This is a genomic window from Fusobacterium sp. (assembly GCF_019012925.1).
In the GTDB taxonomy this organism is placed as follows: Bacteria; Fusobacteriota; Fusobacteriia; order Fusobacteriales; family Fusobacteriaceae; genus Fusobacterium_A.
The window spans coordinates 1-57671 of the sequence record NZ_JAGIRL010000025.1; the positions used below are offsets into that span (position 1 = coordinate 1).

At 29.1% G+C, this 57671-nt stretch carries 58 protein-coding genes (1 of these 58 running past the window's edge); 32 read left to right on the top strand and 26 right to left on the bottom strand.

Going from position 1 to position 57671, the window contains the following annotated elements; translation table 11 throughout:
- Positions 1-159: 159 nt before the first annotated feature.
- From QZ286_RS04695 to QZ286_RS04740, 10 genes are all read right to left on the bottom strand, one after another.
- Positions 160-438 carry a cysteine-rich small domain-containing protein gene (locus QZ286_RS04695; protein WP_291255821.1) on the bottom strand — a complete coding sequence of 93 codons (279 nt, stop codon included), beginning with the start codon at positions 436-438 and terminating at the stop codon, positions 160-162.
- A 46-nt stretch (positions 439-484) separates the two neighbouring features.
- Positions 485-1213 carry a DNA/RNA nuclease SfsA gene (gene sfsA / locus QZ286_RS04700; protein ID WP_291255822.1) on the bottom strand — a complete coding sequence of 243 codons (729 nt, stop codon included), beginning with the start codon at positions 1211-1213 and terminating at the stop codon, positions 485-487.
- Between the two features lie 54 nt (positions 1214-1267).
- Positions 1268-1711 carry an Rrf2 family transcriptional regulator gene (locus QZ286_RS04705; protein WP_291255823.1) on the bottom strand — a complete coding sequence of 148 codons (444 nt, stop codon included), beginning with the start codon at positions 1709-1711 and terminating at the stop codon, positions 1268-1270.
- A 63-nt stretch (positions 1712-1774) separates the two neighbouring features.
- On the bottom strand, positions 1775-2683 hold the full coding sequence (locus QZ286_RS04710; RefSeq protein ID WP_291255824.1) for a DUF1385 domain-containing protein: 909 nt from the start codon (positions 2681-2683) through the stop codon (positions 1775-1777).
- An 18-nt stretch (positions 2684-2701) separates the two neighbouring features.
- The gene (locus tag QZ286_RS04715; RefSeq protein ID WP_291255825.1) at positions 2702-4213 is read right to left on the bottom strand and encodes a PP2C family protein-serine/threonine phosphatase; all 1512 of its coding nucleotides are present in this window, start codon (positions 4211-4213) and stop codon (positions 2702-2704) included.
- The gene (locus tag QZ286_RS04720) at positions 4210-5208 is read right to left on the bottom strand and encodes a hypothetical protein (protein WP_291255826.1); all 999 of its coding nucleotides are present in this window, start codon (positions 5206-5208) and stop codon (positions 4210-4212) included. The genes QZ286_RS04715 and QZ286_RS04720 overlap by 4 nt, the downstream gene beginning before the upstream one ends.
- Positions 5209-5230: 22 nt before the next feature.
- Positions 5231-7024 carry an excinuclease ABC subunit UvrC gene (gene uvrC, locus QZ286_RS04725; RefSeq protein ID WP_291255827.1) on the bottom strand — a complete coding sequence of 598 codons (1794 nt, stop codon included), beginning with the start codon at positions 7022-7024 and terminating at the stop codon, positions 5231-5233.
- A complete protein-coding gene (rapZ, locus tag QZ286_RS04730; protein WP_291255828.1) occupies positions 7018-7875 on the bottom strand; it encodes an RNase adapter RapZ in 858 nt (285 codons plus the stop codon). Before rapZ ends, uvrC begins: the two co-directional genes overlap by 7 nt.
- 85 nt (positions 7876-7960) lie before the next feature.
- Complete coding sequence (locus tag QZ286_RS04735; RefSeq protein WP_291255829.1) at positions 7961-9394, bottom strand: cell wall metabolism sensor histidine kinase WalK; 1434 nt, start codon at positions 9392-9394, stop codon at positions 7961-7963.
- Between the two features lie 15 nt (positions 9395-9409).
- Complete coding sequence (locus QZ286_RS04740; RefSeq protein ID WP_291255830.1) at positions 9410-10069, bottom strand: response regulator transcription factor; 660 nt, start codon at positions 10067-10069, stop codon at positions 9410-9412.
- 202 nt (positions 10070-10271) lie between these two features.
- Between QZ286_RS04740 and QZ286_RS04745 the strand changes: the two genes are divergently transcribed.
- From QZ286_RS04745 to QZ286_RS04770, 6 genes are read left to right on the top strand one after another with little or no spacing between them, the layout of a single operon-like run.
- The gene (locus QZ286_RS04745; RefSeq protein ID WP_291255831.1) at positions 10272-10997 is read left to right on the top strand and encodes a glycosyltransferase family 2 protein; all 726 of its coding nucleotides are present in this window, start codon (positions 10272-10274) and stop codon (positions 10995-10997) included.
- A gap of 8 nt (positions 10998-11005) precedes the next feature.
- On the top strand, positions 11006-11254 hold the full coding sequence (locus tag QZ286_RS04750; RefSeq protein WP_291255891.1) for a lipid-A-disaccharide synthase N-terminal domain-containing protein: 249 nt from the start codon (positions 11006-11008) through the stop codon (positions 11252-11254).
- Positions 11247-12821, top strand: a complete 1575-nt coding sequence (locus tag QZ286_RS04755) for a glycosyltransferase family 39 protein (RefSeq protein WP_291255832.1) — start codon at positions 11247-11249, stop codon at positions 12819-12821. Before QZ286_RS04750 ends, QZ286_RS04755 begins: the two co-directional genes overlap by 8 nt.
- Positions 12818-13873 (top strand): GDP-mannose 4,6-dehydratase, encoded by a 1056-nt coding sequence (locus tag QZ286_RS04760; protein WP_291255833.1) that lies wholly within the window; start codon positions 12818-12820, stop codon positions 13871-13873. The genes QZ286_RS04755 and QZ286_RS04760 overlap by 4 nt, the downstream gene beginning before the upstream one ends.
- Before the next feature lies 1 nt (position 13874).
- Positions 13875-15197 carry a UDP-glucose/GDP-mannose dehydrogenase family protein gene (locus QZ286_RS04765; protein ID WP_291255834.1) on the top strand — a complete coding sequence of 441 codons (1323 nt, stop codon included), beginning with the start codon at positions 13875-13877 and terminating at the stop codon, positions 15195-15197.
- 13 nt (positions 15198-15210) lie between these two features.
- Entirely contained in the window at positions 15211-16662 is a 1452-nt protein-coding gene (locus tag QZ286_RS04770) for a glycosyltransferase family 39 protein (protein ID WP_291255835.1), read from the top strand.
- 42 nt (positions 16663-16704) lie between these two features.
- On the opposite strand, the gene zupT is transcribed toward QZ286_RS04770, so the two are convergent.
- The 6 genes from zupT to modA all read right to left on the bottom strand — a co-directional run bounded on the left by zupT (position 16705) and on the right by modA (position 21378).
- Positions 16705-17484 (bottom strand): zinc transporter ZupT, encoded by a 780-nt coding sequence (gene zupT / locus QZ286_RS04775; protein WP_291255836.1) that lies wholly within the window; start codon positions 17482-17484, stop codon positions 16705-16707.
- Positions 17485-17608: 124 nt separating this feature from the next.
- Entirely contained in the window at positions 17609-18415 is an 807-nt protein-coding gene (gene thiD / locus QZ286_RS04780; RefSeq protein ID WP_291255837.1) for a bifunctional hydroxymethylpyrimidine kinase/phosphomethylpyrimidine kinase, read from the bottom strand.
- Between the two features lie 66 nt (positions 18416-18481).
- Positions 18482-18946 (bottom strand): cyclic pyranopterin monophosphate synthase MoaC, encoded by a 465-nt coding sequence (moaC, locus tag QZ286_RS04785; protein WP_291255838.1) that lies wholly within the window; start codon positions 18944-18946, stop codon positions 18482-18484.
- A gap of 8 nt (positions 18947-18954) precedes the next feature.
- Positions 18955-19971, bottom strand: a complete 1017-nt coding sequence (locus QZ286_RS04790; protein ID WP_291255839.1) for a molybdopterin-binding protein — start codon at positions 19969-19971, stop codon at positions 18955-18957.
- Positions 19968-20633 (bottom strand): molybdate ABC transporter permease subunit, encoded by a 666-nt coding sequence (gene modB / locus QZ286_RS04795; protein ID WP_291255892.1) that lies wholly within the window; start codon positions 20631-20633, stop codon positions 19968-19970. Before modB ends, QZ286_RS04790 begins: the two co-directional genes overlap by 4 nt.
- Before the next feature lie 13 nt (positions 20634-20646).
- A complete protein-coding gene (gene modA / locus QZ286_RS04800; protein WP_291255840.1) occupies positions 20647-21378 on the bottom strand; it encodes a molybdate ABC transporter substrate-binding protein in 732 nt (243 codons plus the stop codon).
- Positions 21379-21488: 110 nt separating this feature from the next.
- Here modA and QZ286_RS04805 point away from each other — a divergent pair, with 110 nt between their 5' ends.
- Entirely contained in the window at positions 21489-21977 is a 489-nt protein-coding gene (locus tag QZ286_RS04805) for a MogA/MoaB family molybdenum cofactor biosynthesis protein (RefSeq protein ID WP_291255841.1), read from the top strand.
- 34 nt (positions 21978-22011) lie between these two features.
- Here QZ286_RS04805 and dnaN read toward each other — a convergent pair whose 3' ends face one another.
- The 3 genes from dnaN to QZ286_RS04820 all read right to left on the bottom strand — a co-directional run bounded on the left by dnaN (position 22012) and on the right by QZ286_RS04820 (position 25424).
- Entirely contained in the window at positions 22012-23103 is a 1092-nt protein-coding gene (dnaN, locus tag QZ286_RS04810) for a DNA polymerase III subunit beta (protein ID WP_291255842.1), read from the bottom strand.
- Between the two features lie 17 nt (positions 23104-23120).
- A complete protein-coding gene (locus QZ286_RS04815) occupies positions 23121-24152 on the bottom strand; it encodes an extracellular solute-binding protein (protein ID WP_291255843.1) in 1032 nt (343 codons plus the stop codon).
- A 63-nt stretch (positions 24153-24215) separates the two neighbouring features.
- A complete protein-coding gene (locus QZ286_RS04820) occupies positions 24216-25424 on the bottom strand; it encodes an AarF/UbiB family protein (protein ID WP_291255844.1) in 1209 nt (402 codons plus the stop codon).
- A 121-nt stretch (positions 25425-25545) separates the two neighbouring features.
- Here QZ286_RS04820 and QZ286_RS04825 point away from each other — a divergent pair, with 121 nt between their 5' ends.
- The 5 genes from QZ286_RS04825 (at position 25546) to QZ286_RS04845 (ending at position 29178) form a co-directional block, all read left to right on the top strand.
- Positions 25546-26313, top strand: coding sequence for an RNA methyltransferase (locus tag QZ286_RS04825; protein ID WP_291255845.1), 768 nt, complete (start codon positions 25546-25548; stop codon positions 26311-26313).
- Between the two features lie 9 nt (positions 26314-26322).
- Positions 26323-26847 carry an NUDIX hydrolase gene (locus tag QZ286_RS04830; protein WP_291255846.1) on the top strand — a complete coding sequence of 175 codons (525 nt, stop codon included), beginning with the start codon at positions 26323-26325 and terminating at the stop codon, positions 26845-26847.
- Positions 26844-27329, top strand: coding sequence for a D-Ala-D-Ala carboxypeptidase family metallohydrolase (locus QZ286_RS04835; protein WP_291255847.1), 486 nt, complete (start codon positions 26844-26846; stop codon positions 27327-27329). Before QZ286_RS04830 ends, QZ286_RS04835 begins: the two co-directional genes overlap by 4 nt.
- A gap of 8 nt (positions 27330-27337) precedes the next feature.
- Positions 27338-28423 (top strand): [FeFe] hydrogenase H-cluster radical SAM maturase HydE, encoded by a 1086-nt coding sequence (hydE, locus tag QZ286_RS04840; protein ID WP_291255848.1) that lies wholly within the window; start codon positions 27338-27340, stop codon positions 28421-28423.
- 116 nt (positions 28424-28539) lie between these two features.
- On the top strand, positions 28540-29178 hold the full coding sequence (locus QZ286_RS04845) for a cyclase family protein (protein WP_291255849.1): 639 nt from the start codon (positions 28540-28542) through the stop codon (positions 29176-29178).
- 59 nt (positions 29179-29237) lie between these two features.
- On the opposite strand, the gene QZ286_RS04850 is transcribed toward QZ286_RS04845, so the two are convergent.
- On the bottom strand, positions 29238-30428 hold the full coding sequence (locus QZ286_RS04850; protein ID WP_291255850.1) for a RepB family plasmid replication initiator protein: 1191 nt from the start codon (positions 30426-30428) through the stop codon (positions 29238-29240).
- A gap of 237 nt (positions 30429-30665) precedes the next feature.
- Here QZ286_RS04850 and QZ286_RS04855 point away from each other — a divergent pair, with 237 nt between their 5' ends.
- The 9 genes from QZ286_RS04855 (at position 30666) to QZ286_RS04895 (ending at position 39419) form a co-directional block, all read left to right on the top strand.
- On the top strand, positions 30666-31082 hold the full coding sequence (locus QZ286_RS04855; protein WP_291255851.1) for a PTS sugar transporter subunit IIA: 417 nt from the start codon (positions 30666-30668) through the stop codon (positions 31080-31082).
- 37 nt (positions 31083-31119) lie between these two features.
- Positions 31120-31578 carry a PTS sugar transporter subunit IIB gene (locus tag QZ286_RS04860; protein WP_291255852.1) on the top strand — a complete coding sequence of 153 codons (459 nt, stop codon included), beginning with the start codon at positions 31120-31122 and terminating at the stop codon, positions 31576-31578.
- A 22-nt stretch (positions 31579-31600) separates the two neighbouring features.
- Positions 31601-32386, top strand: coding sequence for a PTS mannose/fructose/sorbose/N-acetylgalactosamine transporter subunit IIC (locus QZ286_RS04865; RefSeq protein WP_291255853.1), 786 nt, complete (start codon positions 31601-31603; stop codon positions 32384-32386).
- On the top strand, positions 32373-33185 hold the full coding sequence (locus QZ286_RS04870; protein WP_291255854.1) for a PTS system mannose/fructose/sorbose family transporter subunit IID: 813 nt from the start codon (positions 32373-32375) through the stop codon (positions 33183-33185). The genes QZ286_RS04865 and QZ286_RS04870 overlap by 14 nt, the downstream gene beginning before the upstream one ends.
- A 12-nt stretch (positions 33186-33197) precedes the next feature.
- The gene (locus tag QZ286_RS04875; protein ID WP_291255855.1) at positions 33198-34283 is read left to right on the top strand and encodes an SIS domain-containing protein; all 1086 of its coding nucleotides are present in this window, start codon (positions 33198-33200) and stop codon (positions 34281-34283) included.
- A gap of 34 nt (positions 34284-34317) precedes the next feature.
- A complete protein-coding gene (locus QZ286_RS04880; RefSeq protein ID WP_291255856.1) occupies positions 34318-35346 on the top strand; it encodes an SIS domain-containing protein in 1029 nt (342 codons plus the stop codon).
- A gap of 345 nt (positions 35347-35691) precedes the next feature.
- A complete protein-coding gene (locus tag QZ286_RS04885) occupies positions 35692-37032 on the top strand; it encodes a 6-phospho-alpha-glucosidase (RefSeq protein ID WP_291255857.1) in 1341 nt (446 codons plus the stop codon).
- Between the two features lie 13 nt (positions 37033-37045).
- Positions 37046-38620 carry a PTS transporter subunit EIIC gene (locus QZ286_RS04890; RefSeq protein WP_291255858.1) on the top strand — a complete coding sequence of 525 codons (1575 nt, stop codon included), beginning with the start codon at positions 37046-37048 and terminating at the stop codon, positions 38618-38620.
- A gap of 13 nt (positions 38621-38633) precedes the next feature.
- Positions 38634-39419, top strand: coding sequence for a MurR/RpiR family transcriptional regulator (locus tag QZ286_RS04895; protein ID WP_291255893.1), 786 nt, complete (start codon positions 38634-38636; stop codon positions 39417-39419).
- A gap of 118 nt (positions 39420-39537) precedes the next feature.
- Here the strand turns inward: QZ286_RS04895 and phnE are convergent, their stop codons facing one another.
- From phnE to QZ286_RS04915, 4 genes are all read right to left on the bottom strand, one after another.
- Entirely contained in the window at positions 39538-41094 is a 1557-nt protein-coding gene (gene phnE / locus QZ286_RS04900; RefSeq protein WP_291255859.1) for a phosphonate ABC transporter, permease protein PhnE, read from the bottom strand.
- A complete protein-coding gene (phnC, locus tag QZ286_RS04905; protein WP_291255860.1) occupies positions 41084-41815 on the bottom strand; it encodes a phosphonate ABC transporter ATP-binding protein in 732 nt (243 codons plus the stop codon). The genes phnE and phnC overlap by 11 nt, the downstream gene beginning before the upstream one ends.
- Positions 41816-41823: 8 nt before the next feature.
- The gene (locus tag QZ286_RS04910; protein ID WP_291255861.1) at positions 41824-42699 is read right to left on the bottom strand and encodes a phosphate/phosphite/phosphonate ABC transporter substrate-binding protein; all 876 of its coding nucleotides are present in this window, start codon (positions 42697-42699) and stop codon (positions 41824-41826) included.
- A 193-nt stretch (positions 42700-42892) separates the two neighbouring features.
- On the bottom strand, positions 42893-43504 hold the full coding sequence (locus tag QZ286_RS04915) for a MarC family protein (protein WP_291255862.1): 612 nt from the start codon (positions 43502-43504) through the stop codon (positions 42893-42895).
- A 263-nt stretch (positions 43505-43767) separates the two neighbouring features.
- On the opposite strand from QZ286_RS04915, the gene uvrA reads away from it, so the two are divergent.
- From uvrA to raiA, 9 genes are all read left to right on the top strand, one after another.
- Positions 43768-46680 (top strand): excinuclease ABC subunit UvrA, encoded by a 2913-nt coding sequence (uvrA, locus tag QZ286_RS04920; protein WP_291255863.1) that lies wholly within the window; start codon positions 43768-43770, stop codon positions 46678-46680.
- A gap of 16 nt (positions 46681-46696) precedes the next feature.
- Positions 46697-47287 (top strand): Holliday junction branch migration protein RuvA, encoded by a 591-nt coding sequence (gene ruvA / locus QZ286_RS04925; RefSeq protein ID WP_291255864.1) that lies wholly within the window; start codon positions 46697-46699, stop codon positions 47285-47287.
- A gap of 18 nt (positions 47288-47305) precedes the next feature.
- Positions 47306-47800 (top strand): thioredoxin family protein, encoded by a 495-nt coding sequence (locus QZ286_RS04930; protein WP_291255865.1) that lies wholly within the window; start codon positions 47306-47308, stop codon positions 47798-47800.
- A 13-nt stretch (positions 47801-47813) separates the two neighbouring features.
- Complete coding sequence (locus QZ286_RS04935) at positions 47814-48380, top strand: CHAP domain-containing protein (protein ID WP_291255866.1); 567 nt, start codon at positions 47814-47816, stop codon at positions 48378-48380.
- 63 nt (positions 48381-48443) lie between these two features.
- Positions 48444-49166, top strand: coding sequence for a 5'-methylthioadenosine/adenosylhomocysteine nucleosidase (locus tag QZ286_RS04940; RefSeq protein ID WP_291255894.1), 723 nt, complete (start codon positions 48444-48446; stop codon positions 49164-49166).
- A gap of 41 nt (positions 49167-49207) precedes the next feature.
- A complete protein-coding gene (locus QZ286_RS04945) occupies positions 49208-50176 on the top strand; it encodes an aromatic acid exporter family protein (RefSeq protein ID WP_291255867.1) in 969 nt (322 codons plus the stop codon).
- 27 nt (positions 50177-50203) lie between these two features.
- Complete coding sequence (locus QZ286_RS04950) at positions 50204-51367, top strand: ABC transporter permease (RefSeq protein WP_291255868.1); 1164 nt, start codon at positions 50204-50206, stop codon at positions 51365-51367.
- A complete protein-coding gene (locus tag QZ286_RS04955) occupies positions 51360-52046 on the top strand; it encodes an ABC transporter ATP-binding protein (protein ID WP_291255869.1) in 687 nt (228 codons plus the stop codon). The genes QZ286_RS04950 and QZ286_RS04955 overlap by 8 nt, the downstream gene beginning before the upstream one ends.
- A gap of 84 nt (positions 52047-52130) precedes the next feature.
- Positions 52131-52679 carry a ribosome-associated translation inhibitor RaiA gene (raiA, locus tag QZ286_RS04960; RefSeq protein WP_291255870.1) on the top strand — a complete coding sequence of 183 codons (549 nt, stop codon included), beginning with the start codon at positions 52131-52133 and terminating at the stop codon, positions 52677-52679.
- 26 nt (positions 52680-52705) lie between these two features.
- Here raiA and QZ286_RS04965 read toward each other — a convergent pair whose 3' ends face one another.
- Positions 52706-53896, bottom strand: a complete 1191-nt coding sequence (locus QZ286_RS04965) for an MFS transporter (RefSeq protein ID WP_291255871.1) — start codon at positions 53894-53896, stop codon at positions 52706-52708.
- 123 nt (positions 53897-54019) lie between these two features.
- The gene (locus tag QZ286_RS04970) at positions 54020-54673 is read right to left on the bottom strand and encodes a murein L,D-transpeptidase catalytic domain family protein (RefSeq protein WP_291255872.1); all 654 of its coding nucleotides are present in this window, start codon (positions 54671-54673) and stop codon (positions 54020-54022) included.
- A 149-nt stretch (positions 54674-54822) separates the two neighbouring features.
- On the opposite strand from QZ286_RS04970, the gene QZ286_RS04975 reads away from it, so the two are divergent.
- Positions 54823-56169, top strand: a complete 1347-nt coding sequence (locus tag QZ286_RS04975) for an AAA family ATPase (RefSeq protein ID WP_291255873.1) — start codon at positions 54823-54825, stop codon at positions 56167-56169.
- Positions 56170-56241: 72 nt separating this feature from the next.
- On the top strand, positions 56242-57671 hold the 5' portion of the coding sequence (sppA, locus tag QZ286_RS04980; protein ID WP_291255874.1) for a signal peptide peptidase SppA. The gene runs 289 nt beyond the window's last position; the window shows 1430 of its 1719 coding nt (coding positions 1-1430); it begins with the start codon at positions 56242-56244; its stop codon lies beyond the right edge, outside the window.

Here is a 57671-nt window from a genome sequence, read left to right on the forward strand (position 1 = left end):
AGGTTATGCGAAAGATTGGCATTTGATAAAAGGACAATTAGCAATAGAATATGAAGAAAGACTGAAAGGTTTTTAGTTCCTTTCAGTCTTCAAAATAATTTAAAAATTAATAATCAAGAGATGATAAATACACAAAATTATCTCTCTTTTTATAATCTGTTATTTTATTTTTTTAAGATGTTCCTCTTGAACAATTTTAATAACTTCCATCATTTTTTTCTGGATATGATTATATCCAACATCTTTAACATGTGGTAAAATACAGCTTGAACAATCCTTAATTCCAGTAGCAGTATATTTAAAATTTCCTCCACACTTATCTCCCATCATATATAGAGGACAGTAGCAAAACATACAGTTAAAATCCTCTATCTTCTCCATCTTATGGCATGGAAAATACTCACAATCTTTGTGTTGAAAAAATTTGTAGTTATCCATATGACATCACTCCTTAAACATTTCTAATACAAGTATACTTTTTTTGTTAAAACTTATCAAGAGAAATTTGTGAAAGAATATCAATTTTTTTATCAATAAAGTATATATTACCATTTTCAAGTCTAAATTGAAGAGGGTATATTTCCACACCTTTTTCTATGGCTAGATAAAAAAGTTCACAAAATTTTGGATCAGTTTCAAATTTTGGTCTAAAACTATTACAATCTCTAAAAATTAATAGAACTACAGCAGCTCTCTCTCCAGATTCTTTTATTTTAATAAGCTCCTTGAGATGTTTTTGTGCACGAGTACTAGGAGCATCAGGAAATTTAGCTGTTTTATTTTCTACAAGAGAGACTCCTTTAACTTCAATCCAAATTTTTTCACTATCTTTTGTTAGAAGAAAATCTAATCTACTCTCCCCGTTTTTAACTTCTGCTCTAATTGTATCCACTTTACCAAAAGGTGAGATTTCAAAATCATTTAATAGATTTTCTGAAATATATCTGTGATATGCAGAGTTTAGTAAAACATCTTCATCTCCTTCTGGAGTTCTAGCTGATACAAAATCATATGAAGTTTTTCTCTTTTCTAAGTTTGTTGCTTTTTTAACTCCGACCAAATTATCTTTGAAAAGAAGTTCCTTTATTCTACCAGAGTCATGTACATGACATAACTCTATATGTTGATTAAGCTCAACCTCAGCAATAAATCTATTTGGTCTATCAATAAATTTTCCGGTTAATATTTTTCCAATTTCATATATTTTTTTCATATTTCTCCTAAAAAATATAGAGAGAAACCTAAATTTCTCTCTAATAAATCACAGTTATTTTGTTGTATTGCAACCACAGTTACAATCTTTATAAGTTTCTTCAGCAAGCTCTTTAAAATTACGAGCTTCTAACTTTTTAATAAAATCCATCTGTATCTCATTGAAGGCTCTGTGAACTGCACACTCACCTCTTCTTAAACTACAAGATCCTGGATCGTTCACACAATCTTTTATAGAGATTATTGGTTCGATAGTCTCTATAGCATCTCTAAGAGTGATCTCTTCGCTAGGTTTAGTTAACTGATAACCTCCTCTAGCTCCCTTATAAATATTTACAAGCCCAGCTTTTTCTAATTTTTTTAGAATTCTTAAACTAAACAAATGTGGAATTTCTTCAGCTTCAGAAATCTCATTAGAAGAAATTATTCTATCTTGTCCATATTTTGTTAAGTAAAGTAAAATTCTTATAACGTATTCAATTTCGTTTTTAATTCTCATAATAGACTCCCTAATCCTTAATATACGACTAATTATATCATAGTATACCAAAAGTTGCAACTTTTATTTTTTTATCTCTCTCGCATTAGGGATGTTTTCATTAAGAGCAGCTTTGATAGCTACAATAGCAACTTCTAATTGTTGAAGATCAGGCTCTTTTGTAGTTATTCTCTGTAGAGAAAGTCCTGGAAAGGCTATTGCTTTTATAATAGGATTATCTAGATGTTTAGAGCTATATCTTTGTATTTCATATGAGATTCCAGCAATAAGTGGCATCAATAAAACTCTTAAAAGTACCTTTACTAATATTTTTCCAGCTACTGTTGTAGGTGTAGGAAAGATAAAATCTATTGTAGAAAAAACTATTATAGCTATAAACATCACAATTAATAGAAAACTTGTTCCACATCTAGGGTGTAAAGTTGTAAATTTTTTAGCATTTTCTGGAGTTAATTCAAGCTGATTTTCATAGGCATAGATTGATTTATGTTCAGCTCCATGATATTGATATACTCTCTTTACCTCTTTAGAGAAAGAGATTAACCATATGTAGAGAATAAAAAATACCAATCTTAAAACAGCTTCTAATATATTTGAATATAGTTTATTATCAAAGAATAAAAAACTTCCAATAAGAGAGGGAAGTACGATAAATAAGCCAACTCCCAATCCTAGAGATACGATCGTAGTTAAGATCGCCTCTTTTTGTGTAATCTGCTCCTCCTCTTTCTCCTCAGCTTCGTTAGCAGAGAAGGTAAGCTCTTTTATTCCCAAAACAAGGGCATCAAAAAGCATAACGGCACCTCTAACAAATGGAATTTCAGCAAGTTTTCCCTTATTAGAAGATATTTTTGTTTTTTTATAAACTATCTCACCAGAGGGCTTTCTAACAGCAGTAGCAATGTAAGAGGGGCTACGCATCATAACTCCTTCAATAACTGCTTGACCTCCAATACTTATTCTATTTTCCATATTATTTCCTTTCTAAAACTAAATTATACTTTTTAGTATAACAAAAGTTAAATCATCTGTTTGTTCAAAATCTTCTCTAAAGTTGTTAATCTCTTTTAAAATCTCTTCTCTTAACTCTTTAGGTGATTTATTTTTATTTTTAAAGATAATATTTTGTAATCTTTCCAATCCAAACATCTCTTTATTCTTATTTTCAGCTTCAGTGATTCCGTCAGTATAAAGAACTACAATATCACCTTTTTCTAGCTTGATCTCTCCCTGCTTATAGTTGTAATTGTCTAAGAAACCGATAGCTACACCTTTTACAGTATGAAGTTCAATCTTATCACTACTAGCTTTATATACAACTAAAGGATTATGACCAGCATTAGAGTAGTAGAGAGTTCTTGTTTCTGGATCATACTTACTATGCATCATAGTTATAAACATATCTTCAGTAATATCAGAATATATAATTTTATTTAATTCATTTAAGTTTTCATTAGGAGCAAAGTCGTCAGTTAGAGTAAGGGTTTTTAAAACTGATCTTCCTAATGCCATAAGAAATGCAGCAGGAACTCCTTTTCCACTGACATCAGCTATAGTGATAGAGAAAATATTGTTATCTAAAACAGTGTAGTCATAGTAATCTCCACCAATCTCTTTAGCAGGTTCAAAGTATTGAGCTATCTCCAAACCAAAAATCTCATCAATATCTGCTGGTAAGATCTTTTTCTGAATTCGAGAGGCAACATCTAGTTCATTTGAAATTCTCTCTTTAATTAAAAGTTCAGAGTAGATTTTAGCATTGTTTATAGCGATTGCTACCTGTATAACAAGTGCTGAGATAGTTTCTTCATCTAGATCTATCATCTTAAGCTTGTCCTCTATTACATATATAACACCCAATTGCTTATCTTTAACAACAAGAGGTGAGATTACAATCTCTTCATCTGGAGCTAAGAGAAATCTCTTAGATAGATCAGAGTAGATAGCCTTATAATCTTTTAATGAGAAATTTTTAATATCGTCTTCACAAAAGTAAAGATTTTCTTTGAAATTACACTCACCCTTTGTCTTTTTATTAATTAGTCCATTCTCTTCCCAAAGATAGAGAGAGATTCTTTTAGCTCCCGTGAGGACAAAATAAGCATCTAATATAGTGTTTATGATGTTATCTAAGTCTAGAACAGATAAGACAGCTCTAGAAATAGAGTTAAGATTGGATAAATTTTCTACCCTTTTCTCAAGTAATTGGTTACTATATTCCAACTGAGTAGATTTTTGAACTAATGAGTTATAAGTTTCCTCCAACTCTTTTCTATACTCTCTCAACTCTTCAATAGAGTTTTCAAGCTCTAGATCTTGCTTAATTACATTTTTAATTGTATCCTCATACTCTTCCTTAAGTATTTCTGGTACATTCTCTAGTTGCTTTTTATTTCTAATACTTGTGAGGATTGTCATCATATCTTCAGTCATATCTTCCTCTTTTTTCTTGAAATGATATAACAATAAACCAACAACAAGGATAAAAATAAAGTAGATCATTTCTCTATCCCCCATATTACATTTGATTTTTCAAAATCAATAGTTTTTCTTTCTCTTGTTTCTCTTTTCAAACTTGCTTTTTCAAGGACGCTGTTAGGAACAAGTTTTATTTTAAAGTTTTGCATATCTTTTATCTTAAGATCTTGATACTCATCAAGGATAGGGATTAACTCTAAAGGATTTGTAATATCTAAAATTTTTGTATTTATTTCAAAATCTTTTATGTTTTTAACATTTTTGTTAGCAATAAGTAGAAGCTTATTCGGGATAACAGAATCTTCAATTTCGCCCTTTACCACATAAATTTTAGATTTTAGAAGATCTAAATTATCAGGTAGAGAGTCAGTGTTTAGAAATATAGGTAGACCTGATTCAGCACCTTCAGCAAGGGTATCCACAGTAACCTCTATAGTCAGATTGTTTCCAAGAGCAAAAATAGTATTGGAGAATCTCTTTCTATTTTCAAAGACCTCATCTACAATTCTGTCTTTATCTAGTTCAGTATAATTTTTATTTTCATTGTATAACTCAGGTTTTTTTAGGTAGCTATACCAATAAGCAATCTGTTTGTTAAGATATTTTTGTACACTTCCAGAGTTTTCAGGAGTATTTACTTTGATTTTACTATCAATAAACTCTCTCTCCATATCAGTAAGTGAGTAAGAGTGCTTGTAGAAAACTTTTTCGCTCTCTCTAACCTCTCTTAGCTGAAGATTGTGTAGATCTTTGTAAAGCTCTAATGGAATGATAAGATTTATATCTTTTTTATGAGCCAATATTTTAGAAGCTAACACATCTAGTTGAGCATAAAATTTATCCTTTTCATTAGGAGTATTAGGGTAGAGAAGCCTGTAAAATGTGATATCATATTTATCAGGTATAATTTTTGTATTTTCAAATTGTACTATTTGACTTTTATCTTTTCTAGCTACTATATTTCCACAACCTGTGGATATAAGTAACAGTACAACTAAGAGTAATGATGTTTTTTTCATTTTTTCCTCCAGATATTAATATTCACTTTTTCTTTTGATTTAAAGTTAATAAAAGTTCTTCAGCAACTTTTTTAGGAATAAATCTACTCAATGAATCTAGATCCGCTTGAGCAATTTTTTTAACAGATCCAAAACTTTTAAGTAGTAACTCCTTACGTTTAGGACCAATTCCTGCAATATTATCTAATTCAGAAGAGATAACTCTTTTACTTCTAAGTTTTCTGTGATAAGTAATTCCAAATCTATGGGCTTCATCTCTAACCCTTTGAAAAATTTTTAAAGCTTCCCACTCCTTAGGGAAAGAAAAAGGGGTAGAGTTACCATATTTATATATCTCTTCATCTCTTTTAGCTAAGCTTAATAGCTCAGCTATTCCATCTTTTCCAATCTCTCTAAAGACCTCTCCAGCTGCATTTATCTGTCCAAGTCCTCCATCAATTAAAACTACATCTGGAAACTCATGTTCAGGGAGTTTACTGTACCTTCTTGTAATAGCTTCCCTCATCATAGCAAAGTCATCAGGAGTATCCTTACAAGTTATCTTAAATTTTCGATAATCCTTTTTAGAAGCTTTTCCTTCAACAGATACACTCATTGAAGCAACAGCATCCTTTCCTTGGATATTTGAGATATCAAAGCACTCAATTTTTCGAGGGTATCTTTTTAAGGAAAGTTCAGTATAGATCTTATATAGCCCCTCTTCGAGCACAGACTTTTTCCTAAAATAGTTTTCAATATCCTTATCGAGATTTAGTTCAGCCATCTCTACCAACTCTTTTCTCCTGCTTTTTATTTTTGGAAAATAGATATCAATAGTTTTATTTTTTTGTAGTTGTAGAAGATCTTTGATAAGTGATAGCTTAGTTTCTAGACTCTGTTGAAAAACAATATTTCTAGGAGTAGGATGTTTAGAATAAAAAGAAGTAACAACACTCTCCTCTAAATTGTCAGCTATCTTATTTTTTAAATCTATATTTGTTGAGATTTTACCAAGTATCTTTCCATCTCTCACATTTAATACACAGATAAAAAGATGTTCTCCCTCTTTTTTTAAAACAAAAATATCTTCATCTAAATCTTGTCCATACTCAGTGACTTGATTAGCTACAGCATTTTCAATCTCTTTTATCTGCTCTCTTAAAAGGATAGCCTCTTCAAAATTCATTTTTTCAGCAGCTATATCCATAGATGTTTTAAGAGTGTTAAGAACATCTCTCCCCTTTCCCTTTAAGAGATTTTTAGCTCTTTCAATTTGATTGTTATACTCTAAAAATATCTCTTTGTATGTACAGGGTGCTGGACACATCTTCATAAAATATTTTAAACAGGGACGAGGATAGGTTTTATTCATATCTCTATCACAATCTCTAATTTTAAAGATTCTAATCAATGTTTTTTTTAGATTCCAAACTCCAAAAGGGTATGGACCAAAATATGTTCCCGATTTTGTATCTAGAGATTTTGTACTTCGAATTATCTTTATATTTGGAAAATTCTCCTTACTTATCTTAATATAGGGATAAGTTTTTTCATCCTTTAAAAGGATATTGTATTTAGGGAGATATTTTTTTATAAGATTATTTTCAAGGACAAGGGCATCTAATTCACTATTACAGATGATAAATTCAATAGCTTCAATATTTTTAACCAGTTCTCTTGTTTTTTCACTTTCATGCTCTCTGTTAAAATATGATGAAACTCTATTTTTTAAATTTTTAGCTTTTCCAACATAGATTACCTTATCATCTTTTTTCATTAGGTAGACTCCTGGATTATTAGGAATATCTATCTTTTTTATATCGAATATCTTTACCAATTTCCTCTCTCTTTCTCTCTATGGTTAACATATACATTTAAATTATCAATTTCAGAGAGTTCTTTATATATAAGTTCTGCAAAAGTAACTGAACGGTGTTTTCCTCCACTACAACCTATACCAATAGTTAGGTGTTTTTTTCCTTCTTTAATGTAGTGTGGGATTAAAAAATCAAACATATCCATTAATTTTGTATAAAACTCTTGAGAAAGTTCAAAACTCATAACATAATCAGAAACCTCTTTATCCAAACCACTTTTCGATTTGAGTTCACTTATGTAGTAGGGATTTGGAAGAAATCTTACATCAAAGACTAAATCTACATCAATGGGAATACCATACTTAAATCCGAAAGATTGAACATGTACATTTATATCTTTTATATCCACATCTAAACCGAGAAGAGTTTTTAATTTTTGAGTTAACTCTTTTGGCTTATCAAAGCTAGTATCTATAATACCAGTAGCTAACTCTTTTATTTCAGCCATTGTTTTTCTCTCAGTTCTTATACTTTGAAGAAGAGTTGTCTCAGTAACAGGGTGTTTTCTTCTAGTTAAATTATACCTATTCAAAATGACCTCTTTAGAAGCTTCTAAAAATATGATAGAGTATATTATATCAGGAGTATTTTTAAGCTTATCTAAAAAGTTTGTAAACTCCTCTATCTCTCTAAAAGAACGGATATCCATTCCTAAAGCAATATTTTCAATTGATGATGAGATAAAAGAAAAACCAATTTCACAAGGTAAATTATCAACAGTATAATACCCTAAATCTTCTAATACATTTAAAGCTGTTGTTTTTCCACTTCCACTTAAACCAGTTACAATTACTATTTTTTTCTTTGCCATTATTTCACCTTAATCCTTCTATTCTACATTATATCATATTTTATTCATCTTTTACTAGAAATTTAACTGAGTTTTTACATTGTACTCAACTAAGAAAAGTGTTGTTGATAGGAATGGAGAGAGTAACTTTTGTACCCTTTCCTATTTCACTCTCTATTGAAATATCAATTTTTAATAGAGTACAAATTTTTTTTACAATGGAAAGTCCCAAGCCATGACTGCCCAATTTTCTACTTCTACCTTTATCCACTCTAAAAAATCTATCATAAATATGTTCAAGATCTTCATTTGAGATTCCAATTCCATTGTCTACAATCTCTATTTTTAATATTTTATCCAATTCAACTCTTATATTGATAATTTTTCCAGAACCATATTTTATAGCATTTTCAACAAGATTAAAAAGTAATTGTTTAAATAGATATCTATCAGAATAGATAAAAAAACTTTCTGAAAAGATATTGATGGTCTGTTCAGGATATATCACTTTAAAATGTTGTTTAATCTCTTCGAATAACATTAAAATATCTATCTTGCTAATTTCAAGGCTATTACTATCATCTTTGGCTAAAAATAGGAGTTTTGTAACAAGATTTGCCATATTATTAGTTTCTTCATAGATAGCTGTTAGACTCTCGTCTACTAAATCTTTTCTTTCAAACCCCCACCTTTTAATCATATTTACATAACTATTGATAATAAAAATAGGAGTTTTAAGCTCATGTGAAGCATTGTTAACAAAATCAATTTGAGCTTCAGTTTGCTCCTTTAATCTTTCTAACATTTGATTGTATGAGTTTGTAATATTGTCAAACTCAATAAACTTATTTTTTGATTTAATATTTTTATTTAAATTGACTAAATTTATCTTGTTTGTAATATCTTGTAGTCTGGTTAAGGAGCTAGTAAAATCTCTATAAAATCTTTTTGAGATAACAATGCTTAAAAAAGTAGTTATACTTATTAAGATGATTGAGATTCTAAAAATTCTAAGTAAGATTCTTTTTTCTTGAGAAAGTTTTTTTATAATCAAAATCTGTATTGGTTCTTGGTTAGGAATTTTGAACTCTCTATTTAAATATTGAAAATCAGGGAGATTAAAAAGAAGAAATTTACTGATGTTGATTTCAAGATTACCATTTACATCTCTTCGAGTAAAAAATTTTTTTCTCTGTACTTGATCAGAAAATTTGCTATCTTCTAACTTGGTTAATATATTATCAATATAATCTAATGTATAGACATTGTTATTATGTTTAAATATGACAAAAGTATTTGGCATTTTAGGGCACTCCTCTAAAGCCCCGTAAAAAAGTTCGTCCCAACTTTTTCCAAGAGACAATTTCTTTTCAAATTCACCTACTTCATACCTAATAAAACTGTTAATGGAGAGTATATCTGTATCAGTATCTTTAATAATGTATGAGATGAAGAAATAGAGTAGTCCAATATATGAGATAAAAAAGATAGATATTATAAAAAAATAACTTTTGTATAGCTCTTTAGATATTTTTTTCAATTAGATACCTCCAATTTAAGATTTTAAAATATATCCAAATCCTCGAACAGTTTCAATATAATTTTTTTTCATTTTTTTACGTAGGGCATTGATATAGACATCTACTATTTTATCATCACCTTCATAATCAAATCCCCAGATATTTTCTAAGATCTTTTCTCTAGAGAGAACTAGTTCCCGATTTATTAGAAAATATTCAAGTAGAGCAAATTCACGTTTAGTAATACTGATCTCTTGATTATCTATATAGAATTTTTTTTGTTGTAGATCTAACTTTAAATTCTTGTAAATTAAAAAATCTTTGGACTTATAGTTACTTTTGTTTCTAAATGCTACTCTCATTCTTGCAAAAAGTTCATCAATATTGAAAGGTTTAGTTATGTAATCATCAGCTCCCATATCTAAAAGTTCAATCTTGTTTTTTATCTGATCTTTTGCAGTAATTACAATTATTGGAATTTCAGACATAGATCTAATATTTTTACAGACCTCTTCTCCTGAAAGTTTTGGTAACATTAAATCCAATAGTATGAGATCATATTTATTAGAGTTAAATTTATCAATTCCATCATCTCCATCAATAGCAATATCTACTTTATAACCTTCATGTGTTAGCTCTAACTGTAAGATTCTTCTTATTTTTTCATCATCTTCTATAATTAAAATATTTTTCAAAATCCCACCTCAAATTAATTTTTTATTCCTATTATAACACCTAAAAATTAAAATTTAGTAAATAAAAAAAATATTTTTTTTAAATACAAAGTTAAGAGTAGAAAAAATCTATATTCAAAAAAATAAAAAAATTTTTCTTTACCATTTTTTTACTTTTGTTTATTAAAATCAAAATATCAAAATTAGTAGGAGGAAAGATACAATGAAACGTATTTCAGTAGTAGCCCCAGTGTATAACGAGAGAGAAAATATCTCAAATTTCATAAATAAAGTTGGGGCAAGTTTAAAAAAATGTGCACTATCTTATGAGATTATTCTTGTAGATGATGGAAGTACAGATGGAAGTTATGAGGTATTAGAGGAGGAATCTAAAAAAGATGGTCATGTAAGAATTTATCATTTTACTTGTAATAATGGACAAACAGCAGCATTAGATGCAGGTTTTAAAAAAGCAACAGGAGATGTTGTTATTATGATGGACTCAGATTTACAAACTAATCCAGAAGATATCCATTTACTATTACCGTATTTACAAGATTATGATATGGTGAATGGGAAAAGAGAGACTAGAGAAGATGGATTAAAAAGAAAAATTTCTTCTATTATTGGAAATGGAGTTAGAAATTTTATAACTAAAGATAATATTGTAGATACTGGTTGTCCATTGAAAGTTTTTAAAAAAGAGGTGGTAGAGAGTTTTTACCTGTATGAAGGAATGCATAGATTCTTACCAACATTAGCTAAGATAAATGGTTATCGAGTAATTGAAGTTCCTGTAAGACACTATGATAGAGAGTTTGGAGTATCAAAATATGGAGTTTTTAATCGATTGTTCAAAGGATTAAAAGATGCATTTGCAGTGAGATGGATGAAAAAAAGAGCCTTGAGATATGAGTTTAAAGAGAGGAGAGAAGAGTGTTCAAATTAGATTTTTTTATGTTAATAGGGCTATTAGGACAGATATTTTTTTCAATACGTTTTTTGGTTCAGTGGTTGGCAAGTGAAAAAGCTAAAAAAAGTGTTATTCCCTTTTCCTTTTGGATATTTAGTTTACTTGGAAGTTTGAGTTTATTAATTTATGCTATTTATAGGAAAGATCCAATATTCATACTGGGACAGTTGCCTAATCTTTTAATCTACTCAAGAAATATATGGTTGATCAGAAAAAGAGGTAAAAATGAGTGAGAAAAGAAATATATTCTATCTACTTTTATTGGCTCTTGTAGCTTTCAGTAGTAATATTTGGGTAAGATCAGCAGATATAATGGAAGCAAGAAATTTTATTACTGCAAGAGAGATGTTAGAGAGTAAAAATTATATAATAACAACTTTGAATGGACAACTTAGGTTTGAAAAACCACCACTTCCTACTTGGCTTACAGCTCTTGTAATGAAAATTACAGGAAATATAGAAAATGAAGTATTATTAAGGATACCAGTGATATTGATAAGTGTACTTTTAATATATTTTATATATAAAGTTGTATTGGAGTTTAAAAAATCACATAGAGTTGCTCTTTTATCTGCTTTTGTAGGAACCACAATGTTTATGTTAATAAAAATAGGAAATGAGAATAGTTGGGATATGTATACCTATGTATTCTCCTTTGGAGCAATATTTTTCTTAGTAAAAGGCTTGAAAAGTAAAAAAATGGGATATTTTATAGGTTGTAGTATTTTTTTATCTTGCTCTATTTTGAGTAAGGGACCAGTTGGAATATATGGTTTATTTATTCCTTTTTTAATTGCTCATATCTATGTCTATGGTAAGACAAAATACCTTGAAAATAGAAAAAATTTATTATATATGCTGATTATAACTCTCATATTATCTGGAATTTGGCCACTATTAGCCTATAGGAGTTATCCTGAGTATTTTTTATCTGTTCTAAAAAAAGAGAGTGGTACTTGGAGAAGTAAGCATACACAAGGTATATTTTACTATCTAGATTATTTTATATATACGGGTTCTTGGATATTTTTTTCAATATTAGGAGTGAATAAAAAAATACTAGAGAGATACAGCAAGGAGAAAAGATATTCAAAATTTTTATTTATTTGGAACATATTAATTTTTGTATTTCTATCTCTAATAAAAATGAAGAAAAAAAGATATGGAATTCCTTTATATATTCTTTCAAGTATGGAGATAGGAGTTATATGTGACTACTATTATGATAAATTTTGGTATGAATTAAACTCTTTTGACAAAATATTTTTAAAAATTCAAAAGTATTTTATAAGCTTTATATCTATAGGAATAGTTGGTATTCTATTTGAATTTGGGTATTTAAATGGAAAATTATCTTTGAAATATATTTTAATTTGTACATTAATTTTAGGAGTATTTAATTATAAGATTTTAAAAAATCAAGAGAAAGTAAAATATGTAATAATTGGAACAGGAGTATTTATGTTACTTGTGAATATTACAGCAAGTTGGTTTATAGATAGGAATTTTTATAATAAATCTTTTGTGAACAAATATGATAAATTAAGTGTTTTAAGAGAGGAGACTCCTAGTTTGGAGATATATTCAGAGGATTATGAAATTGAAGATGTTTGGAGAGTAGGAAAGAGAATAAATAATTTAGATAAAAGTATAGAGTTACCAGAGGAATTTATCCTACTTGGAAAATTAGAAAAAAATTTAAGTAAAGATTATAAGATAGAATTAGAAAAAACCTATGTAAAAGATAAAGATGAGTTGGTAAAGTTGTATTATTTAAAAAAGAAGGAGAGTAAAATATGAAAATAGTAGTAACAGGAGGAGCAGGATTTATAGGATCACATCTATGTGAACAACTTTTGGAAAATGGACACAGAGTAATAGTAATTGATAATTTTGATGAATTTTATTCCTATGAGATAAAACTAAAGAATATTCTTGAATGTACAAAAAATATAGAAAAATTACCACTAATAAAAGAATTTTTAAAAAATGCTCTTTCAAAAGATCAAATTATAAGGGAGATATCATATTTAGTAGAGAACAAAAATTATAAGTTATATTATGAAGATATTAGAAATTTATCAAAAATAGAAGAGATTTTTAAAGAGGAGGCTCCAGAGTTGATAATAAACTTGGCTGGACTAGCTGGAGTAAGACCTTCATTGGAGCGTCCATTAGAGTATGAAGAGGTGAATATAAGAGGATATATGAATCTTTTGGAGATGTGTAAAAAATATGGTGTAGGCAAATTTATACAAGCTTCTTCTTCATCAGTTTATGGAAATAATAAAAAAGTTCCATTTTCAGAGCTAGACAGTGTCGATTATCCAATATCTCCATATGCAAGTACTAAAAAATCTTGTGAATTAATAGGATATACTTATCATAAATTATATTCAATAGATATGCTACAATTGAGATTTTTCACTGTATATGGAGAGAGACAGAGACCAGATTTAGCTATTCATAAATTTACAAAACAGATTTTAAATGGTGAGAAAGTGACAATGTATGGGGATGGAAAGACTTATAGAGATTATACCTATGTAGGAGATATAGTTGATGGAGTAAAGAGAGGAATTGATTATTTACTTGAGAATAAAGACGTCTATGAGATCTTAAATATAGGAAACTTTAATACTGTTTCATTGAAAGAGATGATAGAGGTAATAGAGAAAGAACTTAATATAAAAGGGGAGATAGTATTACTTCCAATGCAACCTGGAGATGTTACAAGAACTTTTGCTGATATATCTAAGGCAGAAAAAATGATTGGATATAGACCTAAAATTGAATTTAAAGAGGGGATAAAAAGATTTATATCTTGGTATAAAAAGGAGAATGAAATTTAGTATGAAGATAAGTATAATTGGAACAGGATATGTTGGTTTAGTTCAAGGGGTTACACTTGCTAATTTTGGAGCAAATGTAATCTGTATGGATGTGAATAAAGAGAGGATTGCAAAGTTACAAGAGGGTAGTATCCCTATTTTTGAACCAGGTTTAGAGGAGTTGCTAAAGAAAAATCAAGAGGCTAAAAGAATTGAATTTACAACAGAGATAAAATATGCCGTGGAAAATTCAGAAGTTATTTTTATAGCTGTTGGAACACCACCTGCTTCAGATGGTTCAGCAGATATTCATTATATCCTAGATGTTGCTAAAAGTATAGGAGAGTATATCAATGGGTATAAGGTTATAGTGAATAAGTCTACTGTTCCAGTTGGTACGGCTAAGTTAGTAAAAGAGTGTATAAACCAAGAGTTATTAAAAAGATCTGTAGAAATGGAGTTTGATATTGTATCTAATCCAGAATTTTTAAGAGAGGGAAAAGCGGTGTTGGATTGTCAAAAGCCTGATAGAATAGTTATAGGGTATGAAAGTGAAAAGGCTAAGGAAATAATGCAAAAAGTCTATGATGTGTTATTTATAAATGCAACTCCATTTATATTTACTAATATAGAGACGGCTGAGCTGATAAAGTATGCTTCAAATGCCTTTTTAGCTGTAAAAATCTCATATATTAATGAGATTGCCTTGTTGGCAGAGAAAGTTGGAGCAAATACTCAGGAAATTGCAAGAGCTATGGGAATGGATGGAAGAATATCTCCTAAATTTTTACACTGTGGGGCTGGATATGGAGGATCTTGTTTTCCTAAGGATACAAAAGCTATAGTAGATATAGCAAATAAGTATGATGAGGATATGTATATTATAAGGGCAGCAATTGCAGCTAATGAAAAACAGAAAAGAAAGATAACAGAAAAAATTATTAAAAAGATGGATGGAGTTTCAAATAAAATAATAGGTGTCTTAGGACTTTCATTTAAACCCGATACAGATGATATGAGAGAGGCACCAAGTTTGGATATAATTAGAGGATTAGTAAAAGCTGGAGCAAAGATTCATGCATATTGCCCAGAGGGGATAAAAGAAGCAAGGTGGAGATTAAAAGATATAGAGAAAGATATAATTTACTGTGCAGATGAGTATTCAACAGCTAATGGTGTAGATGCTATGGTGTTGATAACAGAATGGAATCAATTCAGGGGAATGAATTTGAAAAAAATAAGAGAGAGAATGAGTGATAACTACTATTTCGATCTGAGAAATGTGTATATAAAAGATGGAAATATTAGAAAAGATTTCAAATACTTTCCAGTTGGGCAAAATTAGATAGGGTGTTTGTATGAAAATAAGATTGAAAAATTATTTTTATATATTAGGAATATATATTTTTATAGGAATACCACTAGCATATTCAAGATTTCCAGATACTAGAAATGAGTTAAAGTATTTTATAATCGTAAAGAGAATGATAGAGGAAAAAAGTTTGTTTGTATTAAAATATTTTTCACAACTCTATCCAGATAAACCACCATTATATTTTTGGTTCTTGAGAGTTGGAAGATTTTTAAGTGAGGAGAAATTTACTTTTATAGCTATAGTATTGGGTTCATTGATACCTGCTATGATATTTACTCTACTTTTTTATAAATTTTTAAAAAAGTTTATAGAGGAGAAAAGAGCTTTTGAAATATCCATATTTTTGTGTACATTACCATATTTTATGGGTGTTTCAGTTTTTATCAGAATGGACATGCTAATGAATCTATTTATTTTTAGTAGTTTATATCTTTTCTTTAGTTTTTACTATTTTGAGACTTCTATAAGTAGAGGTAGATTAATCTTATTTTATACATCTATATTTTTGGCTATATTTACAAAGGGGATAGTGGGAATAGCTATACCAATGATAACAACATTATTTTTTTTAGTAGCTGAAAAGAATATAGGATTTTTAAAAAAAATTAAATTTACCAGGGGAATATCTCTTATTTTTAGTTTAGTTGGAATCTGGTTTTATTTAATATATAGATCTTCACAGGGAGCTGAATATATATCACTGTTACTTGGACAAGAAACAGTTGGAAGAATAGTAAATTCTAAAGCACATAGTAGAGGAATATACTATTATTTAATACAGCTACCACTAATATTTTCACCTTATATATTTATGATTTTAGGTATATTTATCTATTATTTAAAGAGGTTAAAAAGATTTAAAGAGTGGGAGAAATTAGAAAAAATAGGATTTAGTTATATCTTTCCAAGCTTTATAATGCTTTCATTAGCCAGTGGAAAATTAGCTATATATCTGTTACCTCTGTTCCCAGGAGTTGTAATATTGATGTATTATATTTTGAAATATAAGGAGAAAGATAGATTGCTGAATCTTCTATATGAAGTAACAATTAGAATAAACTTTCCTTCATATTTTTTAATAAAATATAGAAAAAATAGGGGAATATTTGAGATATTTGTAATATCTAATATTTGTATTTTAGTATTGCTGTTGGGAGGATTGAATTATTATAATCAAAATTATACATTGGAGCCGTTTGTTCAATTGATAGATAAAATACCTGATAAAGTGGAAGCTTATAGATTTGATGATTATAGAAATTTTGAGTATTTTAGTAATTATAAGATAGATAATTATGAAGATATAAAAGAGATATCTAAAGGATATTTTATGGTTAGAAATAAATATAAGAAGGAGATAGAAAAGATGCACCCTCAATTGATATATGAGAATAGAGAGTATTCTCTATATAGTATAAGTGAGGTAAGTAAATAATAAAAATAGAGAGATAACTAATAGTTTTCTCTCTATTTTTTATCAGTGTGTTAAGTGTGTCAATGGCATTAAAATTATACCAACAAAAGTAGATATTAGAGCTATCTTTATATATCCATACTGTCTAGAACTAGGTATTAACTCCTCAATAGCAATATACAGCATTATCCCAGATATTAGTGCAAAAATAGCACCTAAAGAGAATTCGTTTATATATGGACGTAGAACTAAAAAAGTCAATAATGCTCCAATAGGTTCAACTATTCCAGATAAAAATGTATATTTAAATGCTTTTTTCATATCTCCAGTAGCACAGTAGATAGGCATAGCCACAGAAACTCCTTCAGGAATATTATGAAGTGCTATAGCTATGGCAACAGAGATTCCTAGAGATAAGTTGTTATATCCAGCCATAAATGTTGCTACTCCCTCGGGAAAGTTGTGTAATCCAATAGCTAACATTGAGATAAATCCAACTCTAAATAGATTTTGATGTTTGTAATCATTGCTACACTCATCATTTATATGGGGAACAAATTTATCCAAGCATGCAGCTATAACTACTCCAAGAACCAAGAATAAAACACCTAAAAGTACTCCTAAATCATGTCCAAAATACCCCTCTAAAAGTTCATTAGCATGAGGAAGAAGATGTGTAAAGGAAACACTTATCATTACTCCACCTGAAAACCCTAAAGAGATACTGATAATCTTTTCATTTTTATCTTTAAGAAAAAATAGAATAAAAGCTCCAAGCACTGTAGATATTCCTGCAAAGAACGAAAGAATAAGTGCTCTAAGGCTATTTTCATCTAAAAACATAATACCTCCCAAATAAAATATTGTATATTTATTCAAAAGGATAGTTATTTAAACATATACAATATTTTGATAATTTAATTATTTGTATATTTTAGCATATTTTTATGTTGAAATCTAGTAAATATTAATATTTTATAGAAGCTTTCTCGTAAAGTTCTACTAAATGTCCTAAAGGACCTACACCTTTTCCTAAAGGAAAAGAGTTTTTTATAGCTAGTGTAATATAATCTTTCCCAAGTTTGACAGATTCTTCCATTGAATAGCCTTTAGCTAGAAAAGAAGCGATAGCTGAAGATAGGGTACAACCTGTTCCATGAGTGTGTTTTGTAGAGATTTTTTCTCCTAAAAACTCAATTATCTCTCCATTCTCAAGAAGAAGAGTATCTGTACAACTGTTATCAGTTCTATGTCCCCCTTTGATTAGTACATTTTTTACTCCCAGTTCTTTTATTTTTTTAGCTACTGTAATAATATCATTTTCATTTTCTATTTTTAAAGATGTTAGTATTTCAGCTTCAGGAATATTAGGTGTAACTAAGTCGGCAATTCCAATCAGATCTTTTAGTTTTGTTAAGGCTGTATCTTTAAATAATCTAAACTCACTTGTAGAAGATATAACAGGATCAATAACAATATTTTTACATTTATAAGTTACAAGCTTATTTTTTATAAGCTGAGCAATATCTCCACTTGCTAACATGCCTATCTTTATAGAATCCACTTCAATATCATTAAAAATCACGTCAAGTTGTTTTTCAACAATATCTAAGTCAATCTCTTGAACAGCGTGAACTCCTAGAGTATTTTGAGCTGTAATTGCTGTAATAACACTCATTCCATAGACTCCTAAAGCTGACATAGTTTTGATATCAGCTTGAATACCAGCTCCTCCAGAAGAATCTGAACCAGCAATTGTTAAAACTTTTTTCATTTTTCCCTCCCAATAAAAAACAAAAGAGAAACAATTTACATAAGTAAAGTTTTCCCTTCGTTTTCTCTATTTTAAAAGAAAGTCTGACTTTCCTCCTCTTTTTTCTAAAAGCTTAATATCTCCAATTACCATATTTTTATCCACAGCTTTACACATATCATAGATAGTTAGAGCAGTGATAGAAACAGCAGTCAGAGCTTCCATTTCAACTCCTGTTTTACCTGTAGTTTTTATAGTAGCTTCAATCCATACCCTATCATTTGCTATTTCAAAAGAGATATCAGCTCCTGTAAGCAATATATTGTGACACATTGGAATAAGATCCCAAGTTTTCTTTGCTCCACAGATACCACCAACTTGAGCAACAGAGAGTACATCACCTTTTTTCATCTTTTTATCTAAAATCATCTGAATAGTTTCAGGATTCATTTTTATATAACCACGAGCAACAGCTTTTCTTTGAGTTTCATTCTTTTCACTTACATCTACCATTTTAGCATGTCCATTTTCATTAAAATGAGTAAATTCCATATTTAACACTACCTTCCAAATGAGCAATTAGGATAGTGGCAGATCTCACAACTTTGACAAAGTCCACCATTTCCATAACTCATAATATCTTTTTTTGTTAATTTTTCTCCGGTCATAACTCTTGAAAGAACTAAGTCAAAGATAGTTCTTTTAGCAAACATAACACAACCAGGTAATCCCATCATAGGAGTATCATTTAGGTATGATAATAAGAACATAGCACCTGGAAGAACAGGAGCACCATAAGTTATAAGCTCTCCTCCCATCTCTATAATAGCAGTTGGCGTTAGATCATCAGGATCAACAGACATTCCACCTGTAAATACTAGAAGATCTGCTCCAGCTGTTAAAAGTTTATGAGCAGCAGACTTAATCAATTCCTTATCATCAGGACAGATCTCTTGTCCAACTATATTGCAATTATATTCAGCAAACTTATCTTTTATAACTTTTCCAAATTTATCTTCAATTCTCCCATAGAAAACTTCATTTCCAGTAGTTATAATACCAATGTTATATTTTTTATAAGGAGCTACTTTGAGTAGTGGAGAGTGTATAATATTCTTAGCTTTCTCCATTTTAGCTTTATTGATAACTAATGGAATAACTCTTGAACCACCTACCAAATCACCAGATTTAACAGGATAGTTATTTGGAAGAGTTGCAAAAGAGATCTCACCAAGCATATTTAATTCTAAAAGTTTTTCAGTGTCAACTTTTAAAATACCATCACAATTAGCTCTAAAGTTTATTTTTCCCTCTTTTATCTCATCATCAGTTTTTATATTCTCTCCTCTTCCTAACTCCCCTAAAATAAGGGCAGCTTCATTCTCATGCAACCCAGTATCACCTAGTTCAAAAACAAAGATATGATCTTTTCCCAAACTTAACAGTTTAGGAATATCCTCTTCTTTAATTATATGTCCTTTTTTAAAAGCTCTTCCTTTAAATTCACCAGGAAGAATTTGAGTTATATCATGTTGAAGGACACAACCAACAGAATCAACAGTTTTAATTTTTTTCATATATTTTCCCTTTCTTTTAAAAATAAGTAGTTGTAAAGTAACATCACTAAAAAGCTGATAATCAATATTATAATCAATAGAAAATTAGCTGTAAAACGATCGCCACTTTCAGAGGCTGAATAGATTGCCATAGATATAGTTTGAGTTTTGTTGGGGATGTTTCCAGCGAGCATAAGTGTAGCTCCAAACTCCCCCATAGCTCTTCCAAATGATAAAACCATACCAGCAAAAATATTTCTCTTAATGAGAGGGATCGTAATTAATCTCAATATTTGAAATTCTGATGCTCCAGCTTCTCTTGCTGATTCAAAATATACTGGGTTTAGACTAGCTATTCCAGTTTTTATTGAGTTGTACATGAGTGGGAGGGAAACAATAAAAGTTGTGATAATCCCAGCCCACCAAGAGAATAGAACTGTAATATTAAAGTATTCAAAGAGGAGTTTTCCAATAATACCTCTTCTCCCCAAGATCAGAATGAGAATATACCCAAGTACTGTAGGTGAGATAAAGAGAGAGGTATTTATAAAGAACTCCAAGATCGGTTTAATCCTAGTGTTATTATTTAATATCCAAACTAAAAAGATAGAAAAAAAAGCTACTAGAATAGTAGAAATTGATGCTATCTTTAAAGTCAAAATTATTATATTCGAATATATCATTTCAATACCTAGATTACTCAACTAATTCAAAATTATATTTTTCATATATCTTTTTAGCATATTCAGAGTTTAAAAAGTTATAGAACTTTACCACATCAGTGCTAGCTCTGTCCTTTACAATACCATAGCTGTATATGATTGGAGAGTGTAACTCCTCTGGAACTGTGAAAACAATATCACTATTTTTTAACATAGTAACATCTGTTTTATATATAAAAGAAAAATCCACTTCATATAGATCTACATATTGAGCAGCACTTCTAACATCCCTAGTAAAAACAAGATCTTTATGAATTTCATCCCAAAGTTTGCTCTTAGTAAGTACCTCTTTAGCATATCTTCCTGCTGGAACAGTTTCAGGAATACCAATAGCAGTCTTATATCCTAATAATTTATCCAAAGATTGTATCTGAGTTCTACCAGCAATAACCAATCTGTTTTTTAACATATTTTTTTGATAATCTTTTTCAACAAATCCTTTTTCAGACAGATCAGTTAGATCTTTTTGAGAAGCAAAGAAAACTAAATCTACAGGAGCTCCAGCTATTATCTGATTTTTTAATGCTCCAGAACCACCTAAATTTACATTAACTTTTATCTTTTTATTTTCCTTGTTAAATTTATCACTTAACTCCTCAATTACCTCTTTAAGACTGGCAGCACAACTAATAGTGATCTCACTAGCAAAAGAACTTATCGAGAATAAAATAAGCATCAGTAATGCTCCAACTAAATTTTTTTTCATCTGACCACCTCATATTTTATAAATTATCTAACTTTAATGATAACAAATTTACTAGAAAATAGCAAGTTTAATTATATATATGATATAATTAAAATAAAAGGAGGAATCAGATGTTTAGAGTAGCAATAGTTTGTATGAGTGATAAGGGAAGTAGTGGAGAAAGAGAGGATCTTTCCACTCAAGTAATAGAGAGAATAGTTGTAGAAAATGGTTATGAGGTTGTAAAAAAGATATTGATACCAGATGAATTTGGTATGATAGTAGAGAGTTTAAAGGAGATCTGTGATAAGAATATTGCTGATTTAATCTTAACAACAGGGGGAACAGGATTTTCTAAAAGAGATGTAACACCAGAGGCAACAGAAGAGGTTATTGAAAAGAGAGTTCCAGGAATACCAGAGGCTATTAGAAATTACTCTTTAACAATAACAAAGAGAGCTATGTTATCTAGAGCTACTGCTGGTATAAGAAAAGATACACTTATAATAAATATGCCAGGAAGTCCCAAGGCTGTAGATGAGTCACTTAGTTATATAATTTCAGAATTAAAGCATGGGTTGGAAATAATGGTAGGGTCAGCAAAAGATTGTGCCAGATAAAAAAGAGCAAGTTAGTTAACTTGCTCTTTTATCTTTAGTCTCTAAGAGCTAAAGGCATCAATATATATATATAATCATCATTATCTATCTCTTTAATTTCAAACATTGATGAAGCATTATTTCCACCAATAATGATATTGTTAGAAACATTATCTATATATTCAGCTAAAAATTTACAGTTTAAAGAAGCTTTAAAATCGTCACCATCTTTAAGCATATTAACTTTTTGATTAATCTTAGCTCTACCAGAAAAAGCATTGATAACCATTGTTTTTCCAGTGAAGTTAAAAATAGCTCCAAATTTTGCATCTAAACTTGTTTTAGCAACTGTAATAACCCTTTTTAAAGCACTTCTAAGCTCATCACGGTTAAACTCCATCTTCTTTTCAAAAGCTGAAATTCTAAGAATTGTTTTAAAATCGGGATATTGAAGCCCAATTGTTTTACTACTGAAGTATGAATTTTCCCAAGTTACAATAAGAGTGTCATTATTGTATCCCAAAGTTATCTCTCTGTCATAGTCTTTAAGTAATTTACAAAGAGTATTAACTGTTTCCATAGGAATAGAGATCTCTCTTGTATCTAAGCACTCAATTTTTTCTCTTAAAAAAAGTAATCTATATGAGTCAGTAGAAACTAAATTTAATTCATCTTTTTTAAATACAGCTCTAACACAGTTAATTTGAATATTTTCTTGTGATTGTGTTGCTGCAAATTTTGATTTATCAAGAAGTTTTACAAAATGAGAACCACTAATAGAAAGTAAATTTTGAGGTTCTAACTCAATAATATTTGGATATGTTCCCCCTTCAAGTACTGAAAACTCTGCTTGATGAACAGTAACAAATCCATTTGCAGAAGAGAAGTCCACTCTTTCCTCATCTAAAAGTTTAATATACTCTAGTAAAAGAAATGGTTTTATAATAACTTCGCCCTCTTCTTCAACATCAATTTTTATTTTTCTAATATGCTCTATTTCAAGATTAGTTCCTACAAAAATAACACCATCCTGAGTAGCTGATATTTTAAGACCAGATACAATAGGTTTTATAGGATTATCTTTTAAAATATATGTATATTCAGATAAAACAGAAATTAATTTTTCTCTTTCAATAGAAAATTTCATTTTTTCCTCCAATATTATTAGTCAGCAATTAAGATTTCTTGCCAATATTTATTTTGTAAGTCAAGAGTAGAATGGATATCTCTTAAAACTTGAACATTTTTTAAATCTGATATTTCAAATAAAGGTTTTACAGTCATAAGCTCTCTTGCTGGGGCATTAACTGATGGTGTTTCAAGTAGATCAGCAAATTGAGCAGCAATCTCAGGTCTTAATGTGAACTCTAAGAATTTGTAAGCAGCATCTTTGTGAGGTGCAGAGTTTAACATAACAAATGAGTCAACATAAGCAGTTCCACCTTTTTCAGGAATAACAAGTTCTACATTAGCTCTCTCATTCTCATCTAACTCTTTGAAAATATTATCAGGATATCCTTGAACTACCCAGAAATCACCACTAGCAAAACCTTTTCCAAAAGATTCAGCATCAAATTTTGCAATATTTTTCTTCCAAGATTTAACAAGATCAGCTGCTTGAGCTATAGCTTGTTCATCCTCTGTAGTTTGAGGGTAATCTAACATACCAAGTGCAGAAGTCATAACCTCTCTCATATCATCAAGTAGAGTCATTCTTCCTTTTAAATTAGACATCTCATAGATAGAGTAGTCTCTAGGAAACTCAGGAACATATTTTTTATTTACAGCTATGATAGTAGCACCAATAAGATACGGAACTTCATAGTTATTCTCTGGATCAAAATGGTGTAATTTTTCTAAAACCAATGGATCTAAATTAGAGTAGCTAGGTAATAGATTTTTATCTAATTTCTCAAGCATACCCTCTTTCATCATAATCTCTACATAGTCAGCAGAAGGCATAACAATATCATACCCATTTCCACCAGCTTTTAATTTAGTAAACATCTCTTCATTAGAAGAGTAGATATCCTCTATTACTTTTATTCCTGTCTCTTTTTCAAAAGCCTCATATATACTCTGTGGTATAGTATTAGCCCAACCATAGATATATAGAGTATTCTCATTACTTTCTTTCTTTCCTCCACATCCTATAAAAGCTAAAGCAAGAGTTAAAGTTGCTAATAATTTTTTCATTTATCAACCTCCTAAAATTAATTGTCTACAGCATATTCTAATATGAAAAATAAGTTAAGTCAATTATTTATTCTTTTTAATAATCTCTTTTAATTCTGTTAATATGATTTTAAAATCGTTCTCAAAGGAAGTATTTTTACTTTTTGTTTTTTCAATCAATTTATTAAAATATATGAAAGATTTAAAAATAGAGAAGATGGCATTATCAAAAATAACTCCATGATTGCTAGCTACTTTAAATAGTTTCATAAACTTTATAATATAGCCATTAGATTGAATTAAATCAGTTGAAAAACTATATTTAAGATTGATTATTAATTTATCAATTGTCTCCTTTGAAAGTTTCTCTTGTGACATATTGTTAAAAGAGTGAGCTAACTTTTCAAAATCTCCTTCTGTAATGGCTTCTAAAACAGTAAGAAGATCTGTTCTTAATCTAGGTGTTAAAACTGATATGGCGTTACAATCTAAGAAATATATTTTTTTCTCATCATTCATTATAAGGTTTCCAGAGTGTAGATTATTGTAAAAAACTCCTACTTTTAACATAAAAAATAGTTGAATTTTGATAAGATCAAGGACATCTTTATATTGTAATTGCTTACAATGAAGAAGATCATAGAAGTAATCTCCATAGATAAACTCACTAACTACTGTATTATTTGAAGAGAGATATGAGTATATCTTAGGGAAACGTACTCTTTTTAGAAAATTATATTTTTTATATTGTAAAAGGCATTCTTCCATATTTTTAGTAAACTTAATTTCGTTAATTAAGTTAAATTTTTCAAAACTGTGTTTTTCTAAATCTTTTAAAATTTCATTAACCTTGTACTTTTTATCTAGCCAAGGCATAAAAAAATTATAGAATTTCAGTGATTTCTCCAATTTTAATAGAGTTTTGAAATAATTATTTTTGGCCATAGGGTTGACGGCTTTTATAGAGATCTCAACACCACTCTTAAGACAACCTTTAAAAAAATAGTTTATATCTGAATAGGAATAGGGATAGTTGTCATAGTATTCCATCAATGAAAATATTGGATCATGTTTTTTTATAAGTTGTAAAAGATGTTTTTCTGATTTTTCAAGAACAGGTGTTTGGAATTGAGAGAGAAATAAACATTGTTCAATCTCAAGAAGATCAAATCTTGTTGAGTATTCCTCTGCCATTCTAAGTCCTACCCGCCCTAAATTAACAACACAAGATAGATTTTCTACCTTACCTGAATTTAGAGCCTTCATAAATTTTATAAATTTAGATGATAACATTTTAGTATCTCCTCCATAATGATACAAGTATTCGATTAGATTATAGTACAAATTTTAAAATCTGTAAATGATAAGGTTTTTATGGTATAATAAAAAGTAGAAATAAAACTTGGAGGATATTGTGGAATATATAAATAGTTTAGATAATAATACAATAAAAAAAATAAAAAAATTGAAACAGAGAAAGTATAGGGAGCTAAATGGAGAGTTTATAGCTGAGGGAAGAAAATTCTTAGATTTTTCATATGAGCCAAATCTAATTGTATTAAAAGAGGGGGTTGAGAATGAGGAGAATATCGCTCCTAAACTTGATAGATTTAAGTGTAGAAAATTAATAGTGGGAGATAAGATCTTTAAGGAGTTGACATCACAAGAAAATTCACAAGGGGTGATTTTAGTTTATCCATATTGTGAAAGTAGTTTGGAAAAATTAGAGGATAATATAATAGTCTTAAATAATGTACAAGATCCTGGAAATTTAGGGACTATAATAAGAGTTGGAGATGCAGCAGGATTTAAAGATATAATTTTAACAAAGGGAAGTGTAGATGTATATAATGAGAAATCTGTAAGAAGTAGTATGGGGTCTATATTTAATATGAACATTGTGTATATGGAAGAGAGTGAACTTTTAAAATTATTAAAAGAGAGAGGATATAAGTTACATGTGACAGCTTTAGAAAAAAACTCTATAGAGTATACACAGATGAAGTTAGAGGAGAAAAATGCTGTTGTTTTTGGAAGTGAGGGAAATGGTGTTTCTAAAGAGATGTTAGAGTCAGCAGATGAAACTGTAATTATTCCAATATTTGGAAGTGCAGAGTCTTTGAATGTGGCTATGGCATCTGGAATTATACTTTATAAAGTGAGAGAGCTAATAAAAAGATAGAGGGAAGATATGAAGAAATTTGAAGAGTTAGAGAGCAGAGAGGTTTTTAGAAATGAGCATATGCAGGTTTATTCAAAAAAATTGAGACTTCCAAATGAAAGAGTTGTAGATTGGACTTTTACAGGGAGAAGAGATGCTGTTGGAGTGGTAGCAGTATTTGAGGATAATTCCATACTTTTAGTAAAACAGTATAGACCTGCTGTTAAAATTGAGACTTTGGAGATACCAGCAGGACTTTTAGAAAGTGGAGAGTGTCCTATGGAAGCTGCATTGAGAGAGCTAGAAGAGGAGACTGGATATAGAGCTACAAAACTTGAAAAGATTTGTGAATACTTTTCAAGTCCAGGAATATCTGATGGAAAGTTCTACCTTTACTATGCTGAAAATTTAATAAAAACAGAGCAACACCTTGATGAAGATGAATTTGTAGAGGTGGAGAGAAGGTCGTTAAAAGATTTGACTTTAGATCAGTTGTCAGATGGAAAAAGTATAATAGGAGTGGAATTTGCTAAGAGAAAAAGAGGAATACTATGAAAAGAGTAGCCTGTTTTTTTCTTTTAATACTTTTATTAACAAGCTGTACTTCAACTAGAATAGATAGAGATGAGAAAATTTCAAAATACTTTACAATGGGAGAGGCAATTCATAGCTCAACAGCAAAAAAGAAGAGAATAAAAAATATACCTAATTGGGAAGAGAGGGCTAATATAAGATACACTGCTAGAAGATTGGATGCAGTAAGAAAGATATTGGGGCGTCCTGTTATTGTTACCAGTTGGTATAGAGGAGAGAGGCTGAACAAAGCAGTAGGTGGCTCATCAACTTCAATGCATAGGAGAGGAATGGCTGTAGACATTCTTTTGAAAAAGGGGAAGTTGGGAAGAAAAGAGTTTGAAAAAGTTAGAAAAAAATTGAAAAGTTTTGATCAGTTGATATACTATCCTAGAAGAGGACATCTTCATGTAGGATTTAAGCAGTATAGGCTTCAAGAGAGAAAACAAGTGATGATTAGATAGGAGTTTAAATGACAAAAAAAATAGAGAGTATTTTAAATCAAGAGGAGTTTACAAAATCTGATTTAATTCAATTGATGAAGATTGAGGATAAAGAGGATTTGGAATTACTTTTTAAAAAAGCTTATGAAATAAAGAGTAAGTATGTAGGAAGAAAAGTCTATTATAGAGGGCTTATTGAAATAAGTAATAGATGTATAAAAAATTGTAACTACTGTGGAATAAGACGTGACAATAAAAAGGTAGAGAGATTTTCTATGTCAAAAGATGAGATAATGAAATCTGTAAAATGGATATATGAAAATAATTATGCCTCTCTTGCTCTACAATCTGGAGAGAGACAAGATAAGGAGTTTGTAGACTTTATAGAGGATTTGATAAAGGAGATAAAAACTCTTTCTAATGGCAAGTTAGGAATAACTCTTTCGTTGGGAGAACAGAGTAAAGAGACTTATCAAAGATGGTTTGATGCTGGAGCACATAGATATCTATTAAGAATAGAATCTACTAACTTAGATATATATAATAAATTACATCCAATGGATAACAAACATACTTTTGAAGTTAGAAAGAGATGTTTAGAATATTTGAGAGAGGTAGGTTATCAAGTTGGTACAGGGGTTATGATAGGACTTCCTAATCAAACAGAAGAGGATCTTGTAAATGATATTCTATTCTATAAAGAGATGGATATAGATATGATAGGTATGGGACCATATATTTTACATAGAGATACTCCACTGGGAAAAGAGTGGGAAAATGTAGTTAGAAGTGAGGAAAAGAGAGTAGAGTTGGGCTTAAAGATGATTGCCATTACAAGAATACTCTTAAAAGATGTTAATATAGCAGCTACTACTGCACTTCAAGGTCTTGATCCGAATGGGAGAGAGAAGGGATTACTTGCGGGGGCTAATATACTTATGCCAACGGCAACTGCTTTGGAACATAAAGGAAAATATCTTCTTTACGATAACAAACCTGGAATAAAAGATAGTGTTGAAAAAGCAAAAGAGGATATGGATAAAAAGGTAAAATCTATAGGTGATGAGATAGTATATGGAGCTTGGGGAGATTCTCTACACTTTAAAAATAAATAAATTTGAAATAAATATATTTATATGTTAGAATATAGATATAAAAGATAGCTTTAAGGCTTGAGTATATCCTTTTGGATCATACTCAGGCCTATTTTTTTAAAAAGGGGAGATGTTGTATGAAAAAAATTATTGATCTATCACATATTTATGATGAAAAGTTAACAAAATATGATAATGAAGATGTTGCATTATTTAGACAGACTAAATTCTATGAGGCACACGGTTATAAGGAAACTAATATAAATATAGATACTCATGTTGGAACTCATATGGATGCACCTTCTCATATATTTTCTGGATATAAAAATGTAGATGAGTTAGAGATTGAAAATTTTGTAGGAAAGGCTCTTATAATTAAAGTAAAAAACGATGGAGAGATGGGAGAAGATATATTAAAAAATTATGAAAAAGAACTATCTAATATAGATTTTATAGTTTTTAATACTGGTTGGGATAGATATTGGGGAGAAAAGAGGTACTACGAACACCCATATTTAAGTTTAAAATTAGCTAAAAAAATAAGTGAGTATTCAAATATAAAAGCTGTGGGGATAGATACTTTCAGTGTAGATAAGTATGGAGATCCATTTCTTGAGGTACATAAAACTCTACTTAGATCAAATAAGATATATATAATGGAGAATTTATGTAATATAGATGAAATTTCTAAAGAGATAGTAGAGATAATCTGTTTACCATTGAAGATAAAAGGGATAGATGGTGGACCTGTGAGAGTTATAGCTATAGAAGAGTAGAGAGAATAATTAATAAAAACTGCACCAAATCTTAGATATTAAGATAAGGTGCAGTTTTATTAATATTTTTTTAAAATAGCAATATTACTAGAAATATTTCCGTTAAACTCTCCTAAAATAATCCATTGTTCATCTTCATAATAACAAAAGTTATCAATATTAAGTTCTTGATAAAAACAAGTATAAATTTTATTATTTATGATATTTGGAGAATTAATATAACTAAATTTCAATAAATTCAGATTAAGTTGTAATTTTATAATTTTATTTCTTTTTATCTCTTCAAATAAGCTATTTCTAAATTCCTCTAAAGATTCGTATTTCTGATTAATATTAATTATTAGCTTATATTTTTTAACAAGATCTCTAATTTTATTTTTAAATTTATTTTTAGCATAGTTGTATTTTATTGACTTGATCAAGTAAGAATCAAAATCATCTTTATAGTGTTTGATAGCATATTCAATATTAAGAGTAATATCTTCAAAATTATAAATAGAGGAGTATTTATAAAATAATTTTTTTATTAGAGGAATATTATTTGAATATTTAATAATCTTCTTTAATAAGATCTCACTAGCTTCAATATTGATTATAGAGAGTTCAATACTTGTAACCTTACTATTTTTAGCAACATTTTTTTTGATTTTTTTATAATCAATTTCAAAAGAAGTTATATTTTTTATCTCATTTATAGTTGGTAGAATGATCTTTTTTTCAAGATCATAAAATCTTTCATAGCTATCTTCAATGTTAAAAAGCTCTTTTAATTCATCTAAATTAATAACAAGATGTTTACTAGCTTTAAGTAATATATAAATTTTTTGAACAGAAGGATTAGAAAAACTAAGGAGAGTTCTTAGTTGTAATTTTTTTGAAAGATCTTCTTTTTCTAAGATTATGTTAAAAAAAGTGTCACTTAAAGTAATGCTATATGTAGTACTAATTTTTGAAAAAGAGAGTATAGGAGATATTCCTAAAAATGAGTATTGATCACTTGAACGAATATTATATTTTAAATAGATTTTTTTCATAAAAAATTTATTTAAAAATTCATCAAAACTCTCTCCATGAGCAAGTTTAAGTAAGTTTAATATTTCTTCTTGTGAAAATGTAAAAGTGTTTTGTTTTAATAAAAGAATATTTTTAATAAGATATTGCTTAAAAAGATGATCGTTTTTAGAAAATTTCTTATAATATGATAACTCTAAGTCTAAATTATGATTATTTTTTAAAAAATTTTTATCCATTTTAAAAGTTCCCCCTTGATATAATAGACGACAATATTATTTAAAAAAAACGTTAATTGTAAAAGAAAAGCTTCTGTATCTTTATTATATTATAAAAATAGAGAAAATAAAATATAAAAATAGACGACAATTTTGAAAAGTTTGACACGTTATATAAAAGATGTTAGACTTAAAACAAGAATAAAAGAACAAAAACGATAGAAAAATAACTGAAATAAAACATTAGGAGGATGAATTATGAAGTTTTTAATGGCTACACATGGAAATTTTGCAAAAGGAATAAAAGAATCCATTGAGCTTGTTTTGGGAAAATTTCAAAATTTAAATGAATTAAGTTGTTATACAAATAAGGAATTCGATTTAGAAAAAGAGATAGAGAAAATTATTAATGGAGTTAATGGAGAAGAATTAATAGTAGTTACAGATATTTATGGTGGAAGTGTTAATAATGGATTCCTACAGAAGTTAGAAAATCACAAGAATATACATGTTGTTTCAGGATTAAATTTACCTTTAATGATTGAGTTGTTGAGTGAACAAGATAGTTATATAACAGCTAGAGAGTTGATTATGAAATCTTTAGAAAATACAAAAGATGAAATAAAATACTGTAATTTAGAAATAGATAAAATGGTGGAAGATGAAGAGTTTTAATTTTTAATACTTTATAATTAAATTAAGGAGGACACATATGATAGTTTTAACAAGGGTAGATCATAGATTATTACATGGACAGGTAGCTTTTTCATGGACAAATAATATAGGAGCAGATTGTATTTTAATTGCTAATGATGACGTGGTAAATAATGAGTTGAGAAAAACTACTATGAAGTTAGCAAAACCTCAAGGAGTAAAATTAGTAATAAAGAGTATAAAAGACTCTATTGAAGCTTTAAAATCAGGTGTAACAGATAAATATAAATTATTTATAGTAGTAGAGTCAGTTAAAGATGCTTACTTATTGGCTAACGAAGTAGGAGAGATAAAACAAATAAACTTAGGTGGGACTAAAGCTGCTGATGGGACTAGAAATATATCTAAAGCAGTAAATCTTTTTCCAGAAGATGAAACAATGTTGAATCAGTTAAAAAATAAAAATATAGAGATAGAAATTCGTCAGGTTCCAACAGATAGCAAAATAATTTTTTAAAAAATAAAAGGGGGAATACAAAATGATAACAGCATTTTTATTGGGGTTAATTGCTTTTGTTTCTCAATGTGAGTATGCATTAGGAACAAGTTTAATTTGTAGACCGATAGTTACAGGTTTATTAACTGGAATTGTAATGGGAGATATTAAGGCAGGAGTTATAATGGGAGCTACATTAGAATTGGCTTTCATTGGATCGTTTTCAGTTGGAGGTTCTTTACCACCAGATGTAATAACAGGAGGAATATTAGCAATAGCTTTTTCAATAGCTTCAAAATCTGGAGTTGAAACAGTTTTATTGTTAGCCTTACCAATTGCAACATTCACACTGATAATGAAAAATTTGTACAATGGAATTATAATACCAATGTTGTTGCACAAAGCTGATGACTATGCAAGTGAAGGAAATTGTAAAGGAATTGAGAGAATGCATCTTTTATCTGGATTCGGGTTATCTCTATTATTAGGAGTGATCACTTTTGTTGCCTTTTATTTAGGTGGAGATGTAATTACTAACTTATTAAAAATGATACCTACTTTTGTTCAAAGAGGATTAGAAGTGGCAACAGGAATAATTCCTGCACTAGGATTTGCAATGTTAGCAAGATTACTTTTAAATAAAGAGTTAGTTGTTTATCTATTCTTAGGATTTTTTATAGCTGCATATACAGGAATACCATTAACAGGAATAGCTATATTTGGTGCCATATTAGCTATAATTTTAGTAAATGTTTCATCTAATGGAGTTGGAGTTCGTGAAACTGTTTCAAATACTCAAGGAGGTGAATTAGAAGATGAAGACTTCTAATAAAATAACAGATAAAGATTTGAATAGAGTTTTTTTAAGATCATTTAGTATGGAATTCAGTTGGAACTATGAGAGACAGATGAGTTTGGCATATGTATATGCAATGATTCCAGCACTAAAAAAATTATATGCTGATAACAGAGAGGGATTAATAAAAGCATTAAAAAGACATTTGGAATTTTTTAATATGACTCCTCATATTGTAACTTTAATGTTAGGAATTTCTATAGCTATGGAAAAAGAAAATTCAGAGTCAGATAGTTTTGATGAAAATTCTATAAATAATATAAAAACAGCTTTAATGGGTCCTCTTTCAGGAATAGGAGATTCATTCTTCTGGGGAACTTTAAGATTGATTGCAACAGGAATAGGAACATCACTAGCACTAAAAGGAAATATATTAGGACCAATAATATTTTTACTAATATTTAACATTCCACATATTATTATTCGTTATATTTTTACAAAGATGGGGTATAGATTAGGGACTGAGTTTTTAAGTAGATTAGAGAAAACAGGAACAATGAAAAAAGTTACTTATGGAGCTTCAATCTTAGGACTTATTGTAATTGGGGCAATGACCTCTCAAATGGTAAGTTTAACAACACCATTAGCAATTGGTCAAGGGGAAGGTGCAGTAGTAGTTCAGAATATATTAAATGATATTATGCCAGGAATATTACCATTAGCTACTTTTGGTGTAGTATATTATTTATTAGGGAAAAATGTAAAACCATTAACAATTTTATTAGGAATGGCTATATTTGGAATCTTAGGATCTTTTATAGGAATATTCTAGAAGGAAATAGTTATGGCAGAAATAAAAGAAACTATGTTAACAAATATCTATAGAGAAAAAGAAATTTTAGAAAAAATATTTAATGGATTTAAAGAAAAAAATAGAGATCTATTGTTTTCTTTAAAAGAAAAACAGTTAAAAAATATTTTGATATTAGCAACAGGTTCATCAATGAATGCAGCATTAACAATAAAATATACATTAGAAGAAAATTTAAAGACAGTTGTTTTTATTGAAGAACCATTTAATTATACTAACTATGGAATGATTAATAATGAATTTGATTTAATAATTGGAATTTCGCAGAGTGGAAGAAGTGCTTCTACTATAAAAGCTTTAGAAAAGATTAAATCTAAAACCAAAGCAGAGACATTGGTTATAACGTCAAATTTAAGTAGTCCTATAGTAGAGTACAGTGATTATATATTAGAATTGAATATGGAAATAGAAAATGTAGGATTTGTAACAAAAGGATTTACAGCTACAGTGTTAAATATAATATTATTCTCCTTATATTTAGGAAAAATGAAAGAGTTGGTTTCAGTAGAAAAGTTTAATAATAATATTTTTCAAATAAAAAAAATAATAGAAAAAATTCCAAAAATTATTTTAAAAACAGAGAATTATTTTGAAACCAATAAACTTTTATTAGAAAAAGGAGAAAGATTTATATGTATAGGTTATGGACCTAGTACAGGAATTGCTAAAGAATTTGAAACTAAATTTACAGAAACGGTTAGATATCCTTCACAGGGATTTGAGTTAGAATCGTATATGCATGGACCATATTTAGAAGCAAATAAAAAACACTATATATTTTATTTGAATTCGAAAGGGATATTTTCTCAAAGATTACTATTACTAAAACAATATATGGAAAAATATGTAGGTTTTTCTTCTATAATTGGATTTGCAAAAGAAGATTTTAAAAATATAAATTTTGAATTGAATGAAGAGATAGACGAGAATCTATTAGTAATTTTATTAGTAATTCCTATTCAAATATTGAGCTATAGAATTGCGAATTTAAAAGGGATAAATTTAGAAATTAGAATTTTTGATGATTTTGATAAAGTATTAAAAAGCAAAATAAATTAAAATTTAAAATAAACAGCAAACAGGAGGAAAAAAAATGTCTAAATATTCAGAAATGTTAAAATTCAACGAACAAGAGTACAGAACAAGTGCAGATTTAATCAGAGAGGCTCGTCCAATAGCAGAGGCAGCTGCAGATGAAATTTCTAAAAAAGGATATAAAAACATATTTTTTACAGCAGTAGGTGGAAGTTTAGCTCCAATGTTAGCAATGGGAGAAATAGCAAAACAATTAACTGATATTCCTGTATTTATAGAACAAGCAGCAGAGTTATTAGTAAGAGGACATAAATCATTATGTAAAGATTCAGTAATTATAACACTTTCTAAGTCAGGGGATACTAAAGAGACTGTAGCAATAGCAAAATGGTGTCAAGAAAATGGAATGGATGTAGTTTGTTGTACTAAAAATCCAGAATCACCACTTGCAAAGGCTTCAAAATATGTTATTCCAATGAGACATGAAAATGGAGTAGAATACGAATACATGTTATTATATTGGTTATTCTTAAGATTATTAAAAAATAGTGGTGACTTTAAAGATTATGATGAGTTTGCAGATCAATTAATGAAACTTCCAGAAAACTTATTAGAAGCAAAATATAAATTTGATCCAGTAGCAAAAGAAGCAGCTAAAAATTATTATAAAGAACCATATATGATATGGGTTGGAGATGGAGAAACATGGGGAGAAACTTATCTATTCTCAATGTGTTTATTGGAAGAGATGCAATGGTTAAGAACAAAATCTGTAACTAGTTCAGAGTTCTTCCATGGAACATTAGAATTAGTAGAGGATGATGTGTGTGTATTCTTAGTAAAAGGTTCAGGAAAATGTAGAGTATTAGACGATAGAGCAGAGAGATTTTTAAAAGAGCATACTAAAAAATTAACTGTAATTGATACTATGGACTTTACTCTTGAAGGAATAGATGAGAAATATCGTTGGATAATAGCACCTACAATAGCTTCAACAGTATTAGTAGATCGTCTAGCATTCCATTTTGAAGATAACACAAAACATAGCTTAGATATAAGACGTTATTATAGACAATTTGATTATTAATAAATGAATTTCTATATAATGTTCATATTTTATTAAACATTATTATTTAATTATTAATTAATGAGGATTGATTTCTGTATTCTACAGAAGTTGATCCTTTTATTTTATTTATCATAATTATTCTATTGAATTTTTACTTAAAAATTTCAAATATTTATTTGAGATAACTCCTCAAAAAAAGCTTATAAATAAAAAATTGATTAAATGAATTATGGCAATTCTTTATAATAAAAAATATTATATGTCAAATATTTTAAATTTTCATTTTTTGAAAATTTAAAATGTCTGAATTAAATTTATGTTATTATCTAAATAGGAGATTTTATAAAATTTTAGGAGGAAAATATGAAAAAGAATACAGTTGTAATTGTGGGGGCTGGAAGTACACATACTCCAGGAATAATACAAAGTTTATTACAAAAAAAGGAGGAATTTCCATTAAAAAAATTGATTTTATTTGATATTGATGAAGAAAGAATGAATATGGTAAAGTTAATAATGAATCAGTTTATAAGAGAAACATACGAAGAATTAGAGGTAGTTAGTACTTCTAATTATAAAGAGGCTTTTAGTGATGTTGATTTTGTTTTTGCACAAATAAGACAAGGTGGATTAAAAATGAGAAGTTATGATGAAAAAATACCATTAAAGTATGGTGTTGTAGGTCAAGAAACTTGTGGACCAGGAGGGTCAATTTCTTATGGAATTAGATCAATTCTAGCTGTTATAGAGATTATAAGACAAGCTAAAAAATATTCTCCTAATTGTTGGATTTTAAATTATTCAAATCCAGCTGCTGTAGTAGCAGAGGCTACAAGAAGAGAATTTGGAAACGAAAAAATTTTAAATATATGTGATATGCCAGTAGCAATTTTATTATCATATAGTAAAATGTTAGGATTAAAAGACTGGAGAGAATTAGATCCTGAATATTTTGGGCTTAATCATTTTGGATGGTTTACAGCATTATATGATAAAACAGGGAAAGATAGGTTAGCGGAATTAAGAAAATTAATTTTAGAAAATGGAATGACAGCATGTAGTGATAAACATCATAAAGATAAGGATTGGCAAAAAACTTGGAAGCAATATGCTGAAATAATAAAAGATTATCCTGAATATTTACCAAATAGTTATTTACAATATTATTTGTATTCATCTGATGTTGTAAAAAAAATGGATCCTAGTTATACAAGGGCTGATATGGTAATTAATGGTAGAGAGAAAGAAATGATAGAAGAGTATCAAAAATATTTAGCAAATCCATCTGAGTATAAAAGTCCAATACAAGAATTTACTGTTTTTGGAGATTTTATAGTGGATGCAGCAGCTTCTATTGCTTATAATAAGGGATATAGATATTTAGTTATTGTAGAAAATAATGGAGCAATTCCTAATTTACCACCAGATATAATGGTAGAAGTCCCTGCTTACTTAAGAAGCTGGGGACCTGAAGCAATTTCAAGAAAGCCTATTTCAACTTTTTATAAAGGACTAATAGAAAATCAAGCTGCTTCAGAAAAATTAGCAGTGGATGCTTATTTTGAAAATTCTTATGATAAAGCTCTTCAAGCAATAGCAATAAACAAAACAATTCCATCAACAAATATCGCTAAGGCTATTTTAGATGATTTTATAGTCGCAAATGGAGAATATTGGCCAAAATTAGAAAAAAAATCTTATTAATTTAGGGGGAAAAATGAATAAAAATAGATTATTTAGTGAATTTCAAAAGTTGGGAAAAGTATTAATGGCTCCTGTTTTAATATTACCAATAGCAGGAATTTTAGTTGGAATAGGAAGTGGTTTTACAAATCCAAAGATATTAGAATTATTTCCTTTTTTAAAAAAAATAACTATATTTTTTAATATTTTAAAAGATACAGGAAATGTAGTAAATAATAATATTCCAGTAATTTTTGCAATATGTATAGCTTATGGTTTTGTAAAAAGTGAAAAAGCAACAGCAGCGCTTAGTGGTTTTTTAGGATATATGACAATGAATACAATATTAGGAAATTTTCTTATTTATACAGGAAATTTAGATCCTAAAAATTTATTAATTGGCCAAAAACAAATATTAGGAGTATTAACTTTAGATACAGGTGTTTTTGGAGGAATTTTGGTTGGATTTTTAATAGCACATATTCATAGTAAATTCTATAAAATAGAATTACCAGCAATATTATCTATCTTCAATGGAACTAGGTCTATACCAGCACTTTCAATTATTTTTTCAAGTATTTTAGGAATAATTTTAGCTTTTATTTTTCCAACTATTCAACATTTACTGATTAAATCTTCTGCTATAATTAATTCAATAGGTGTTGGAGGAGCTTTTATATATGGATTATCTGAAAGATTACTTCTTCCTTTTGGATTACATCATTTTATTTATTTGCCATTCTTTTTTACTCAATTAGGAGGTTATTTAAATATAGATGGAGTTATGGTGGAAGGAGCAGTAAACATATATAATGCAATACTAAGTTCGCCAACAGCTAAATTTGACATAAATATTACAAGATTTGTAATGAATGGAAAAGTCTTATTTGCTATGTTTGGGTTACCAGGAGCTACTTTAGCTATTTATAAAACATCAGTATCAAAAAATAAAAAGCAAGTAGCTGCCTTAATGACAGCAGCGGTATTGCCTTGTGCTTTAATGGGGATTACTGAACCATTAGAATTTTCGTTTTTATTTACAGCGCCTATATTATTTGTAATTCATTCTTTTTATGCTGGAATAGCATATATTTTAACTTATATACTACAAATAAACATTCCAGGACCATCTAGTTTTGGTGGACCTTTACTTTCTTTTATATTTAATGGTATACTAAATTCAGATAAAGGATCTCATTGGTATTATCTTTTAATAATAGGCCCCATATATTTTGTGTTATATTATTTTACATTTAAAATATATATAGAAAAAAGAAATTTAAAAACTCCAGGAAGAGAAGAAAATTTTGAAAATAATAGCGAAGAAATATCTGAAAAATATAGTATAAGTAAAAATATTTCAACCGAATTATTAAAAGAGATAATAAAGGCAGTAGGTGGACAAGGAAATATAAAAAAAGTTGATGCTTGTTTTACAAGACTTAGATTAACTTTAGAAGATAATTCTAAGGTAAATGATTTAAAAATTTTTGAAAAATCTTTGGGTGCAAGTGGAGCTATTTTAGTTGAAAATGGAATACAAATTATTTATGGAAATAAAGCAAATTTGTTAAAAGTAGAGATGAGAGAATTTTTAAAACGTGAATAGTTAGGTGATTGGTATGTATTCTTTTTTTTCAAATTTAAAAAAATGTCGTGATAATAATGAACTTTATCCAAAAATAGAAGTAATTATAGCTAATTATATTTTAGATAATCATAAAATGATTCCAAAACTATCAATAAAAGAATTGGCACAAAAGTGTAATACTTCAACATCAACTATTTCTAGATTTTGTAGAAGAATTAATAATAGTGATTTTAAAACGTTAAAAGAAGATTGTAGAATATATAATAATTTTTTAGAAGAAAAAGAAATTGTAAAGTTCAATAATAATCAAAGAACATTAAATGGTGGATATTTACGTGATATATTCAAAGCGATAGAAGAAACTAGTCAGTTAAACGATGTAACAAAATTTAAAAATACTATATCTTGGATTAAAGAAGCTAAAAAAATTTTTTTCTTTGGAACTTCTTTTTCGAATATTCTTGCTCAAAATATAAGTGAAAAATTTATGAGATTAGGGAAAAATACGATATGTCCTTTGACAATTTCTTCGCAAGATAATATTATTACTCATATAAAATCAGATGATTTAGTAATTATTATAAGTTTTTCAAATAATAATTTTCAAATTAATAGAATTAAAAGAGTACTGAGAAAAAAGAAGATAAAAACAATTTATCTTTCTTCAAAACAAGATTATAATTATACTAATGAGATTACTTTATTAGTTTCTAATTTAAATTACAAAGAATTTGAATCTCCAGTAATTCAAGAATTTTCAATCAATTATATTATAAATTATCTTTATTTATTTTATATAGAAGATAAATATTTTTAATGAAGAATAATTAAATAAAAATTAGAATAGATATTAAAAAGATAGGGGATAATATAAAATTTTCCCTATCTTTTATAATTTATCTTTATGTTTTATTATTAATACAAACTTAAAAATATCACTTTATTCTCATTCTGATTTTTCTACTTATAGTATCTATACTACCAATCATTAAACCTATAACAAGTACTATCATTCCTACATTTTCCCAATTTCTCCAAATTATATTCATATTCAAAAGAGTCCCTATTCCACCAGCACCAATAATTCCTAAAATTGTAGAATTTCTTATATTGGACTCTAGTCTATAAAGAGCTACTCCTATAAATGAAGGGAATGTCTCTTTTAAAAGAGCATAACAATAAACACTTACATTTGTAGCACCTGTAGATTTAATACTATCTTCAATATTAGGGTTGACATTTTCTATGATTTCGCTGTATATTTTAGTCATACTACCTGTAGTATAGACAATAAGTGCCATAGCTCCAGCAAATTTACCTGGTCCCAATCCTCTAAAAAAGATGATTGCTACAATCATAGGAGGAAATGTTCTAAGGATATTTGAAAAGATTTTAAAGAAAATAGATGTTATCTTACTCTTAGAACTATTACAAGCTGTGAAATAGCTTAAAATTAAGCAGAGTATACTTGATATGATTGTAGCAAATAGAGCTATATACAAACTTTCAAATATACCATTCATCAATTTTGGAATGTATAGAAAATTAGGATGTAACATCCTTATAAAGATGTTTTTCCCCTGTATAATACCGATTATTAATCTTTGAAAACTTATTGAAAAATAATCGTTAATTGTTTTTAAAAAGATATACACAATTAAAAAAAGAGCAATTTTTTTTAAAATTTTTACAATTTTAAAAGTTGTCAAAGTTTTTATTTGGAATAACTTTATTTTTATATCTCTTCTCATACATAGACTTAAAAAATCTATAATAAATATTATAAAGAACAGTATAAATATGATTGTGGCAAGACTATTGTATTTTAAGTGGTTTAAATGTGTCCACATGAGTTGTCCTATTCCACCAGCACCAACAAATCCAAGTATAGTTGCACTTCTGATATTACTCTCTAAGATTAAGAAAAAAATAGCTATAACATGTTTACTTATATTTGGAATTACAGAGTAATACATTATTTGGATTTTGTTAGCACCAACAGCCTCTATGGAGTTTAGCTCATTTTCCTTTATCTCCTCAATTCTCTCTCTTAAAAGTTTTTGAGATATTAAGAAACCAATGATAGTTAAAGCTATCGTTCCAGAAAACTTTCCTATACTGAAGATACTAACAAGAACTGCTGCCCAAATAAGGCTTGGAATAGTCCTTATTATCGAAAAAAACTTATTTAACAGAGAAGCTAGTAATCTAGAGGGAGCTATATTTTCAGCTGTCACAAAGATAAAGGGAATGGAGAAAAGAAGTCCCAAACTAGATCCCAAAATACTCATCTCTATTGTTTCTAGTAAAGCTGTCATCAATGTTTCATTGTATGTTAGATCAGGATGAATCATTCTAAATAGTAGGTTCATCATATCTGGAATACCTTTTATAAAGATAAATATATCTGTATCAATAAGATAAGCTAAGATGAGAATGCTTATGGATATTATCAAAAAATATTTTAAATTCTCTTTTCTTTTAGACTTCATATATGCTTCTAAGGATATCATCAGTTATTTCACTCCTTTTATTGTCAAAAACTATCTTTCCTTTTTTCAAAGCAATTATTCTATCTGCATACTTTAGAGCAATGTTTACATCATGTATATTTATGATAACTGTTATCCCTTGCTCCTCATTTATCTTTTTAAAATACTCCATAATAATTTTTGAACTGTTTATATCAAGACTCGCTACTGGCTCATCTGCTAAAATTAAATTGGGTTCTTGTACTAGAACTTTTGCAATAGCTACTCTTTGTTTTTGTCCGCCAGAGAGTTCACTACCTCTTACAAAAGATTTCTCCAAAAGTCCAACTTTTTCAAGAGCTTTTTGAGCTTTCTCATACTCCTCTTTAGAAAAAATTCCTAATAAAGATTTTAAGGAAGACTTGTAACCAAGCCTTCCTGTCAATACATTCTCTATTACAGATAACCTATCGATTAAATTATAATCTTGAAATATAAATCCAATCTTTCTTCTCATCAATCTCAAATCTTTAGAGGAAAGATCTGTCATCTCTTTATTATCCAATTTTATACTTCCACTTTTAGGTTTTACTAAAAGATTAATTGATTTCATCAAAGAAGATTTTCCACTACCAGAAGAACCTATTACAGCAATAAACTCTCCAGATTTAACTTTTAAATTAACACTATCTACAGCTCTAACCTCTTTGTATTCTATAACTAAATTTTTTATTTCAAGCATTTAATCTCCTATTTTCTTAAATCAATATTCATCAACTCTGCAGTTGTTCTTATTCCTTCGTAATCGCTATCTTGAGCCTCTTCAAATCCATATAGATTGAATAGTTCTATTGTTAATTTTTTTCCATCTTCTCCATTAAGCCCTTTTAGAAGCCCCTCTTTAATCTTCTCTTTTAATTCAGGAGTCATATCTCCTCTCACTGTAACACTTATATATGGAATGTTGTCTGAATAACATAGAACCTCAGTTTGTTCCATTATTCCATCAAACTCTTTTTGATATTTTTCTCTAGCACCTTCATATACAGCAATAGCATCTACATCTTTATTTAATAATAGTTGTAAAGATTTATCATGCCCACCACTATATACAACCTGAATATCTTTTTCTAAATCTATTCCATTTTTCTTTAAAAATGCACCTGGATAAAGGTATCCAGAAGATGATGAAGGATCTACAAAAGCTATTTTTTTACCTCTCAAATCCTCTACACTCTTTATTCCACTATCTTTATTTACAAAGAACTCAGAACGATAAAAAGATTGTCCCTTTTTATTCTTAGCTTTTAAAATTACTTGAGCATTACTTTCTTTGTTAGCTAACACATATGCAAATGGTGGAATAATCCCAAAATCTATCTTTGAAGCACTGATTCCTTCAACTATTCCCACATAGTTTGTAGCTGTGACTATCTCTACTTTTTTACCTATTGCCTTACTTAAAACATCAGCAAGTGGAGCTGTTGATTCAATAAGCTTATCACCATCTATAAGAGGAACAAAACCCAATTTTAGAGTTTCTTGTTCTTTCTTATCACCACACCCTGTAAAAGCAAATAAAATTGCAACTAAAAAAACCAAAAAGACACTTAATCTTTTCCTCATAATAACTTAACCCCCTACTAAAATTTTTTATTAAAGTAACTATACGGCTCAATGTTAACCGCATATAGTTTAATAAATTACCAGAAATTACATAATTTCCGACAATTTAAGTATAATCCAATTTCTATATTTTTTCAAGGGGTATTCAAAGTAAAATTATATAAAAAAGGAGCCTTAAAAGCTCCTTGTAATTTTAAAATTTATCTATAACATGAGAAAAACCATCAAAGAATATTCTAAATCCAATTGACATTATAAATATCTGCATCACTTTCGATAGAATATATAGAACTAATTTTCCTAAAATTCTTTCAAGTAAACTACCTATCATTAAGATTAAAAATATAAGTATGAAGGCAATAAGTATAGAAAGACTGTTAGAAACTAGTCCGTGTTCAGCACGTCCAATTAGAGCAGTAGTCAAACTTCCAGGACCAACCATCATAGGAAAAGCCATTGGAATGATAGCTTGTTTAATTTGCTCTTCAGCAGATAAAGATTTTTCAGATGCTCTTCTTCTTGGTGGAAAGATTAAACTCTTGATAGCCATAAGAATTAGGATAAGACCACCAGCCATTTTTAACTCATTCATATTGATTCTGTAAAAATTGATCATCAGAAATTCTCCAACCAAACTGAATATCCAAGTTATAAAAAAACCAGTAAGAGCAATCAATTTAAATAGTTTTGCCCTTGTCTCCCTCTCCATTCCTTCAGTCATTCCTATAAAAAGTGGAACATTACCAAAAGGATTTAAAACAGCTATTAATGTTAATGCATTTATAAATATTGTATTAATACCCATAAAAAAATTTCCCTCCATTTTTCAAACTTCATTAATTATATTTCTTTTTGTAAAATGTGTCAATTGATAAATAGTATATTTAAAATTAAATTTTATATAGAAAAAAAGAAAATTATATTTTTCATAAATGTTATACAATTTTCTTTAATATACTAGAGATTAACTTAAAATATCAAAGAAATATTATAGAAGAGTTTTAAAAATAGATAAAAATAGTGTATAATATACAATGAAAAGAGATAGTAGTAAAAGGGGTGAGTTTGTTGTTAGATAAAATAGTTATAAAAGGTGCAAGAGAGCATAATTTAAAAAATATAGATATAGAGATACCTAAAAATAAATTTGTGGTAATTACAGGAGTGAGCGGGAGTGGAAAATCTTCACTTGCCTTTGATACAATCTACTCAGAGGGACAGAGAAGATATGTTGAGAGTCTTTCAGCTTATGCTAGACAATTTATAGGTCAGATGACAAAGCCAGATGTAGATAGTATAGAGGGGTTAGCACCAGCAATCTCCATTGAACAGAAAACAACAAATAGAAATCCACGTTCGACAGTTGGAACTATAACAGAAGTATATGACTACATGAGATTATTATTTGCTCATATTGGTACTGCTCACTGTCCAATTTGTAATAAGCCAGTTGAGAAACAGAGTATAGAGGAGATAGTAGAAGGAGCTATTGAGAGATTTGAGGAGAGGGATAAGGTAATAATTTTATCTCCAGTTGTAAAGGATAAAAAGGGAACTCACAAAAACCTTTTCCTAAACCTATTAAAAAAAGGGTTTGTAAGAGCAAGAGTTGATGGAGAGATACTATATTTAGAGGACGAGATAACTTTAGATAAAAATAAAAAACACAGTATAGAGGTGGTAGTAGATAGAATTGTACTGAAAAAAGAGGATAAAGAGTTCATTAGCAGATTTACTCAAGGAGTAGAGAGTGCAACAGAACTTTCTGGTGGAAAGGTGATATTAAATATTAATGGTGAGGATTTTTCATATAGTGAAAACTATGCTTGTCCTGATCATGAAGAGGTAAGTATACCAGATCTAACACCTAGATTATTCTCTTTTAATGCTCCATTTGGTGCTTGTCCTGAATGTAAAGGAATAGGGAAAAAATTAGAAGTTGATGAGAACAAATTGATAGAGAATGAGGAACTATCTATTCTTGATGGAGGAATATATATTCCAGGAGCTTCTACAAGAAAGGGATATAGTTGGGAGATTTTTAAATCTATGGCAAAAGCTTTTAAAATAGATTTAACAATACCTGTAAAAGATATGAAAAAGAGAGATTTAGATATAGTCTTTTATGGTGCAGAGGAGAAGTTTAGATTTGATTATGAGGGGGAAGATTTTCAATTCCATGGATATAAGGAGTATGAGGGTGCTGTAAAAAATCTAGAGAGAAGATATTATGAGACTTTTTCAGAATCAATGAAAGAGGAGATTGAGAATAAATACATGATTGAAAGAGTCTGTAAAGTATGTAATGGAAAGAGATTAAAACCAGAAGTTTTAGCAGTGACTGTCAATGAAAAAAATATAATGGAACTGTGTGAGATGAGTATTAAAGATGCTTTGAATTTTTTCAATCAGATAGTTCTCACTTCAAAGCAGGAAAAAATAGCAAAAGAGATATTGAAGGAGATTAGAGAAAGATTATCTTTTATGATAAATGTAGGACTGGATTATCTCAGCTTGGGAAGAGAGACTAAAACTTTGTCTGGAGGAGAATCTCAAAGAATAAGATTGGCTACTCAAATTGGTTCGGGACTTACAGGGGTACTGTATGTATTGGATGAGCCAAGTATAGGACTTCATCAAAAGGACAATGATAAGTTATTAGCTACTTTGAAGAGATTAAAGGATTTAGGAAATACATTGATAGTAGTAGAACATGATGAAGATACTATGTTACAAGCTGATGAAATAGTGGATATAGGACCAGGAGCGGGGGAGTATGGTGGTGAAATAGTGGCTCACGGAACTCCAAAAGAGGTGATGAAAAATAAAGAATCTCTTACAGGAAAATATCTAAAAGGGGAGTTAAGAATAGATGTGCCTAAGAGTAGACGTAGTTGGGAAAAATCTTTAAAGATATATGGAGCTAAGGGAAATAACTTAAAAAATATAGATTTAGAGATACCTTTAGGAGTTATGACTGTAGTAACAGGAGTGAGTGGGAGTGGAAAATCAACTTTGATAAACCATACTCTTTTTCCAGCACTTTTTAATAGATTGAATAAAGGAAAACTATATCCGTTGGAGTATTCAAAGATAGAGGGAATTGAAAGTTTAGAAAAAGTTATAAATATAGATCAAAGCCCAATTGGAAGGACACCACGTTCTAATCCAGCTACTTATACCAAGATTTTTGATGATATAAGGAGTATATTTGCAGAAACAAAGGACGCTAAGGCTCATGGATTTTCAAAGGGAAGATTCTCATTCAATGTAAAAGGTGGAAGGTGTGAAGCTTGTCAAGGAGCGGGGATAATAAAGATAGAGATGAACTTTTTACCTGATGTATATGTAGAGTGTGAAGTTTGTAAAGGAAAAAGATACAATAAAGAGACTTTAGATGTATTCTACAAAGGAAAAACAATTTCAGATGTTTTAAATATGAGCGTATTAGAGGCTTATGAATTTTTTAAAACGATACCAAGTTTGGAGAGAAAATTGAAAGTCTTAATAGATGTAGGTTTGGACTACATAAAACTTGGACAACCTGCTACAACCCTTTCAGGAGGAGAAGCACAGAGAATAAAATTGGCAACAGAGTTGTCAAAAATGACCAAAGGAAAAACTATCTATATTTTGGACGAACCAACTACAGGATTACACTTTGAAGATATAAGAAAGTTGCTTGAAGTACTGAATAGATTGGTAGAGAAGGGAAACAGTGTAGTGATAATTGAGCACAATTTAGATGTGATAAAGAGTGCTGACTATATAGTAGATATAGGTCCAGATGGGGGAGATAGAGGAGGAACAATAGTAGCCTGTGGAACTCCAGAAGAGATAGCTAAGGTAAAGAAAAGTTATACAGGAAAATATATAGATAAAATATTAAAAAATGAGAAAATAATACCTGTTACTAAGAGAAGAGGAAGGAAAAAACTTGAGTTATTAGAGGTAGCAGAGGATGAGATAAAATTAGATTAAAAGAAGGAGAGCTTAGATGTTTGAATACTTAAAAGGAAGAGTGGAGTACAAAAAACCAGAGTACTTAGCCTTAGATGTAAATGGTGTAGGTTATAAGGTAAATATATCTTTAAGAGTGTATGAAAAGATAAAGACAGGAGAGGTAGTTAGGTTATATATCTATAATTATATAAAAGAGGATGCCTTTAAATTAATTGGATTTTTAGAGGAGAGAGAGAGAAATCTTTTTGAGATGTTACTGGGAGTAAAGGGTGTTGGAGTTTCACTAGCACTCTCTATTATGTCAACATTTGATTCAGATATGTTGAGAAAGATAGTTGGGGATAATGACTATGCTACATTGAAAAGAGTTCCAAAATTGGGAGAGAAGAAGGCTCAACAGGTAATATTGGATCTAAAAGGAAAATTGAAAGCTATTGGAAATCTATTTACTCAAGATGAGGATATTTTAGGAAGTTTTGCAATAGAAGATGAACTATATGAAGCATTGGAATCATTGGGATATAGCCAAAAAGAGATAAACTCTCTAGTGACAAAAGAGGAGTTAAGAAGCTTTACATCAATTGAGGAAGCTATAAAAATGGTGTTGAAAAAAGTGAAGTATTAGAGGTTATAAGGAGGAAAAATGGAGTACAAAGAGCTGTTTGAATCTGGAATGAGTTATGATCTTTTTATGAGTATTGCAACTGATAAAGAGAGAGATGAGATTTTGAAAATAAGTGAAAATATCACTATATGTGAGGAATTTACAGAGAAGATAAGAGATTTAGAGCAAGGGTATAATTTCCTGTTGAGTGCAGAGTCGTGGTGTCCATATGTAAGAGCTACTCTCCCTGTTTTACTCAAGATAACAGAGATAAATCCTAAAATAAAGCTCACAATTATAACCGAGGGAAGAGGATTTAGATACTTGAGAGAAAAATTAAAAATATCTGAAGAGCTGTATGTAATACCAACTCTTGCTATTTTAGATGAAGATTTTCAGTTTGTAGCAAGATATGTAGGAAGACCAGCAAAGTATAGAAATATAGGTTTTGAAAATGTGAGTGAAGAGTATTTTGCTGGAAAGAGATCAGATGATATAATAGAGGAGATACTAAAAAAATTAAAAATAAAATAAGTTGGGGGAAAAGATGTTAAAGAGAGTTTTGCAAATATCAGTATTACTACTCACTCTTTTTGGGAGTTTGAGACTTTATTACAACAAAGAAGTGGGAAAAGTAATAGATAACTACAATGGTGTGAATATATATTTTAATAATATTCCATTTACAAGTAAGGGAGATAGCTTTGGAGCTGATGGATACTATTATGGTAAAAAATATCAGGGAGTTGAGTTTGTGAAAAGGTACTATGATCACCAATTTCAACACAGATTCTCTACTGATATTGAAAAAGGAAAAGATTTTTATGACTTCAATATTAAAGATGGAGAGATAAATGGAGGTTTAGAATTAATTCAATATAGCAATCCAAGTGTATATTCAGTAAAAGAGGGGGATATCTTGGTATTCAAACCTTCATTACTGAAACCAAATGGTGGAGTGGCAATAGTTTCAAAGGTTGGTAATAATGAGTTGGAATTGGTACAACAAAACTGTTGGAAAAAGAGTAGAGATATAATTTCACTAGAAAATAGAGAGAATAAATGGTATATTACTGATGAGAGTGTAATAGGAAGATTGAGTAAAAATAATTAATTTATATAAGTATTAAAGGAGAGATGAAGAATGAAAAAATTTTTAATTGGTGCAATTTTAGCTATGGGTTCAGTATTAGCTTATGGTGAGACTATTGCAATAATCGGTGCAATGGACGAGGAGATAAGTCTTTTAAAACCAGAGATAAAAGATATGAAAGAGAAAACAATAGGAAAAATAACTTTCTATCAAGGAAAATTGGAGAATAAAGATGTAGTTCTATTGAAAACAGGAGTGGGAAAAGTGAATGCTGCTGTAGGAGCTAATACTGTAATTAGAGAGTTTGGGGCAGAAAAAATAATATTTACAGGAGTGGCTGGAGCAATTAATAGAAAGCTAAATGTAGCAGATGTAGTTATATCAAAAGATCTAGTGCAGCATGATGTAGATTTAAGTGCCTTCGATAGACCATTGGGATTAATACCAGGAGAGGAGAGTGCTGAATTTAAAGCTAATCCTGAACTTATTGATTTGGCTACAAAATCAGCTATAAAAGTTTTAGGAAAAGACAAGGTACATTTAGGAAGAATAGCCACAGGAGATCAATTTATAGCTGACAAGAAAAAAGTGGAATTTTTAGGTGAGTATTTTAAAGCGGATGCTGTTGAGATGGAGGGAGCATCAGTTGCTCAAGTGGCACAGATATATGGAGTTCCATTTGTAGTGTTGAGAGCTCTATCAGATAAAGCTGATGGAGGAGCAGAGATGGTATATGATGAGTTTGTACAAGTAGCTGCTAACAACTCTGCAAAAATTGTAAAAGAGATGTTAAAAAATATAAAATAAGCTATCTGAATTTCCCTATATTGAGAAGCTAGGAGGATAAAATGAAGTATGTAGATCACAAGGTAATAAAAACAGCAATAGGAACTTTTATCTCTATATATCTAGCAGATATATTTGGAATACAGTTTGGAGCAACAGCAGGAATAGTTACAATAATAAGTATACAGGCTACCAAAAAAGAGTCTTTTATTATAGCTTTTGAGAGGTTTTTAGCCTCTCTGATTGGGTTGTTTATAGCAGTGATATCCTTTCAGATATTTGGATATTCTCCCCTAACTTTTGGGCTATTCATATTAATTTTTATGCCGTTGTGTCTAAAATTTAAGTTGTTTCAAGGTTTTTTATGCACAGTTGTTTTAGCAACACATATTTTAAGTTTAAAAGAGGTTTCCTTTTCAATAGTTATGAATGAAGTTTATATACTTTTTCTTGGAATAGGTGTTGCCTTAATACTGAATATGTATATGCCAAATATGGGGAAAGAACTAGAAATAAAAAGAAAAAATATTGATATTCTAATGAAAACACTAATAAATTATTTTGGAGATGTCCTTATTACAGGTTCAGTTTTCACAGATGAAGATAAGATTTTTAAAGAGTTAAAAAAAGAGTTAGATGAGGCTAGAGAGATAGCTTTTCAAGAGTATAATAATGATCTATTTGATAGTTCAAGACAGAATATAGATTTTGTTCAAATGAAGAGAAATCAATATAAAATTTTACTGAGAATGAGAAAACATTTTTATAGGTTTTATTTGAGTAGTGCACACACTCCAATAATCTCAGAGTTTGCAGGAAAAGTATCAGATGCTATCGGTGTAGATCAACTCTATCAAGGGGTATTGGTAGAGTTAGAGAGAATAAGAGAGGTATTTAAAAAGATGCCACTTCCACAGAGTAGAGTCGAGTTTGAGAGCAGAGCAACACTTTTTCAATTTTTAAATGATATTGAGGAGTTTTTGGAGATGAAAAAAGACTATATGGAGAAGTGGAGAGATAGCAAAAGATAAAATAACAGAAGAGAGAAGAGGAGTAAGATGATAGAATTCTTTATTGCTAAAAAACATATAATAGAGAGAAAGAAGCAAAGTTTGATATCTGTAATAGGAATAACTATTGGGGTAATAGTTCTTATGGTATCTATAGGGATAGCCAATGGTTTGGATAAAAATATGATAGATAGTATTCTCTCTGTAACAAGTCATGTAGTAGTAGCTAACAGTGGCAAGATCAAAGATTATAAAGAGGTAAAAGATCAGATAGAAAAGATAGAAGGAGTAAAGGGAGCTGTTCCGAGTATAGCTACTCAAGGTATATTCAAATATAATGGACTTTTTGGTGGATATGTATCTGGAGTTAAGATTGAAGGGTATGATCTAGAGAGTGCTAAAAAGGCTATGGATTTGGATAAGAAGATAGTCTTAGGGAGTATAGATCCAGATAAGATAAATGGAATTCTTATAGGAAAGGAGCTATTTGGTTCTATTGGGGCTAGTATAGGTGATGAGGTAACAATAATCTCATCTGAGAATAAAGAGATAAAATTTAAGATTCAAGGTGTATTTCAAAGTGGTTATTATGATTATGATGTAAATATGGTAATCTTACCTCTAAAGGCTGTACAATATTTAATGTATGGAGAGGATGTTGTTTCTAAAATAGATGTAACTTTAGATGATCCATATAAAGCTCGTCCAATTTCAATAGAAATTACTGATAAAACAGGGATATTTTCAAGAACTTGGGGAGATATGAACCGAAATCTTCTTTCAGCTCTCTCACTTGAAAAAACAGTTATGATAATGGTTTTTTCATTGATTGTTGTTATAGCTGGATTTGTGGTATGGGTAACTCTTAATATGCTGGTGAGAGAAAAGATTAAAGATATAGGAATAATGAGAGCTATGGGATTTTCCAAGCAAAATATAATGAAGGTTTTTTTAATTCAGGGTATGGTATTGGGAGGAGTAGGTATTTTTATAGGGACTACACTATCTCTACTATTTCTTTGGTACATAAAAAATAATAGTTTGGATTTCATCACTTCAATATATTATCTGACAAAAATCCCAGTGGAGATAACTTTAAATGAGATTTTAGTAATAATAGGAGCTAATTTTTTAATAATATTTATATCGAGTATATTCCCTGCATATAGAGCAGCAAAAATGGAGACAATGGAGGCCTTAAAGTATGAGTAGAGAGATCTTAAGACTTGAAAATATAGAGAAAAAATATAGTAGTAACAGTGAGGAGCTACATATAATTAGAAACTTGAATTTTGTAGTGGAAGAGGGAGAGTTCATCTCTATATTGGGACGTTCAGGTTCTGGTAAATCAACACTATTAAATGTAATTGGACTACTAGATAAGATAGATAGTGGGAAGATATTTATAGATGGGAAAGAGGTAGAAGCACTATCTGAAACAGAGAAAGATAGTTTGAAAAATCAGGGAATAGGTTTTGTTTTTCAATTTCACTATCTATTACCTGAATTTACAGCTTTAGAAAATGTTATGTTACCTGCTCTATTAAATAATTTTGATAAAAAAGAGGAGATAGAGAAAAAAGCTTTGAGTCTATTAAAAAAAGTGGGAATGGAGGAGAGAAAATCTCATAAACCCTCTCAACTATCAGGAGGAGAAAAGCAGAGAGTGGCAATAGCTAGAGCTTTAATAAACTCTCCAAAAATCTTATTGGCAGATGAGCCAACAGGAAATCTGGATGAAGAGACAAGTGAGATGATATTTAAAATATTGAAAGATATAAATAAAAATGAGAAACAAACTATTATTGTGGTAACTCACTCTAAGGATTTGGCAGATATCTCAGATAAGCAAGTTTATTTGAAAAAAGGTGTATTAGTAGAAAATTTATAAAAATTTTAATAAAAAAAAAGGAAATCAAGAGTTTTTGGAGTATAATAAAGTAACAAAACAAAGATACAACAAGGAAGTGGTATTATGAAAATGACTATCCATGGAAAACAATTAGTTATAACTGATGCGATCAAAAATTATGCAGAGACTAAACTAGGGAGGGTTGAAAAGTATCACGATGGAATAATAGAATTGGCTATTAATTTATCAGCGGTAAAATTAAAAACTGGTAATTATCATACAGTAGAGGTTCTAGCATATCTTGGTGGAAGTACAGTAAAAGCTTCTTGTACAGATGTAGATCTATATGCAGCTATTGACCAAGTCTCAGATATTTTAGAGGGACAATTGAAAAAACATAAGGCTAAAATAAGAGATGCAGTTCAATCAAGAGAACCAATGATTAGAAAAGTTAAGTATGACCCAGAAACAAGTACAGTTGAGAAAGAGGCAGCTGTAAATGTTGTAAAGGTGTATCTACCACCTAAGCCAATGGATGTAGAGGAGGCTATACTTCAATTAGAGATATTAAATAAAGTTTTCTTCCCATTCACAAATGCTGAAACAGGAGAGATGAATATAGTTTATAAGAGAAAAGATGGAGATTATGGACATATCCAACCGTCTAAATAATAGATAGATAAATATAAGAGACTACCTTAAGGTAGTCTCTTTTTAGCTATGATACTTATTAGTAGAGCTGTAATGACAAATAGTGATGCTCCAATTAAAAATATAGACTTATAACTTAGATAATCTATAATTATTCCTGAAATAAAAATACTTAAAAGAAAAAATAGTTTACTAGAGCTTATAAAAATTCCTAAATATTTTCCTAAAAGATTTTGAGGTATCTCTTTTTGAATAAAAGATGTTAGACCAACATCAAAAAAGGAAGCTTGTATTCCAAAGAGAAGCATAGCTACTATATAGATAGCTGTAGTGAATTTTAAATCTAAAGATATAAAGATAGGAAGAGAAAATAGTAAAAAAATTCCACCTAATTTATAAAAGATCTTTGAAAAATATGAAAGAGCAATATTTTTGACTCTTAATGCAAATAGACTTGCACCAAAGATCATACCAATGTAGAAACAACTCTGTATGATACCAAAAATTTTACTATCAATTTGAAATACTTTATTTATTAGATATGGAATAGTAACTGAAAAAGTAAGACCATATCCAATGTTAAAAATAATTCCTGTGATAACAATTAATTTAAGTAGATCATTACTTTTATCTGCAGTACTTTCTAAAGTTTTCTCACTCTCTTCAATATTTTTATTACTAAAGGTTAAGAAAAAATTAGTAATGATTACTATAAAAAGACAAAAAATATTTAAAATTAAGATAGATTGAATTTTTAAAAATGAGTATAGAAATCCACCGATAATAGGAGCTAAAACTCCACAGACAGAGTTTATAGTGGAATAGATAGAGTTAGCTTTTATCAACCAATTTTGAGAAAATAATAATGGAATACTTGCCTCAAAAGTGAGATAGACTAAAAATGAAAAAAAGTTATTTAAAAGAATACCACTATAAATTAGATAAAGCATATTAAATTTTTCCCAAGAAAAAAATAAAATTAACATCAAAAGGAGATTTAGGGTATTAGCTAAGATGATTAAATGTTTCTTATGAACTATTTTATCAATTAATTTTCCTAAAAATGGTGCAGTGATGACTAGAGGTAAGATAGAAAAAGCAACATTTGTAGCTAAAATAATTCCTTTTTCAGTTTTTTCTAAAAGATATAGATTGGTAGCAAAATTGAAAGTAATATTTCCGATAGTAGCAATGATTAAGCCAAGTGGAAAAATAAGTTTGTTTTTTAAATTCTCCATAGATCTATTCTCCCCTTTATATTATTAATTGTATAAAAAATAAGAATTGCTTCATATATCAAGATATTGAGTAGAGTGATTCTATTTCAAAATTCTTTATAAATTCCACAATTCTTTAATTTTTTATAATTTTACATATGTACTATTTTGTAAGTAATTTTCATCATTTCCATTGATATAAAGTACAGTACCACCCTTTATATAATCTATTACCTCTTTAGAGATCTCTTCAGGAATAGCAGGACAACCGAGACTTCTTCCTAAAAATCCATATTTATTCATAAACTCCTTAGTGGCATAATCAGCTCCATGAACAACAATATTTCTATCTAAAGCATTTGAATTAATACCAGGTTCTAAGCCTCTTAATCTAAGTGAGTAGCCATTACTTCCCATATAAGTATTATCAGTTAGATAAAATCCCAAAGAACTTTGGTATGAATTTCTTTTGTTAGAAAATTTTATAGCAGTATCTAAACCTGTGTTTTTTCCATGAGTGACATAAGTTAAGAAGTCCACCTTACTATTTTCTAGATCTATTACAAAAAATCTCTCTTCATTTGAAGGTTTAGAAAAATCTACAATTGTTATATATCCCTCTTTTTTATCTGCAATCTTATTATATCCATGAATAGCTTTTAAAAATGTAGAATACTCTAATTTATCTTCAAGTTTAAGATTTTTATAAACTTCCCTAATACTCTCTTCACTTTTCAAATCCAATCCAAAAGTTACCGATCCCAATAATGTCAAGCCTAAAATGATTTTCTTTAACACTTTTTGTTCTCACCTCAAATAATATAATCCATTATAAAAATTATATTTATTTTTTCTCAAAAAGTCAACAAAAATAGAAAGAGATTAGCAATTGTTATTTTATGTGGTATAATCTATTAATAGTACAAATACAGTATGGGGGAGTGGCTATGTATTTAAAAAAGTTAAAAATTAAAAATTGGCAATGTATAGATGAAACAGAGATAAAATTTGAAAATTTGATGCTTTTTATAGGACAGAGCAACAGTGGAAAATCTAGTATTATGTCTGCAATTATGTTTTTTTTAGGATATAGAAATTTTAGATCCAAAGATATTAGAGATGAGGAGCAACCACTAATCATAGAGGGAAGATTTTATAACTACTATAATAAAACTTTTCATTTAAAAAATATAGATGTGTCGAATAAAAATATCTGGTTAAAAGTAGAGAAAAATTTAGAAGAGGAAGCTAGATACTTTGTTTTAGTGGATAACAGGTGGAATAGAATAAGTGAAAAAGAGTATATTACAATAACAGAGAGCACCCCATTGCTCTATATTCCGTCTTTTTCTGATAGAGAGCAGTCGTGTTTTTTTATCAACTCGTTATTAAATATACTTGAGAGCAAGAAAATAAATAGACCTGAAACAATAGATGAGATGATAGATACCTTTAATAAGTTGCAGAGTGATTATGTGAGCAGAGGCTTGTATAGAAATTTGATATTTGAAATTTTTAGATCTTTGGCTATCTACTCCAAAAAGAAAAAACACTCATTATTAGACAACTCACTTGTAATATTTGAAGAACCAGAGCTATATTTACATCCACAAAAAGAGAAAGAACTTTTTGAAAATATGTGTCTATTGACTAAACTAGGTTGTCAGATATATGTGACTACCCACTCAAGTAATTTTATCAACTTATATATGTATAAATCTATATGTATTGTGAGAAAGGAAGAGAGCATTGGAACAAAGGTATTTCAATTTAAAGGTTTCTTATTTTCAGGAGATGAGATCAAAAATTTTAATATGAACTACTGGATAAATCCTGATAGAGGAGAACTTTTCTTTGCTAAGAAGGTTATCTTGGTAGAGGGACAGACAGATAAAATTGTACTGGGATATCTCTCTAAAAGATTGGGAATATATAAATATGACTACTCTATATTGGAATGTGGTAGTAAAAGTCTAATTCCACAGTTTATAAAACTTTTAAATGTGTTTAAGATACCATATGTAGCTGTGTATGATAAGGATAATCATTTTTGGAGAACTCCAGAGGAGATAGAGAATTCTAAACAGAAAAATAAAACTATAAAAAATAGTGTGAACAAAGAGATTGGTACTTGGGTAGAGTTTGAAAATGATATTGAAGAGGAGATATATCAGGAGAATAGAGAGAGAAAAAATTATAAAAATAAGCCTTTTTATGCACTGAAAACAGTGACAGATTCTAAGTATGTAATACCTAAAAGATTGGAGATAAAGATTAGGAAGATATTTTCATAGATTTACTTTCATTTTATTTGACTAAATGTATAAATCTTGATATTATAAAATGGAAATGAAAGGTGGTAATTTATGAAATTTTTAAAAGCGATAAAAAATTTTTTGTTGAAGGTTTTACTTTTTGTTATAAAAGAGCTTTTCTCTTTTATAATAAAGTTTTTCTTAGTGTTGATTGTGATAGCAACTATACTAGGAGGTGTGTTAAAATACTCATCTAAAGAGAGCGAGAGTGTAATTAAAAATGGGAGCTATGTAGAGATTGATCTAGGAAAGGAGTATCCTGAAAGATTGGAGAATCTACCTAAATTTTTATTAGATGGAGAGAGTAATTTTTACTCACTTTTAACAAAATTAGATGGTATAAATAGAGATGAAAAGATAGATGGAGTTTTGTTAAAGGTGGATAATCTATCTTTAGATAGAGCTCAGATAGAGGAATTGGGAAGTAGATTGGATAGGTTGAGAGAGAGTGGAAAAAGAGTGGTAGTTTATGGTGTGGAGATGAACAATAGAAACTACTCATTAGCTCTACATGGAAGTGAAATTTATATGCCTGGAACAATGAGTGCAAATGTAAATATAACTGGGTACTACAGCCAATTAGCTTATTATAAGGGACTTGCAGATAGATTGGGAGTTAAATTCAATGTTATCCACGTGGGAGACTATAAGTCTTATGGAGAGAATTTTACTAAGAATACAATGTCTAAAGAGTATAGAGAGAATATTGTAAGATTAAACGATAAGATATATAGCAACTTTATCAATAAGATTTCTGATAGAAGAAAGGTAAATAGAGAGTTGATAGATAGTAAAGTTTTAGCTGGTGACTTTGTTTTCTCAGAGCCATATCAAATGAAGAAATTTAATTTGATAGATGAGTTTGCTTATGAAGAGGAGATAAAAAGAGCCATAGGAGAGGATAAGATAGTAGCACTTTCAAACTATCAAGAGAACACTCAGATTTCAAAAGACAAGATAGCTATAATATATGCTGAAGGGACTATTGTTTTAAATGGAGAGAAGGGTGGAATTGGAAGTAGTGTTTTTCCAGCTCGAATTTTTAATGAGTTAGAAAAAGCTAAAAAAGATAGCTCTATCAAAGGAATTGTATTGAGGATAAACTCTCCAGGAGGATCAGCTTTAGCTTCAAATTTGATAAGTAATAGATTAAAAGAGATTAGCAAGGAGAAACCTGTATATATTTCTATTGGTGGAATGGCTGCTTCAGGGGGATACTATATAGCAGCTAACGGAAATAAGATTTTTGCTGAGAAAGAGAGTATTACAGGATCAATAGGGGTGGTTAGTTTAATACCAAACTTTAATGAGATGATGAAAAAGATAGATGTAAATGTAGAGAGTGTAAAAAAGGGAGAGTATTCAGATCTATTCTCATTAACTAAAAATTTTACAGCAGATGATGAGGAAAAGATATATGGCTCAAGTGTGAAGGTGTATAATGAGTTTTTAGATGTGGTAGCACAAGGAAGAGGTCTGGA

Excerpts from the sequence above, each read along its gene's own strand:
- QZ286_RS04695 (WP_291255821.1), bottom strand. The coding sequence starts at position 438 with ATGGATAACTACAAATTTTTTCAACACAAAGATTGTGAGTATTTTCCA.
- sfsA (WP_291255822.1), bottom strand. The coding sequence starts at position 1,213 with ATGAAAAAAATATATGAAATTGGAAAAATATTAACCGGAAAATTTATT.
- QZ286_RS04705 (WP_291255823.1), bottom strand. The coding sequence starts at position 1,711 with ATGAGAATTAAAAACGAAATTGAATACGTTATAAGAATTTTACTTTAC.
- QZ286_RS04710 (WP_291255824.1), bottom strand. The coding sequence starts at position 2,683 with ATGGAAAATAGAATAAGTATTGGAGGTCAAGCAGTTATTGAAGGAGTT.
- QZ286_RS04715 (WP_291255825.1), bottom strand. The coding sequence starts at position 4,213 with ATGATCTACTTTATTTTTATCCTTGTTGTTGGTTTATTGTTATATCAT.
- QZ286_RS04720 (WP_291255826.1), bottom strand. The coding sequence starts at position 5,208 with ATGAAAAAAACATCATTACTCTTAGTTGTACTGTTACTTATATCCACA.
- rapZ (WP_291255828.1), bottom strand. The coding sequence starts at position 7,875 with ATGGCAAAGAAAAAAATAGTAATTGTAACTGGTTTAAGTGGAAGTGGA.
- QZ286_RS04745 (WP_291255831.1), top strand. The coding sequence starts at position 10,272 with ATGAAACGTATTTCAGTAGTAGCCCCAGTGTATAACGAGAGAGAAAAT.
- QZ286_RS04750 (WP_291255891.1), top strand. The coding sequence starts at position 11,006 with ATGTTAATAGGGCTATTAGGACAGATATTTTTTTCAATACGTTTTTTG.
- QZ286_RS04755 (WP_291255832.1), top strand. The coding sequence starts at position 11,247 with ATGAGTGAGAAAAGAAATATATTCTATCTACTTTTATTGGCTCTTGTA.
- QZ286_RS04760 (WP_291255833.1), top strand. The coding sequence starts at position 12,818 with ATGAAAATAGTAGTAACAGGAGGAGCAGGATTTATAGGATCACATCTA.
- QZ286_RS04765 (WP_291255834.1), top strand. The coding sequence starts at position 13,875 with ATGAAGATAAGTATAATTGGAACAGGATATGTTGGTTTAGTTCAAGGG.
- QZ286_RS04770 (WP_291255835.1), top strand. The coding sequence starts at position 15,211 with ATGAAAATAAGATTGAAAAATTATTTTTATATATTAGGAATATATATT.
- zupT (WP_291255836.1), bottom strand. The coding sequence starts at position 17,484 with ATGTTTTTAGATGAAAATAGCCTTAGAGCACTTATTCTTTCGTTCTTT.
- thiD (WP_291255837.1), bottom strand. The coding sequence starts at position 18,415 with ATGAAAAAAGTTTTAACAATTGCTGGTTCAGATTCTTCTGGAGGAGCT.
- moaC (WP_291255838.1), bottom strand. The coding sequence starts at position 18,946 with ATGGAATTTACTCATTTTAATGAAAATGGACATGCTAAAATGGTAGAT.
- QZ286_RS04790 (WP_291255839.1), bottom strand. The coding sequence starts at position 19,971 with ATGAAAAAAATTAAAACTGTTGATTCTGTTGGTTGTGTCCTTCAACAT.
- modB (WP_291255892.1), bottom strand. The coding sequence starts at position 20,633 with ATGATATATTCGAATATAATAATTTTGACTTTAAAGATAGCATCAATT.
- modA (WP_291255840.1), bottom strand. The coding sequence starts at position 21,378 with ATGAAAAAAAATTTAGTTGGAGCATTACTGATGCTTATTTTATTCTCG.
- QZ286_RS04805 (WP_291255841.1), top strand. The coding sequence starts at position 21,489 with ATGTTTAGAGTAGCAATAGTTTGTATGAGTGATAAGGGAAGTAGTGGA.
- dnaN (WP_291255842.1), bottom strand. The coding sequence starts at position 23,103 with ATGAAATTTTCTATTGAAAGAGAAAAATTAATTTCTGTTTTATCTGAA.
- QZ286_RS04815 (WP_291255843.1), bottom strand. The coding sequence starts at position 24,152 with ATGAAAAAATTATTAGCAACTTTAACTCTTGCTTTAGCTTTTATAGGA.
- QZ286_RS04820 (WP_291255844.1), bottom strand. The coding sequence starts at position 25,424 with ATGTTATCATCTAAATTTATAAAATTTATGAAGGCTCTAAATTCAGGT.
- QZ286_RS04830 (WP_291255846.1), top strand. The coding sequence starts at position 26,323 with ATGAAGAAATTTGAAGAGTTAGAGAGCAGAGAGGTTTTTAGAAATGAG.
- QZ286_RS04835 (WP_291255847.1), top strand. The coding sequence starts at position 26,844 with ATGAAAAGAGTAGCCTGTTTTTTTCTTTTAATACTTTTATTAACAAGC.
- hydE (WP_291255848.1), top strand. The coding sequence starts at position 27,338 with ATGACAAAAAAAATAGAGAGTATTTTAAATCAAGAGGAGTTTACAAAA.
- QZ286_RS04845 (WP_291255849.1), top strand. The coding sequence starts at position 28,540 with ATGAAAAAAATTATTGATCTATCACATATTTATGATGAAAAGTTAACA.
- QZ286_RS04850 (WP_291255850.1), bottom strand. The coding sequence starts at position 30,428 with ATGGATAAAAATTTTTTAAAAAATAATCATAATTTAGACTTAGAGTTA.
- QZ286_RS04855 (WP_291255851.1), top strand. The coding sequence starts at position 30,666 with ATGAAGTTTTTAATGGCTACACATGGAAATTTTGCAAAAGGAATAAAA.
- QZ286_RS04860 (WP_291255852.1), top strand. The coding sequence starts at position 31,120 with ATGATAGTTTTAACAAGGGTAGATCATAGATTATTACATGGACAGGTA.
- QZ286_RS04865 (WP_291255853.1), top strand. The coding sequence starts at position 31,601 with ATGATAACAGCATTTTTATTGGGGTTAATTGCTTTTGTTTCTCAATGT.
- QZ286_RS04870 (WP_291255854.1), top strand. The coding sequence starts at position 32,373 with ATGAAGACTTCTAATAAAATAACAGATAAAGATTTGAATAGAGTTTTT.
- QZ286_RS04875 (WP_291255855.1), top strand. The coding sequence starts at position 33,198 with ATGGCAGAAATAAAAGAAACTATGTTAACAAATATCTATAGAGAAAAA.
- QZ286_RS04880 (WP_291255856.1), top strand. The coding sequence starts at position 34,318 with ATGTCTAAATATTCAGAAATGTTAAAATTCAACGAACAAGAGTACAGA.
- QZ286_RS04885 (WP_291255857.1), top strand. The coding sequence starts at position 35,692 with ATGAAAAAGAATACAGTTGTAATTGTGGGGGCTGGAAGTACACATACT.
- QZ286_RS04890 (WP_291255858.1), top strand. The coding sequence starts at position 37,046 with ATGAATAAAAATAGATTATTTAGTGAATTTCAAAAGTTGGGAAAAGTA.
- QZ286_RS04895 (WP_291255893.1), top strand. The coding sequence starts at position 38,634 with ATGTATTCTTTTTTTTCAAATTTAAAAAAATGTCGTGATAATAATGAA.
- phnE (WP_291255859.1), bottom strand. The coding sequence starts at position 41,094 with ATGAAGTCTAAAAGAAAAGAGAATTTAAAATATTTTTTGATAATATCC.
- phnC (WP_291255860.1), bottom strand. The coding sequence starts at position 41,815 with ATGCTTGAAATAAAAAATTTAGTTATAGAATACAAAGAGGTTAGAGCT.
- QZ286_RS04910 (WP_291255861.1), bottom strand. The coding sequence starts at position 42,699 with ATGAGGAAAAGATTAAGTGTCTTTTTGGTTTTTTTAGTTGCAATTTTA.
- QZ286_RS04915 (WP_291255862.1), bottom strand. The coding sequence starts at position 43,504 with ATGGGTATTAATACAATATTTATAAATGCATTAACATTAATAGCTGTT.
- ruvA (WP_291255864.1), top strand. The coding sequence starts at position 46,697 with ATGTTTGAATACTTAAAAGGAAGAGTGGAGTACAAAAAACCAGAGTAC.
- QZ286_RS04930 (WP_291255865.1), top strand. The coding sequence starts at position 47,306 with ATGGAGTACAAAGAGCTGTTTGAATCTGGAATGAGTTATGATCTTTTT.
- QZ286_RS04935 (WP_291255866.1), top strand. The coding sequence starts at position 47,814 with ATGTTAAAGAGAGTTTTGCAAATATCAGTATTACTACTCACTCTTTTT.
- QZ286_RS04940 (WP_291255894.1), top strand. The coding sequence starts at position 48,444 with ATGGGTTCAGTATTAGCTTATGGTGAGACTATTGCAATAATCGGTGCA.
- QZ286_RS04945 (WP_291255867.1), top strand. The coding sequence starts at position 49,208 with ATGAAGTATGTAGATCACAAGGTAATAAAAACAGCAATAGGAACTTTT.
- QZ286_RS04950 (WP_291255868.1), top strand. The coding sequence starts at position 50,204 with ATGATAGAATTCTTTATTGCTAAAAAACATATAATAGAGAGAAAGAAG.
- QZ286_RS04955 (WP_291255869.1), top strand. The coding sequence starts at position 51,360 with ATGAGTAGAGAGATCTTAAGACTTGAAAATATAGAGAAAAAATATAGT.
- raiA (WP_291255870.1), top strand. The coding sequence starts at position 52,131 with ATGAAAATGACTATCCATGGAAAACAATTAGTTATAACTGATGCGATC.
- QZ286_RS04965 (WP_291255871.1), bottom strand. The coding sequence starts at position 53,896 with ATGGAGAATTTAAAAAACAAACTTATTTTTCCACTTGGCTTAATCATT.
- QZ286_RS04975 (WP_291255873.1), top strand. The coding sequence starts at position 54,823 with ATGTATTTAAAAAAGTTAAAAATTAAAAATTGGCAATGTATAGATGAA.